The 46019-nt window shown below is 72.0% G+C and carries 37 protein-coding genes and 27 pseudogenes; 23 read left to right on the top strand and 41 right to left on the bottom strand.

From position 1 onward, the window contains the following. Positions 1 to 202 (bottom strand): annotated as a pseudogene (locus FF86_RS25305) (helix-turn-helix domain-containing protein); the annotation flags it as partial. A gap of 180 nt (positions 203 to 382) precedes the next feature. On the opposite strand from FF86_RS25305, the pseudogene FF86_RS68305 reads away from it, so the two are divergent. From FF86_RS68305 to FF86_RS57550, 3 pseudogenes are all read left to right on the top strand, one after another. Beyond that, positions 383 to 553 (top strand): annotated as a pseudogene (locus FF86_RS68305) (alcohol dehydrogenase catalytic domain-containing protein); the annotation flags it as partial. A gap of 4 nt (positions 554 to 557) precedes the next feature. After that, positions 558 to 1091: pseudogene (locus FF86_RS64375) on the top strand (zinc-binding dehydrogenase); the annotation flags it as partial. A 1-nt stretch (position 1092) separates the two neighbouring features. Continuing rightward, positions 1093 to 1205, top strand: a pseudogene (locus FF86_RS57550) (zinc-binding alcohol dehydrogenase); the annotation flags it as partial. A gap of 125 nt (positions 1206 to 1330) precedes the next feature. Here the strand turns inward: FF86_RS57550 and FF86_RS25295 are convergent. Further along, positions 1331 to 1669: a helix-turn-helix transcriptional regulator gene (locus FF86_RS25295; RefSeq protein ID WP_044887580.1), complete on the bottom strand. Its 339-nt coding sequence runs from the start codon at positions 1667 to 1669 to the stop codon at positions 1331 to 1333. Positions 1670 to 1821: 152 nt separating this feature from the next. Here FF86_RS25295 and FF86_RS25290 point away from each other — a divergent pair, with 152 nt between their 5' ends. Further along, entirely contained in the window at positions 1822 to 2253 is a 432-nt protein-coding gene (locus FF86_RS25290; protein ID WP_044887581.1) for an Hsp20/alpha crystallin family protein, read from the top strand. Between the two features lie 636 nt (positions 2254 to 2889). Here FF86_RS25290 and FF86_RS25285 read toward each other — a convergent pair. Beyond that, the gene (locus FF86_RS25285) at positions 2890 to 3534 is read right to left on the bottom strand and encodes a DsbA family oxidoreductase (RefSeq protein WP_044887610.1); all 645 of its coding nucleotides are present in this window, start codon (positions 3532 to 3534) and stop codon (positions 2890 to 2892) included. Positions 3535 to 3794: 260 nt separating this feature from the next. Between FF86_RS25285 and FF86_RS25280 the strand changes: the two genes are divergently transcribed. The 5 genes and pseudogenes from FF86_RS25280 to FF86_RS57530 form a co-directional block, all read left to right on the top strand. Beyond that, positions 3795 to 4862 (top strand): dihydrodipicolinate reductase, encoded by a 1068-nt coding sequence (locus FF86_RS25280; RefSeq protein WP_044887582.1) that lies wholly within the window; start codon positions 3795 to 3797, stop codon positions 4860 to 4862. Then, positions 4859 to 4918: pseudogene (locus tag FF86_RS63130) on the top strand (hypothetical protein); the annotation flags it as partial. The gene FF86_RS25280 and the pseudogene FF86_RS63130, both read left to right, overlap by 4 nt. 1 nt (position 4919) lies before the next feature. Further along, positions 4920 to 5234, top strand: a pseudogene (locus FF86_RS57545) (SDR family oxidoreductase); the annotation flags it as partial. Between the two features lies 1 nt (position 5235). After that, a pseudogene (locus tag FF86_RS57540) lies at positions 5236 to 5279 on the top strand (hypothetical protein); the annotation flags it as partial. Between the two features lie 46 nt (positions 5280 to 5325). Beyond that, the coding region (locus tag FF86_RS57530; protein ID WP_242419551.1) for an SDR family NAD(P)-dependent oxidoreductase at positions 5326 to 5686 on the top strand (361 nt) is incomplete at its 5' end. Positions 5687 to 5825: 139 nt separating this feature from the next. Here the strand turns inward: FF86_RS57530 and FF86_RS25270 are convergent. Continuing rightward, a complete protein-coding gene (locus FF86_RS25270; RefSeq protein ID WP_044887584.1) occupies positions 5826 to 6263 on the bottom strand; it encodes a nitroreductase/quinone reductase family protein in 438 nt (145 codons plus the stop codon). Between the two features lie 366 nt (positions 6264 to 6629). On the opposite strand from FF86_RS25270, the gene FF86_RS25265 reads away from it, so the two are divergent. Further along, positions 6630 to 7649, top strand: a complete 1020-nt coding sequence (locus FF86_RS25265; protein WP_044887585.1) for an LLM class flavin-dependent oxidoreductase — start codon at positions 6630 to 6632, stop codon at positions 7647 to 7649. Between the two features lie 24 nt (positions 7650 to 7673). Here FF86_RS25265 and FF86_RS25260 read toward each other — a convergent pair whose 3' ends face one another. Continuing rightward, positions 7674 to 8393 carry a nitroreductase family protein gene (locus FF86_RS25260; RefSeq protein WP_044887586.1) on the bottom strand — a complete coding sequence of 240 codons (720 nt, stop codon included), beginning with the start codon at positions 8391 to 8393 and terminating at the stop codon, positions 7674 to 7676. A gap of 177 nt (positions 8394 to 8570) precedes the next feature. Here FF86_RS25260 and FF86_RS63125 point away from each other — a divergent pair. Further along, positions 8571 to 8671: pseudogene (locus FF86_RS63125) on the top strand (TetR/AcrR family transcriptional regulator); the annotation flags it as partial. A gap of 44 nt (positions 8672 to 8715) precedes the next feature. After that, positions 8716 to 9152: TetR/AcrR family transcriptional regulator (locus FF86_RS63120; protein ID WP_255355915.1), on the top strand; the 437-nt coding region annotated here is incomplete at its 5' end. Positions 9153 to 9256: 104 nt separating this feature from the next. Here the strand turns inward: FF86_RS63120 and FF86_RS57520 are convergent. From FF86_RS57520 to FF86_RS25220, 16 genes and pseudogenes are all read right to left on the bottom strand, one after another. After that, positions 9257 to 9740 (bottom strand): annotated as a pseudogene (locus tag FF86_RS57520) (MFS transporter); the annotation flags it as partial. Between the two features lies 1 nt (position 9741). After that, positions 9742 to 9785 (bottom strand): annotated as a pseudogene (locus FF86_RS57515) (hypothetical protein); the annotation flags it as partial. 1 nt (position 9786) lies between these two features. Further along, on the bottom strand, positions 9787 to 10591 hold an 805-nt coding region (locus FF86_RS57510; protein WP_242419563.1), incomplete at its 3' end, for an MFS transporter. Between the two features lie 341 nt (positions 10592 to 10932). Beyond that, a complete protein-coding gene (locus FF86_RS57505) occupies positions 10933 to 11487 on the bottom strand; it encodes a GGDEF domain-containing protein (protein ID WP_242419562.1) in 555 nt (184 codons plus the stop codon). Positions 11488 to 11583: 96 nt separating this feature from the next. Then, positions 11584 to 12140, bottom strand: a pseudogene (locus tag FF86_RS57500) (histidine kinase); the annotation flags it as partial. A gap of 1 nt (position 12141) precedes the next feature. Continuing rightward, a partial coding sequence (locus tag FF86_RS57495) for a hypothetical protein (RefSeq protein WP_242419549.1) occupies positions 12142 to 12435 on the bottom strand: 294 nt, incomplete at its 3' end. Between the two features lie 587 nt (positions 12436 to 13022). Then, positions 13023 to 16290, bottom strand: a 3268-nt coding sequence (locus FF86_RS57490) for a serine/threonine-protein kinase (protein ID WP_255355914.1), incomplete at its 3' end; no start/stop codon positions are given. A 241-nt stretch (positions 16291 to 16531) separates the two neighbouring features. Next, positions 16532 to 17329: pseudogene (locus FF86_RS57485) on the bottom strand (PP2C family protein-serine/threonine phosphatase); the annotation flags it as partial. Position 17330: 1 nt separating this feature from the next. After that, a pseudogene (locus FF86_RS68300) lies at positions 17331 to 17748 on the bottom strand (serine/threonine-protein phosphatase); the annotation flags it as partial. Positions 17749 to 17947: 199 nt separating this feature from the next. Then, positions 17948 to 19555: pseudogene (locus FF86_RS68295) on the bottom strand (PASTA domain-containing protein); the annotation flags it as partial. 1 nt (position 19556) lies between these two features. Beyond that, positions 19557 to 19802: pseudogene (locus FF86_RS68290) on the bottom strand (serine/threonine protein kinase); the annotation flags it as partial. Positions 19803 to 19839: 37 nt separating this feature from the next. After that, a partial coding sequence (locus FF86_RS68285; RefSeq protein ID WP_396230078.1) for a hypothetical protein occupies positions 19840 to 19960 on the bottom strand: 121 nt, incomplete at its 3' end. Positions 19961 to 20122: 162 nt separating this feature from the next. Next, positions 20123 to 21061 (bottom strand): sigma-70 family RNA polymerase sigma factor, encoded by a 939-nt coding sequence (locus tag FF86_RS25230; protein WP_044887590.1) that lies wholly within the window; start codon positions 21059 to 21061, stop codon positions 20123 to 20125. Between the two features lie 131 nt (positions 21062 to 21192). Beyond that, positions 21193 to 21648, bottom strand: a complete 456-nt coding sequence (locus FF86_RS25225) for a carboxymuconolactone decarboxylase family protein (RefSeq protein ID WP_242419548.1) — start codon at positions 21646 to 21648, stop codon at positions 21193 to 21195. Positions 21649 to 21789: 141 nt separating this feature from the next. Continuing rightward, positions 21790 to 22132: pseudogene (locus FF86_RS57480) on the bottom strand (ATP-dependent helicase C-terminal domain-containing protein); the annotation flags it as partial. A gap of 1 nt (position 22133) precedes the next feature. Next, positions 22134 to 24546, bottom strand: a 2413-nt coding sequence (locus tag FF86_RS25220; RefSeq protein ID WP_242419547.1) for an ATP-dependent RNA helicase, incomplete at its 3' end; no start/stop codon positions are given. A gap of 232 nt (positions 24547 to 24778) precedes the next feature. Here FF86_RS25220 and FF86_RS25215 point away from each other — a divergent pair. Beyond that, complete coding sequence (locus FF86_RS25215) at positions 24779 to 25144, top strand: hypothetical protein (protein WP_044887613.1); 366 nt, start codon at positions 24779 to 24781, stop codon at positions 25142 to 25144. A 16-nt stretch (positions 25145 to 25160) separates the two neighbouring features. Here the strand turns inward: FF86_RS25215 and FF86_RS68280 are convergent, their stop codons facing one another. The 3 genes from FF86_RS68280 to FF86_RS25205 form a co-directional block, all read right to left on the bottom strand. After that, entirely contained in the window at positions 25161 to 25472 is a 312-nt protein-coding gene (locus FF86_RS68280) for a hypothetical protein (protein WP_396230077.1), read from the bottom strand. A gap of 47 nt (positions 25473 to 25519) precedes the next feature. Beyond that, positions 25520 to 26417: glycoside hydrolase family 27 protein (locus tag FF86_RS68275; RefSeq protein WP_396230076.1), on the bottom strand; the 898-nt coding region annotated here is incomplete at its 3' end. Between the two features lie 250 nt (positions 26418 to 26667). Then, the gene (locus FF86_RS25205) at positions 26668 to 27108 is read right to left on the bottom strand and encodes a nitroreductase family deazaflavin-dependent oxidoreductase (protein WP_044887593.1); all 441 of its coding nucleotides are present in this window, start codon (positions 27106 to 27108) and stop codon (positions 26668 to 26670) included. Between the two features lie 220 nt (positions 27109 to 27328). Between FF86_RS25205 and FF86_RS25200 the strand changes: the two genes are divergently transcribed. Further along, positions 27329 to 28021, top strand: a complete 693-nt coding sequence (locus tag FF86_RS25200; protein ID WP_044887594.1) for a hypothetical protein — start codon at positions 27329 to 27331, stop codon at positions 28019 to 28021. 64 nt (positions 28022 to 28085) lie between these two features. Here FF86_RS25200 and FF86_RS25195 read toward each other — a convergent pair whose 3' ends face one another. Further along, a complete protein-coding gene (locus FF86_RS25195) occupies positions 28086 to 28454 on the bottom strand; it encodes a hypothetical protein (protein ID WP_044887595.1) in 369 nt (122 codons plus the stop codon). A 362-nt stretch (positions 28455 to 28816) separates the two neighbouring features. Here FF86_RS25195 and FF86_RS25190 point away from each other — a divergent pair, with 362 nt between their 5' ends. Both FF86_RS25190 and FF86_RS25185 read left to right on the top strand, forming a co-directional pair. Then, the gene (locus FF86_RS25190; RefSeq protein ID WP_044887596.1) at positions 28817 to 29176 is read left to right on the top strand and encodes a hypothetical protein; all 360 of its coding nucleotides are present in this window, start codon (positions 28817 to 28819) and stop codon (positions 29174 to 29176) included. 305 nt (positions 29177 to 29481) lie between these two features. Continuing rightward, positions 29482 to 31536: N,N-dimethylformamidase beta subunit family domain-containing protein (locus FF86_RS25185; protein ID WP_206779027.1), on the top strand; the 2055-nt coding region annotated here is incomplete at its 5' end. Between the two features lie 37 nt (positions 31537 to 31573). On the opposite strand, the pseudogene FF86_RS57475 reads toward FF86_RS25185, so the two are convergent. The 11 genes and pseudogenes from FF86_RS57475 to FF86_RS57435 form a co-directional block, all read right to left on the bottom strand. Continuing rightward, a pseudogene (locus tag FF86_RS57475) lies at positions 31574 to 32593 on the bottom strand (cytochrome P450); the annotation flags it as partial. Position 32594: 1 nt separating this feature from the next. Further along, positions 32595 to 32785 (bottom strand): annotated as a pseudogene (locus FF86_RS68270) (cytochrome P450); the annotation flags it as partial. Beyond that, the gene (locus FF86_RS25175; RefSeq protein WP_095212344.1) at positions 32785 to 34167 is read right to left on the bottom strand and encodes an NAD(P)-binding domain-containing protein; all 1383 of its coding nucleotides are present in this window, start codon (positions 34165 to 34167) and stop codon (positions 32785 to 32787) included. The gene FF86_RS25175 and the pseudogene FF86_RS68270, both read right to left, overlap by 1 nt. Beyond that, positions 34167 to 34612: pseudogene (locus FF86_RS57465) on the bottom strand (oxidoreductase C-terminal domain-containing protein); the annotation flags it as partial. The pseudogene FF86_RS57465 and the gene FF86_RS25175, both read right to left, overlap by 1 nt. Before the next feature lies 1 nt (position 34613). Further along, positions 34614 to 34865, bottom strand: a pseudogene (locus tag FF86_RS57460) (FAD-dependent oxidoreductase); the annotation flags it as partial. A gap of 1 nt (position 34866) precedes the next feature. Next, positions 34867 to 35489: FAD-dependent oxidoreductase (locus FF86_RS57455; protein WP_242419546.1), on the bottom strand; the 623-nt coding region annotated here is incomplete at its 3' end. Further along, positions 35486 to 35680, bottom strand: coding sequence for a ferredoxin (locus FF86_RS25165; RefSeq protein ID WP_044887599.1), 195 nt, complete (start codon positions 35678 to 35680; stop codon positions 35486 to 35488). The genes FF86_RS57455 and FF86_RS25165, both read right to left, overlap by 4 nt. A 278-nt stretch (positions 35681 to 35958) precedes the next feature. Continuing rightward, a pseudogene (locus FF86_RS57450) lies at positions 35959 to 36298 on the bottom strand (TetR family transcriptional regulator); the annotation flags it as partial. 1 nt (position 36299) lies between these two features. Continuing rightward, on the bottom strand, positions 36300 to 36726 hold a 427-nt coding region (locus tag FF86_RS57445), incomplete at its 3' end, for a TetR/AcrR family transcriptional regulator (protein ID WP_396230074.1). 151 nt (positions 36727 to 36877) lie between these two features. Next, positions 36878 to 37110 (bottom strand): annotated as a pseudogene (locus tag FF86_RS57440) (NAD(P)-dependent oxidoreductase); the annotation flags it as partial. Between the two features lies 1 nt (position 37111). After that, the coding region (locus FF86_RS57435) for an NAD(P)-dependent oxidoreductase (protein WP_242419545.1) at positions 37112 to 37489 on the bottom strand (378 nt) is incomplete at its 3' end. Between the two features lie 117 nt (positions 37490 to 37606). On the opposite strand from FF86_RS57435, the gene FF86_RS25150 reads away from it, so the two are divergent. The 3 genes and pseudogenes from FF86_RS25150 to FF86_RS68260 form a co-directional block, all read left to right on the top strand. Then, positions 37607 to 38095, top strand: a complete 489-nt coding sequence (locus FF86_RS25150) for a MarR family winged helix-turn-helix transcriptional regulator (protein WP_052681402.1) — start codon at positions 37607 to 37609, stop codon at positions 38093 to 38095. A gap of 155 nt (positions 38096 to 38250) precedes the next feature. Then, positions 38251 to 38582: pseudogene (locus FF86_RS68265) on the top strand (FAD-dependent oxidoreductase); the annotation flags it as partial. An 881-nt stretch (positions 38583 to 39463) separates the two neighbouring features. Next, positions 39464 to 39690 (top strand): annotated as a pseudogene (locus FF86_RS68260) (FAD-dependent oxidoreductase); the annotation flags it as partial. Positions 39691 to 40840: 1150 nt separating this feature from the next. Here the strand turns inward: FF86_RS68260 and FF86_RS25135 are convergent. Further along, positions 40841 to 41458, bottom strand: a pseudogene (locus FF86_RS25135) (SigE family RNA polymerase sigma factor); the annotation flags it as partial. Positions 41459 to 41664: 206 nt separating this feature from the next. On the opposite strand from FF86_RS25135, the pseudogene FF86_RS57430 reads away from it, so the two are divergent. The 3 genes and pseudogenes from FF86_RS57430 to FF86_RS25125 form a co-directional block, all read left to right on the top strand. Continuing rightward, positions 41665 to 41948 (top strand): annotated as a pseudogene (locus FF86_RS57430) (hypothetical protein); the annotation flags it as partial. 1 nt (position 41949) lies between these two features. Beyond that, positions 41950 to 42483, top strand: a 534-nt coding sequence (locus tag FF86_RS25130; RefSeq protein WP_242419543.1) for a nucleoside phosphorylase, incomplete at its 5' end; no start/stop codon positions are given. 48 nt (positions 42484 to 42531) lie between these two features. Next, entirely contained in the window at positions 42532 to 43029 is a 498-nt protein-coding gene (locus FF86_RS25125) for a DinB family protein (RefSeq protein ID WP_044887604.1), read from the top strand. Between the two features lie 93 nt (positions 43030 to 43122). On the opposite strand, the gene FF86_RS25120 is transcribed toward FF86_RS25125, so the two are convergent. The 3 genes from FF86_RS25120 to FF86_RS57425 all read right to left on the bottom strand — a co-directional run bounded on the left by FF86_RS25120 (position 43123) and on the right by FF86_RS57425 (position 44406). Continuing rightward, a complete protein-coding gene (locus FF86_RS25120; RefSeq protein WP_044887605.1) occupies positions 43123 to 43512 on the bottom strand; it encodes a hypothetical protein in 390 nt (129 codons plus the stop codon). Continuing rightward, positions 43502 to 44125, bottom strand: coding sequence for a pyridoxamine 5'-phosphate oxidase family protein (locus FF86_RS25115; RefSeq protein ID WP_044887606.1), 624 nt, complete (start codon positions 44123 to 44125; stop codon positions 43502 to 43504). The genes FF86_RS25120 and FF86_RS25115 overlap by 11 nt, the downstream gene beginning before the upstream one ends. Positions 44126 to 44226: 101 nt before the next feature. Continuing rightward, positions 44227 to 44406: a hypothetical protein gene (locus tag FF86_RS57425; RefSeq protein WP_157866985.1), complete on the bottom strand. Its 180-nt coding sequence runs from the start codon at positions 44404 to 44406 to the stop codon at positions 44227 to 44229. A gap of 82 nt (positions 44407 to 44488) precedes the next feature. On the opposite strand from FF86_RS57425, the pseudogene FF86_RS25105 reads away from it, so the two are divergent. Next, positions 44489 to 45499, top strand: a pseudogene (locus FF86_RS25105) (zinc-binding dehydrogenase); the annotation flags it as partial. A gap of 157 nt (positions 45500 to 45656) precedes the next feature. Here the strand turns inward: FF86_RS25105 and FF86_RS25100 are convergent. Then, the coding region (locus tag FF86_RS25100; protein WP_131729397.1) for an HNH endonuclease signature motif containing protein at positions 45657 to 46019 on the bottom strand (363 nt) is incomplete at its 5' end.

Below are 46019 nucleotides of genomic sequence, written 5' to 3'. Positions count from 1 at the left end.
GCCGCAGCGTCTCACCCGAGACACCCAGCCGTGCCGCGATCACCTCGACAGGATCAACCTCGCCGGTCGAGGTGTCCAACGCGAGCAGCACCTGCGCCCGCCTGATCATCGAGGCCGGATGCACACCCGTGGTGGTGACCCGAACCAACGCTTCACGATCGGCCGCGGTCAAGGTGACCGGCCGCTTCTTCTGTGACGGCATGACTTGTCCTGACCGGCAGAGGGGACGAGGAAGATCTGCCAACACCAGCCTGCCACACCCCAGAACTAAACAGCGACGGTCTACTAGGCGCCCAGTTCCCACCGCAGCGGGCGGCGCGCGACAAGGAGAACCGTGATGAAGGCGTGGCACTTCGTGGCGACCGGGGAGCCCCTGCGGCNGGTGGAGCTTCCCGACCCGGTAGCGGGGCCCGGCCAGGTGGTCGTGGACGTTCACGCCGCCGGGCTGTGCCACACGGACATCTCCTTCATGAACGGCGAGGTGCCGGGCATGCCCTCGCACGTCCCGATCGTGCTCGGCCACGAGATCGCCGGCGCGGTCGCCGAACTCGGCGCCGGTGTCACGGGCTTCGCCGTCGGCGACCGGGTCGGCATCGCCCCGGTCCTGCACGACGGGCCCGGGGTGGGTCGCGACGGCGGCTACGCCGAGCGGGGCGCTGGCGCAGGTCGACGAGCTCGTGCCGGTGCCCGTCGGGGTCGACTACGCGCAGGCCGCCGCCGCCACCGACGCCGGCGCGACCGCTTACCACGCGGTGAGCGCGATCGGCGAGGTGACCAGCGGCAGTCGCGTCGGCGTGATCGGGCTCGGCGGGCTCGGTCAGATCGGCGCCCGGGTGGCCGTCCTGCTCGGCGGGGAGGTCCACGTCACCGACGTGCGGTCCGATCTGGAGGCGACGGCGGACCTGCTGGGCGCGGCGTCGTTCACCACCGACGCCGACCGGTTCGCCGGCCTCGGCCTCGACGTGGTGTTCGACTTCGCCGGCATCGACACCACGCGACTCGCCCTGAGCGCGGCCCGCCCCGGCGGTCGGGTCGTGCAGATCGGCGCGGGCCGGCCGGAGGCGACCCTCAGCATCGTCGACCTGGTGGTCNGCCGCCTCGAGCTGCGCGGCACCCTCGGCGCCACCAAGGAGGACCTGGTCGCGGTCTACGCGCTGCTGGCCTCGGGCGCGCTCGACCCGGTCATCTCCACCGTCGGTTTCGACNCCATCCCCGACGGGCTCGAGCGCCTGCGCCGGGGCGAGGCTGAGGGGCGCACCGTGGCGGTCCGTTAGACGGGCAGTCCGTACGTCACCGCGCCGGTCAGTGTCTCGGGCGCGGCCTTCCTGCCTCAGTCCGTGGTTCGAAGGCGGCCCGACCGCGGTGGCGGCTCCACGTCCGCAGCCTGAGTCAGCTCAAGTGCGGCTCGCAGCCGTGCGTTCTCAGTCTCCAGCTCGAGCACCCTGGCGATGCCGGCGAGGTTCAGCCCGGCTGCGAGTAGATGCCCGATCCGTTGAAGCCGGGCCAGGTCGTCGCTGCTGTACCGGCGGGTCCCGCCGTCGGTGCGGGCCGGCTCCAGCAGGCCGCGCCGCTCATACAGGCGCAGGCTCTGCGGGTCCATCCCGACGAGATCGGCGGCGACCGAGATGCCATACACCCCCTGGGTCGGGTCGACATCCGACGGTCTCACGGGGCGCCTCCAGGGACTCGCCCGGACAGNCGACCGGGGACTTGCCTCAGTCTGCCATCGGTGCTATATAAAAATCTAGGTCAGCCACTACAGATAAGTGGATGATCCAACGCTCTGATCTACAAAATCGTGATCGTGGAGGTGGAGTTCCGATGTTGGTGCGCACCGACCCGTTCCGGGAGCTGGATCGGCTGAGCCAGCAGGTGCTCGGCACCCTGGGCACGGTGGCCCGGCCGAGCGGGATGCCGATCGACGCCTGGCGCGAGGGCGAGGAGTTCGTGGCGGAGTTCGATCTGCCCGGGGTTGACCCCGCCACCGTGGATCTGGACGTCGAACGCAACGTGCTGACCGTGCGCGCGCAGCGCCCGGCACTGCAAGGAGACCGCGAGGTCCTGGTCGCCGAGCGGCCCCGCGGAGTGTTCAGCCGCCAGCTGATCCTGGGCGACAACCTGGACACCGAGAAGATCACCGCCAGCTACCACGCCGGCGTGCTGACCCTGCGGATCCCGGTCGCGGAAAAGGCCAAGCCCCGGAAGATCGCGATCGAGACGTCCAGCGACGACCGCCGGGCCATCCACGCCTGAGCCGGGGCGGGACCGATGGCTACCCCACAGGGGCCGGCGCCGGTCCGGTCGGTCGAGGCGCAGCTGGCCGACCTGATCTGCGCCGACCCCGACCTGCTGCAGGCCGAGTTCGACGCGATCATCTCGNCCGAGTGGGGCAGCGACGTTCCGACGGGCAGGCCAGGGCGGCCACCCGTGCCGGGACCAGCGTCGCCGGGACCACCGCCGACCGCGTGCTGTCCCCACCCTCACCCATCCGGACCGCCGGTCGCCCGACGCCCCCAACGCAGAGCCGGGCAGCGGGCGCCGCCCAGCAGCCCGAACCCCTCGACATCAAGGCAGCAGCACGGCGAAGGGAGGCCCGGCTACTACTCACGATCCCAGGAAATTCCAGCAACACGTCGTCCCGCGCGCAGTTCTGGCCCCGGCTGCCCTTACCCGGGGCCAGAACTGCCTCCCGATCGGGGCAGCGCGGGAGCACGAGCGTCACCTGGGTGACGCTCGTCGGCTACCGGCGTCTCCTGGGTCGCATCCTGTGATCGACGGCCGCGCCGGTCCATCAGTGGACCATCCCGTACCTGCTCGGACGAGCAGTGAGAGCACTCGAAGGTGCCGGGGCGGCCGGTTGGATGGGTGGCCCGGCAAGGCGGCGGCCCGTCAGGCGGCGGCCCGGTGGTGCGCCCAGGCCTGGTCGAGGGCCTGGGTGAACAGGTCCACGGGCTGCGCGCCGGAGACGCCGAAGGCGTCGTCGAGGACGAAGAACGGCACCCCGGTGATGCCGAGGTCGCGGGCGGCGCGTTCGTCGGCGCGCACCGCGTCGGTGTAGTCGTCGCCTTTCCAGACCCGGCGGACCTCGGCGGCGTCGAGGCCGGCGGCGGTGAAGACCTCGACGGCGGTCTCGGCGTCGAACACCGGCCGGCCCGCGCCGAAGTGGGCCGCGTTCAGGGCGCTGACCGCCTCGGCCTGCCGGCCGGCGTCGGTGGCCAGGTGCAGCAGCCGGTGCAGGTCGAAGGTGTTCCCGCTGAGCCGGTCCGCGGTGTACTGCAGCCCCTCGCCACGGGCGGCGTCGGCGACGCGGTTCTCCATCGCGGCGACCTCCTCGACCGGGCGCCCGAACTTGGCGGCCAGCGCCTCACGCAGGGGGCCGGACTCGCCGCGGGGCAGCGTCGGGTCCAGCTCGTAGGAGTGGAACACCACGCTCACCTCGTCGCGGTGCGCGAATCCGGCCAGGGCGTGCTCGAAACGCGCCTTGCCGATGTAGCACCACGGGCAGACGACGTCACTCCAGATGTCCACGCGCATGCGTCCGACCGTCACCCTCCTTGTCGCGGGTCCGTCGCGGGGCGCCGTCACGCCGACACCCTCGCGGCCGGCGGGCGCATCGGGCCCGGCCGGCGACCCTGCCGTCCACCGTCGCCGGAACTGAACACCGGGCCGGGCGAGGAGATTCCGGGCGCTGTACGAACGTTCAGCTTCCTGATCGGCGATTGACGGTGCCGGTCGACGCGTGTGACGCTCGGCACGTCCGGTTGGACGCACAGGGGTGAACGCGGAGGCGACGCATGGCGTTACGGGTGGTTGTCGGCTACACCGGCGGGGTCGGAAGCACAGTGGTGCGGCTCGTGCAGGGCAATCCGGCGTTCGAGCTCGTCGGTGTTCTCGTGCACAGCGAGGACAAGGATGGTAAGGACGCCGGTGAGATCGTCGGGATCGCCCCCACGGGTGTCATCGCCACCCGCGACGTCGACGCGCTGATCGGGCTGAAGGCGGACGTCCTCGCGTGGCACGGCATCGACTGGCAGCCGGAGCTGATCGCGAGGTTCATGCGCGCGGGCACCAGCGTCTACTCCAGCCACGGTGGCTGGTTTTTGCCGAGCGAGCCGTCGTACGACCTGATTCAGGCCGCGGGCGAGGAGGGCGGCTCCGCCCTGATCGCCGGCGGCAACATCCCCGGCCTGATCAGCGACGTCCTGCCGCTGTTCGCCACCGGCTACAGCGCCGACGTCACGTTCGTGCGCGCCTGGCAGAAGGACCACGTCCCGCACTACCCGTCGGCCTTCCAGCTCGGCGAGTTCCTCGGCTTCGGCCAGGAGATCCCCGATCACGTGGACCTCGACGGCGAGCTCTCCTTCGCCGACGCGTCCTGGCAGTGGTGCATCGGCCAGTCCGCGCAGATCGTCGCGCAGGCCCTCGGCATTCCGTACGACGGCACCAAGCTGACGAAGAAGGAGTTCGGCGCGGCGCCGGAGGACCTCACGCTGCAGCCCAGCGGCCTTCACATTCCCAAGGGGCACGTCGCCGGGGCCCGGTGGACGCTGACCGCCTACTCCAACGGCAAGCCGTTCTACGAGCTCGTCAACGAGCAGAGCGCGGTGCTCGGCCTCGGCGACGACTGGCGCCAGGACGACGACGAGCCCAACTGGCGCGTCATCGTCGAGGGCAGCCCGTCGATCGAGCTGCAGTTCGGCCTGCCCGGCTCGCACGACGGGCCGGACCACGTCGCCGCCCTCAACGCCGCGCGCGCGGTCGCCTGCCTGCCCGGCGTCGCCGCCACGCAGAAGACCGGCTGGGTCACGGTGCTCGACCTGCCCGCGCCGGTCGGCGTGGTCTCCGCGGAGCTGCAGGCATGAGTACGCAGCGCCTGTCCGGCAAGGTCGCCCTCATCACGGGCGGCACGCGAGGCATCNGCCGGGAGTTCGTCGAGCGGTTCGCCCGCGAGGGCGCGTCCGTGGTCTTCACCGGCCGGTCGGTGGACGCCGGCAAGGAGATCGAGGAAGAGGCGAAGGCCCGCGGGGAGAACGTCACGTTCGCCGCCGGCAGCGCGGCCTCGGAGGACGACGTCCGCGCGGCGGTCGACCTGGCGGTGTCCACCTACGGTTCGCTCACGACCGTCGTCAACAACGCGGCGGCGACGCACCTCACCGGGCCCGGCAGGCCGGACACCAAGGTCGCGGACGTCAGCACCGAGGTCTTCGACGAGATCGTCCGCATCGGCCTGTACGNGACGTTCTGGGCGGCGAAGTACGCCATTCCGCACCTCATCGCGGNGGGCGGNGGGGCGATCATCAACATCTCCGCGGCGTCCAGCGTGCNGTCGATCACCGGGCGGCCGAGCTACCAGTCCTCCAAGGGTGCGATCAACTCGCTGACCCGGCAGATCGCGGTCGACTACGGCCAGTACGGCATCCGCTCGAACGCCATCATCGTCGGCTTCACCAACACCGGCGGCGTGGAGATGACGAAGATGGTCGCGAACGAGGCGCTGATGGCGCCCGTCCGCAAGACGATCATGCTGCCTCGGCTCGGCCTTTCCAGCGACATCGCGAGCGGGGCGGTGTTCCTCGCCTCCGACGAGGGCTCGTTCATCACGGGCGTCCTGCTGCCGATCGACGGCGGGCTCACGTGTCACCTGGAAATGCCTGACACGGCGAGCGCCGCCGCCCTCGGCGACTGACCGGCGCCGCCTCGCTCCCAGCCCGGGGGGCGGAGCGAGGCGGCGGTGCCGAGGGTGCCGGCGAGCGTGCGGTGACGGATTCGGCCGCACGCTCGGCCCGGCGGGTGAGGCGGGGGAACGGGTCAGGCGGGGGAACGGGTCAGGCGTTGCCGGTCGGAGCGAGTGCGACGACCGGGATGACCCGGGTCGTCGCCGACTGGAACTCCAGCAGGATCGGGAACGTCTCGGCGTGGCGCGCGTAGATGGCGTCGCGCTCCGCGCCGTGAATCTCCGTGGCCGTCAGCCGGACGGTGTCGCTGCCGATCTCGGCGGTGACCTCCGGGTGCGCGCGCAGGTGCCGCAGCCACCGCGGATCCTCATCGAGGCCGTCGTTGATGGCCAGCACGACGCAACGGTCCTTGTCGGCGTCGGCGAAGTAGCTCAACGGCACGATGTGCGGCTTGCCGTCGGCATCGTGGCCGCTGTGCAACAGCAGCCGGGTGGGCCCCGCGAACCTGCCGGTCGGCTTGCCGCCGGTGGCCCGGTACTCGGTGATGTAGTCCTCGATGTCCTGGGCGGTGAAGGTCTTCTTGCTCATCGCGTCCGCTTTCTCCTCCGGCTTCCGACCTGACGGTCGGGCTGGTTCCTCGCCCGGTCGCGGCCTTGCGCCGCTCGACCGGGCATCCTGAATACGGGACGAGCCGGGCCCGGCTCCGCGGGACCTTCCTCCCGCCGGCGCACGCCGTCCGGCCCGCGGAGCACCCGCCGACCGGCCGCGCAGCGGCGGTGCCGGGGGACGTCAGATGCGGTGCGTCGTGCCCGGTCTGCGGGCTCGGACCGTGCTGAACGTGCCGCAACCCGCCCCACCCCGGAGTGGGCCGGCCGCGACTGCGGCGTCGTCGACCGCACGCACCTCGGTGGCGGCGGCGGGAATGCGGTCGCGGGACGGGGAATTGACCTGAGGGTGAGTGTTGCTGACGACGTCCTTCCGCTGGCCGTTCTCGACTTCGTCGGGATCGAGCACGGCGAGAGCCCGAGCGCCGCGATCGCCGGCGCGGTGAGCATCGCCCAGGCCGTCGAGGCGGCCGGTTATCGGCGGTACTGGGTCTCCGAGCACCACAACATGACCAGCCTGGCGTGCAGCGCCCCGGAGCTGCTGACGGCCCACGTCGGCGCGCACACGTCCCGGATCCGGGTCGGCGCGGCCGGCATCATGCTGCCCAACCATGCGCCGTTCAAGGTCGCCGAGACGTTCCGGACGCTGCTGGCGATGTACCCGGGCCGGATCGATCTCGCGCTCGGTCGGGCGCCGGGGACCGACCCGTTGACGGCGCACGTGCTGCGCCGGGGTGTGGCCAGTGATCCGGCCGCGGAGTTCCCCGGGCAGGTCGGCGAGCTGCTGGCGTTCCTCGGTGACGGCTTCCCCGCCGGCCATCCCTACGCGCAGCTCGTGGCAGCGCCGCTGGTCGAGGAGCGGCCCGAGCTGTTCGTGCTGGGGTCGAGCCCGTACGGTCCGCGGTTCGCCGCCGTCAACGGGCTGAGCGCGGTGTTCGCGCACCACATGAGCCCGGATCTCGCCGTCGAGGCGCTGCGGGCCTACCGGCGCGAGTTCACCCCGCGCACCGACGGCGCGACGCCGTATTCGGCGATGTCCGTGCTGGCCTTCGCCAGCGACGACGACGACGCGATCGGCGACTTCGAGGCTGCCTGGGCCCTGATGATCCAGAACATCACCCGCGGGATCCGTGAGCCGCTGCGGCCGGAGGACGTCCGCGCGTTCGCCCGCTCGCCGCAGTTCCGCGCCACCCGCCGCGACGACGGTCGGATGGTGACCGGCGAGCCGAAGTCCGTCGCCGGACGGCTGCTGGAGCTGAAGCAGGAAGCCCAGGTCGACGAGATCGTCGTTGTCACCCCGGGCCTCGACCGGGACCGCCGCCGGGACAGCTTCACCGCACTGGCCGACGCCTGGCGCCAGGTCGCCTGAGCCGGATTAGTCGCCTGAGCCGGATTACGACGCGCTGGTCGGATCCGGCTCACTGGCGGGATCCGGCTCACTGGCGGACGCGGCGCCGTCAGGCCACAGCGGGCCGGCGCCGAGGAACCCGCTCGGTGCGAGCCAACGGTTGCGGTACGTCACTGATTGCGGGGGTTCTCGGCGCGCGACCGCCCAGCGCCCGGTCGGGTAACCGAAGGAGACGCAACACGCGTTGATCCAGTTCTCCTCGAAGGGCACCCCCAGCGCGGCAAGCGTCTCCAGGCCGTGGCCGACACCCAGCATCGTGGTGAGCGCCGAGCCGACGCCCTCGGCCCGAGCGGCCAGCATCGCGCTCCAGACGGCGGGGAACACCGAACCCACGGACTTGGTCGCCGGAATGAGCGCGAACAGGAACAGCGGAACCTGTTCGAAATTATCCGCCAGCCAGTTCGCCGAGCGCACCATGCGCCTGGCGAGTACGCCCTCCTCCGTTTCGGGAGTGCTGGTGGCGATTGCCGCCGCGTCGCCGTAGTAGCCCTGCAGGCCACGCGCCACCGCGTCGCGGTAGAGCGGGCCGAGGACGGCCTTGACCTCGGGGGAATCGACGAGAACGAAGCGCCACTTCTGCAGGTTCCCGCCGTTGGGCGCCCGAACGGCGGCGTCCATGATGCGTTCCTGGACCGACAGAGGTATGGGATCGGGCTTCACCCGCCGCATGGTGCGGGTGGTGTACAACGCCTCGCGCACATCCATGATGTTCGTCTCCGGTTGTTTGCGGTCGGGTCCCGGTACTCCTGACCCTGGCAGTGCTGTTCCGCTGCCCATCTGTCATTCCTCGAAGGCCGGTGGAGGCCGTGACCGCGGAGGACTCGAAATTCGTGTGATATTATCCGGAAGATTCTTCCGTTTGGCAATGCTGGGGAGGCAGCCATGATGGTTCGGCCGCCGGCCGCGTCAGCCGACCGACCCGTCCGGACGGATGTGCTGCGCAATCGTGAGCGCCTGCTCACCGCGGCGCGCGCGGTCTTCGCNGACGTGGGAGCCGATGCCTCGCTGTACGAGGTGGCCAAGCGCNCCGGGCTGGGTACCGGAACGGTCTACCGGCATTTCCCGACCCGCGAGGCGCTCCTCGAGGCCGTCCTGCTGGATCATTTCGAGGCGCTGCGGGTCGCCGCGGTGAACCTGGCCGAGGTCGGGCCGCCCGACGACGCGCTTGCCGACTGGCTGCAGCAGTTCATCTCCCACCTCGGCGAATATCGCGGATTGGCACGGGAGGTCATGTCGGTTCTGCACGACGGCATCTCACCGCTTTCCGTGTCCTGCCAGGACATGCGGGCCGCCGGCGCCGTCCTGCTTTCCCGGGCGCAGCGCGACGGCACGATGCGGGCAGATCTGGACATGTCCACCCTCCTGAAGCTGACCAATGCGATCGCGCTGACCGCGGAGGAGACGGGCTCGGGTCGGGGGGTCGATCTGCTCGGCTACCTGATGGAAGGTATGCGTCGCCGATAGGCGCCACGGTCGGCTGGTCACGGGGAACCGGTGGGATCTTGCCCGACGCCCGTTCCGTGCTGTTCCGTGCTGTTCCGGCCCGGGCCGGACCGGACCGGGCCGGGTCAGGCGCCGGTAGTCGCGGGCTTACGGTTCTTGAAGACGAAGACGGCCACCACGAACGCGACCGCGATGAAGGCGACCAGTACGAAGAAGGAGGTCGCGATCCCGTGCGCCAGATCGTGGTGCATCTGGGCCTGCGGAGTGAGGGTGGTGTCCGGATGATCGGCGGAGTTGCGCAGCGAGGTGCCGTACACCGTGGTGAGAACGGCGATCCCCACGGCGAGCCCGATCTGCTGCAGGCATTGCAGCAGCCCGGAGGCGGACCCGGTGTCCCGTGGCGGCAGCCCGGCGAGGATGACCATGTTCAGGGGCATGAAAGCCAGCCCGATCCCGAGGCCGAGCAGGATCAGCGGTCCGACCACGCCGCCCGGGTAGCTGCTCGCGCCGTCCAGCCGGGTCAGCCAGACAGCGGAGACCAGCGCGGATGCGGTACCGACCGCGGTGATGGTCTTCGGGCCGAAGCGCGCGACCAGTTTCGGCGCCGTGNGCGCGCCACCGAACTGGACCAGGGCCATGGGCAGGAATGCCAGGNCGGTGCGCAGCGGGCTGAGGTCCAGCACCTTCTGCAGGAAGATCGACAGGAAGAAGAAGAAACTTCCCATCGCCGCCGACATGAGCAGCATGTTGGTATAGGCCCCGGCCCGCAGCCGTTCCGCGAACAGTCGCAGCGGCATGATCGGCTGCTCGGCCCTGGCCTCGACGAACAGGAACCCCAGGAGGAACACGACGCCGACGGCGAGGGTGACGACGGTCAGGCTGTCCGACCAGCCCTCCGATGCGGCCCGGATGAACCCGTACACCAGCGACGTCATCCCCGCCGTGGACACGATCGCGCCGGCAACGTCGAATCGGGCCGGATGCCGCGGGGTCTCGTTGAGGAAGGGCCGGGCCAGCGCGATGACCGCGATGCCGACCGGAACGTTGATGACGAACACCCACCGCCAGGAGGCCGTCGTCAGCAGCCCGCCGAGGATGAGACCGAGTGTCAGCCCGAGTCCGGCGATCATGGAGAAGACCCCCAGGGCGCGTCGCCGCTCGGGACCTTCGGTGAAGGTGGTGGCGAGCAGGGCGAGCGAGGCCGGCGCGGCCAGTGCGGCCCCTACCCCCTGCGCGGCGCGGGCGGCGGCCAGCGAGGCGAGGGTGAACAGCGCCAACCCGCCGATGAACAGCCGCAGCCGGCCGAAGACGTCGCCCGCCCGTCCGCCCAACAGCAGCAGCCCACCGAAGGCCAGCGAGTAGGCACTCTGCACCCAGGCCAGGCTCGAGGCGGAGAAGTGCAGGCTGGACTGGATCCGCGCCAGCGCGATGTTCACGATCGTCGCGTCGATGATCACCATGAGCTGGCACGCGACGATGACACCCAGCGCGATCTTCATACGGCGCCGGCGGTGCTCCGCCGACGGAGCCTCGGCGACCCGGTCCGGGCCCCGCGTCGTGGTTGCGTTCAGTTCCTGAGCACTCATCCTCATCCTTCGAGCAGGACGTGCCCCGCGGGGAGGACCCGGCGGGCCATCTCGACATCCAGCCGCCGGGCCCGACCGTCAGACCACCGGAATGGGAATCCGTTTCCGTTTCGGATGCCTCACGATACGGAAGATCATTCCGTTTTGCAAGGGTGCTGGGAACGGGCCCCGTCCGGCGACACCGCGTGGTGCCGCTCGACGGGTNGGTCATCCGGTCACCGGAGCTGGACGGCGACCCGGTCGCGCCCGCCGCGCTTGGCTTCGTACAGCGCGTTGTCGGCGCGGGTCAGCAGGTCGCGCAGGCTCCTGTCGCCGGGCGACCGCGGGGTGACGCCGACGCTCAGCCGGATGTCGAGCGGCCCGACCGAGGTGTCGATCGGGTCCTGCGCGAGAGCGTTCCGTAGCCTCTGCCCGAGGGCCTCGGCGGTGGTCGCCGGCCCGGACATCAGCACGGCGAACTCCTCGCCGCCGACCCGACCGATGAGATCCTCGTCGCGGAACGCCCGCCGAAGGCGCCGGGCGACCTCCGTCAGGACCTCGTCCCCGACGATATGGCCATGGACGTCGTTGACCCGTTTGAAATGGTCGATGTCGACCATCGCCGCGCTCACCGGTCGACCCGCGGCGCCGTGGGCGGCGAAGACATGTTCCGCCTGCTCGAGGAAATGTCGCCGGCTGGCCAGACCGGTGAGCTGGTCGGTGGCCGCAAGCCGCTGCACCTTCTCGAACAGCCACGCGTTCTGATAGCCGATGACCACCTGATCGATCATGGTCTGCGCGATCTGGATGCGCGTCTCGGAGTAGCAGTCGGGTGCCCGGGAGGCGAGCACGACCACCATCTCGATGCTTTCCCGCAGCGGGACGGNCGCGGCCAGCCAGCTCCGGGCCGCCTGCCCGCCGCCCGGCAGCTCGATCGTGGGGGCGGTGGCGACGACCTCGTGGCGGTCGAAGGCGCGCGCGATCGGGCCGCCGGCCGCAGGGTGCAGTTCGGTACCGACGACCCCGTCCGCCACCTCGCCGTGCGTCGAGCTGATCCGGACGGTTCCGGACACCCGGGTCAGCACCCAGGCGAAGTCGAACGGCAGGACGTGTCTGGTCGCCGTCAGCACCCGCCCGAGGATCTCCCGGGTGTTCAGGGTCGAGGTCGCCTGCAGCGTGACGTTGCGCATCGTCTCGGCCAGGTCCCGCTGTCGGCGTTCCGCCGCGACGACCGCCTGCAGGCGGGCCGCCTCGGCCATGTTCAGCGACAGTCCCACCTGTTTGGCCAACGTGATGAGGATCCGGGCGTCGTCCTCGTTGAACAGCCCCTTGGCGACCCGGCTGTCCACGTAGATGACGCCGCTGCGGCCGTCGCTGACCGGAACCGGCGCGGCGAGGATGCTGCGCAGCCCGTACTGGACGGCGCTCTGCGAACCGAGGGCGGNACCCTCGTCCGTGCCCGTGACCACCAGCGGCCGCTGCTCGACCTGAACGCGTTCGATGACGGTCGTCGCGATGCCGCGCGGCCCGTCGTCCGGCCCGTCGTCCGGCCCGAGGTCATCGGTCGGTTCGGCGTGCCGCTGCGCGTAGAGCCGCAGCCGTCCCGAGTCGCGTTCGCGGTCGGCCGGGTCGGGGAGCAGCAGCAGCGCCCGATCCGCCCCGAGGATGGAGATGATCTCGTCGAGGGCCACGGTGGCGACGGACTCCGGCGTCGTCTCCCGCCCGGCCGCCGCGCTCACCTGAAGCACCGCGTCNAGCCGGCGCCGGTCCCGGGACGCGGTGGCCGGTGACGCCGCGCCGCTCGCCTCGGCGAACGACAGGCCCCGCTCGGTCAGCTCGAACTCGCGGTACACCTTGTGTTCCCGGCAGATCCAGCCGTACCTCGCGGCCACCTTCGCCGCCAGCTCCGCCTCGGTGGTGGCGCGGTCGGGCTCGTCGAGTGCGCGCAGGCAGCGGGCCCGTTCCAGGAGAACGTCGAAGCGGACCCGGGGCAGGTCGAGGGTGCGGGCCGCCCCTTCCGCCGCGTCCAACAGGTCGAGTGCGCCGGCGTGGTCGCCGACGAGCTGGCGGTCGACGGCCCGCAGCACCCGCAGGTCGGCGGCGAACGGCGGGTAGGCCGCCGCCCGGCGGGCCTCATGTAGCGCACGCCGTGCGGCTCGGTACCGCTGGGTGCGCACCGGCCCGGCCGGTGCGGCCCGCGCCTGCTCCAGCCGGCCCCGGGCCTTGGTGATCCAGAACTTCCGGAAGAACCCGGGCACTCGCCAGGACGGCCGGACGACCGCGTCGCCCACCTCGACCGCGGCGTCGAAGGCCGGACCGAAGTCCNCGTCCTCGATCTCAAGCTCGGCGACGTCACTGCAGATCAGGTAGCGGCGGATCCGCTCGGCCTCGGGTTCGCCGTCGAGCGCACCGAGCCCGGGATGGGGAACCGGAGGGTAACGCAGGGTGCGGGCAAGCCTCGCCCGCAGGATGGCGAGGTCCGCCTGCACGCGCTCTCCATGCGGCCTGGCCTCGCAGCTCGCCCACGCCTCGCGGTCATGCCCGCGCAGCGCGAGGCTGCGCACGAGGATCGAGTAGCTGCTGGTGAAGAAGAAGGTCTCGATCCACCGGTGAGCGCGCCGGAACGTGTCCTCGGAGTCCCGCTCACCCGCGACGTTGCGGCCGAGGAACAGCAGCGCCGCGGACGTGTACAGGTAGGCCTCCGCCCGCAGCACCGGGTCCTCGCTGTCCGCCACGAGGTTCCGCAGCCGGGTGACCCCGCGCTCCACCACCCGGGCGCGCCGGAAGTCCGCCGCGACGAGCACGAAGCAGCCGTGACTGCGCACGTACTGCTCGCCCGAGCCCAGCCGCTGGCTGGGGTGGACGGACGACATCATGAAGGCCAGCATCGGACCGATCCGCCCGGAGATCCATTCGCTCAGGATGCCGATCTCGTACAGGCGGCAGCGGATCTCGTGCAGCTCCCGGCGTTCGCCGCGGGCTCGGCCGAAACCTGTCCACGGCCGTCGGCACGCCATTCCCGCCGCCCATCGGCCCATGCTGACGGCGGCCATCGCCGCGGGACTGGCCGGTATTCCGCGGCCGATCTCGGCCAGGCCGCGGTGGACGTAGTCCAGCGCCGCGGCCGTCCGGAACTCGGCGAACTCGACCCCGGCCAGTTCCAGATAGGCACGGGCCCGCCGCCGCGGGTCGGCCTGCGAACGAAGCGCGCGGGTAAAATGGGTCCGGGCGTCCGCCGGCGCGAGCGTACGCGCGGCGGCCAGCGCGAAACCCTCCTCGAACTCGGCGTCGGGTTCGATGCCCGCCTCGTCCGCGGCCGTCTGCGCGGACCGGTAGAGGGCGACGGCCTCGTAGGGCGCCGGGGTGGCAAGTGCAGCCGCCGCGGCGGCCGAGGTCAGCCGGAAACGACGGTTCGGCGCGATCTGTCCGGCGACGGCATGTCGGGCCAGTGCGTACAGGTGGTCGCCGCCCCCCGCGCCGTCGGCGTCGAGGACCTCGACGAGGCGTCGGTGCGCGGCCGTCCGCTCCTGCGGGCTCATAGTCGACAGCAGTGCCTCGTGGACGCAGTCATGGACGAAGGACCAGGTCCTGCCCCGGCCGCGGGCCGCGAGTTGATGGGCCTCCGCCTCGGCGGTCGCCATCGAGATCGCGGCCCTGGTCCGGCCGCTCGCGGCGGTCAGCAACGCGAGGTCGAAGCTGCGGCCGATCACGGCGGCGACCCCGAGGACGGCCGCGGCGGTCGGGCTGAGCGCGTGCACCCGATGGCGGATCAGGTCGAGGACCTCCTCGGGCAGCGGCAGCGAGTCCAGGCCGGTGCGGTCGAGGGTGAAGCGGCCCCAGTCGGGCCGGACGAGCCCGGCGTCGATCACGGCCCGGATGTACTCCGCGACGGCCAGCGGGTTCCCGGACGACCGCACGGCGACGTCCCGCGCGAAGGCCTGGTCGGTGATCTCGCCGAGATAGTCGCGGATCACCTCCGCGACCTCGTGCTCGTGCAACGGCCCGAGCGTGATGTCCCAGCTTGTGGCGGATCCGGCCGCCACGCGCAGGGCCGGATCCCGGGTCGAGTTGACCAGCAGCAGCGGCGCGGGGTCCGTCGAGGCCGTGAGGTCCTCGAGGATCTGCTGGTCGGCCGGGCCCAGCCAGTGGGCGTCGTCCACCCAGATGACCAGTCCGTGGCAGCGGAGGGCGAGCCGGCTGAGAAAGCCGACGGCGGCCGAACGGAAGCGCGGTTCGCCGGCCTCCGGTTCGCCGGCCGCGCGGTCCACGTTCAGCGCACGGGCGAGCAGTGGGTGCACGCGGGCGAGCAGCGCGGCATCGGGACCCGCGGCCGACACCATCCGGGCGACCAGGTCCCGCCGTCGTGGCTCGGGCACGGCCGCCAGACCGTGCAGATAGCCGCCGATCAGATCGTGCAGCAGCGCCAGGGGAGCGGAGGCGTTCGCCGCGCACCGCCCGCGCAGGATCACCGGTCCGTCCGCCGTGCCGTCGACCGGGCCGTGCGAGGCGAGCAGGTCCTGGATGAGGAGGGTCTTGCCGGCGCCGGCCTCCCCGATGACCGTCACGACGCCGCGTTCCCCGGCGGGACATCGTTCCCCGGCGGGACATCGTTCCCCAGCGAGAGATCGTTTCCCGCCGAGAGATGGTTCCCCGCCGAGGCATCGCGTCCACGCCTGTCGCAGCAGCGCGCGTTCGCTGCGGCGGCCGATGTGGCGACCCCGGACCAGCGTGTCCGGGTCGCCCACGCCGGCCGGCGCGGCCCGGCCGACCGTGGGGTGCGCGGGAGCGGCTGCGCCCGGTACGAGCGGCGTCAGCGCGGCGACGACGTCGAGTGCGGACGGGTACCGGTCGTCCGGGTCCTTGGCCAGCAGCCGGGTCACGACCGCGGCGAGTTCCGCGGGGACGTCCGCGCGCACCTGCGTCAGGGGACGGGGCGTCGCGACGGCGTGCAGGCGGAGTAGTTCGGCGGTGTCGCCGGCCTGGAACGGCGGCGAGCCGGCCAGGCAGGTGTAGAGCACCGCGCCGAGGGCGTAGAGGTCGGAGCGCGGCTCGACCGGCCGTCGCAGCATGCCGGTCTGTTCCGGGGCGCCGAACAGAACCGTGCCGACGGCCCGGTCGGTCGGTGGCCCGCCGGCCCGGGTCATCAGCCCGAAGTCGAGCAGGGTGGCCTTTCCGTCCGGTCCGATCATGATGTTGGCGGGCTTGACGTCCTGGTGGACCAGGCCGCGCCGGTGCGCCTCGGACAGCGCCGACGCCACGTCCAGCGCCACCCGCGTGGCCTCGGTGACCCCCAGCGGCCCCGCGGCGATCCGCGCCTTCAGCGAATCTCCCTCGACCAGGTCCATGATGAGAAACGGGTAGTCCGCCGTGTGCCCGGCGGCCCGGACCCGAGCTATGTTGGGGTGGTTTATGCAGGCCAGAATGGTGGCTTCGCGGGCGAACGCACGCACGACGGTCTCGTCACGCGCCACCGCCCGAAGCGGCACCTTGACCGCATAATCCCGGCCCTCCCGCTCCGCCCGATACACGACGGAGTAGGCACCGCGTCCCAGCTCCTCCCGGATCAGGACGCCGGGTATCTCAAGCTGAACCACACAGCGTCACCTCGTCCGCGCATACGCTCCACCTGTCGCGGTCCGTACCGACTCACCCCGGACCTGGTGACTGTCTCGCGATAGGCGGATGATCGCATGTCGAGCCCGCATCGCGACGATCATCACGATCGCCCTGGGGGTTCCGGGTCCAGGTCGTGCCACGGCCGGGCGCCACCCGCCTCCTCGCCTGCCTCTTCGCCCGCTTCCTCCCGGTCACAGATCGACGGTGGCGAGGTGGTCNGCGGTGCCCCCGCGCCACTCGACCAGGAAGAGGGTCGCGTCGTCGGTCGTGATCCCACGCCGTTCCCGCATCAGCGCATGGGAAACTCCGCGTACCATCTCCCGCACATCTTCGCCTCGGGCGCGCTCGATGATGCCGATCAGTCGCTCCTCGCCGAACTGTTCTCCGCCGCTTTCATGCTCCTCGACGAGATTGTCGGTGAAGAACAGGACCCGGTCCCCGCGCCGGAGTTTCTGCTCACTGATCTGCGGTATGTCGCCGCCGACGCCCACCGGTAGCGTTCCCGGACTCGCCAAGGTCTGGATGACCTGGTGATCGCGGATCAGCAGTGCTGGTGGGTGACCCGCGTTGACCCATTGCAGGTGACCTGTCTCGACATTCAGACGCATCATCTGCGCGGTGACGAAGTGGTCGGGTCCGAACTGCGCGCTGATGGCCGCGTCCATGAACATGTACAGCTCGGCAAGCCCGATGTCGGCACGTCTGGCGTGCCGGTAGGCGCCGATCGCCACCGTCGCCAGTACGGCGGCGTCCAGGCTGTGCCCCATCGCGTCGATGACGGACATGTGCAGGATCTCGTCGTTGAGGGCGTAGTCGAAGCTGTCACCCGCGATGTCGTAGGCGGGTTCGAGGATGCCGGCTACCGCGACCTGCGGGGTGAGCATGGTCAGCGGGGGCAGCAGGGACCACTGGATCTCCGCGGCCACGCTCATCGCTGCGCGGCGCCGGGCCCGGAAGAACTGGTCGGTATAGTTACTTTTGGTGACTAGCATGTCGGCGACGAGGCCGGCCAGTCGCNGCAGCAACCGGCGGTCGTCGTCATCGACGGTGGCGAGGGTGAGGGCGAGTACCCCCACCTGGGCGCTTCCGTCCAGCAGGGGCAGGTACATCCGCACACCTTCGGCCAGGGGCTGCTCGACGGTCGTCGCGCCAAGGAATGCCGTGCCGGCGGGGGAGTCGTCGATCGGCTCAGGCTCCCCGATCATGAGGTTTCGACCCGGCAGCGGCGTCAGCAGCCGCTGCTCGTAGTCCTGCAGCAGGATCGAGACGTTCCGACCGCCGATCCTGTTCACCTCCTCGGCCACCAGCGGGGCGATCAACTGCGGCGGCATTTCGTGAGCGCGGTCCAGCAGCAGACCCAGCAGCCGCTCGCCGAACCCCTCCGACCGATCCACCGGGACCCTGCGGGAGTCCTGTTCGCCTGCCACCGTGGCCATCCNCTGTCGCTCGCCGGCCCTACATAGCCGTGCGAGCCTGACCGGGCGGCGTCAACCTGGTCACGTCGACACCCCGCTTCACCGTCGATCGGTTACTGGGACCGGCGGACTGACGGCGCGGTGACGGAGCCCTCGATCGTGCCCTGTCACCAGCGTGGCTCTCGGTCGCGGCCGGGATGCACGGGCCATCTCGGCTTCCCTACCCGAAGACGCCGCCGAGGCCTCCCGGAGTCCGCGTAGCCGGAGCGCGGGTGGTGGCGCCGAAGAGGTCCAAAGGCGTAGCCGGAGTGCGGGTGGTGGCCCGGGGTGCCGTGGCTCGGGGTGCCGTGGCTCGAGGTGCCGTGGCTCGGGGTGTGGTGGCTCGGGGCGGTGCTGTCTGGGCCGGGCGGCCGGTGGAGACGATGAGACGGACGTCGGAGCCACGGTCCGCGGGCACGATCCGGGGCTGCTGGTCGATAACCGTGCCCACCGCGGAATCCGACCGACGTTCTTCCCGCGTGACCTGGAATCCGGCGTCCGTGAGCTGTTCGACGGCGGTTCGGGCAGGCTGGCCGACGAAGTCGGGCACCGGGAGCTGAAGGCTCACCACGGTGATGGTCACCGCGGTTCCGGGTTCCACCTTCTCACCGGCGTGATCCTGCGCCTCGACCCATCCCGGTGGGGCACCCGCCCTGACCGCGGTGCTGATCTGCGCGGTGACGGTGAGGTTCAACCGGCGGAGCGCGGTCTCAGCATCCGACTGCGACTGACCGACGACATTCGGGACCGCAACCGCGGAGCGACCGGCTGAGATGGTGAGAACCACGGGCGAGTCCATGCGGACGACGTCGCCGGACTGCGGACTGACCGCGAGCACGGTGCCCCGTGCCCGGTCATCCGGACTGCGGGTCTGGGCGATCTGGCGGAAGCCGGCAGACTGGAGCGAGGCCTTCGCGCGGGTGACGGGAAGGCCGATCAGCCCCTCGGGAACGACGGCGGTGGCCGGGCGGGACGGCGACGTCATCCGATGGATGAGGAGTGCGACCACCGTGATGACGGCCGCGATCGCCAGCGTGCCGGCGAGGACGGTCAGCCGCCGCCCCTGTCGGCGACCCCGCCGTGCGACTGCCGGCCCACCCGCCGCACCGCCCGTCCCCGTGCCCCGATCCGGGGACGGGGACGGGACGCGACCTGTGCGTGTCGAACCGCCGATCGCCGTGGCGGCGGTTGCAGTCATGTCCGACGTCTTCTCGAACCGGGCGGGCTCCGCGTGGTCGTCGGCAAAAGCGGGTTCGGCGCGTGCGGTGACCGACTCGTCGGTCATCGGATGGGCCACGGTAGGCGGGATCTGGGCGACGGCCGCACCGATGACGGGCGTCGCCTTGCTGACGGGCGCCGCCTCGATGCCAGTGGCCGCCAGGGGGGCGGCGCCGCCCAGAAGGTCGGCCAGGAGATCAGCGACATCCGGGCGTGCCGCCGGGTCCTTCGCCAGCGCCCGAAGAATGAGCGGGCGCAGGGGGGCGTCCAAACCGTCCGTGTCGGGTCGGGAGTGCAGCACCGCGTCCCGCAGTTCCCGTTGGTCCACCCCGGCGAAGGGGAAGCGTCCAGTGCCGGCGTAGGTGAGCACGCTGCCCCAGGCGAACACGTCGGTCGCCGGGGTCGGGCGTTGACCGGTCCACTGTTCTGGGGCCATGAGCTGAGGTGTTCCGGGCTGCTGGCCGCTGGACAAGGTGATGCCGACGGCCTCGTTCAGCGCGCGAGAGATGCCGAGATCGATGACTCGTGGTCCGGTCCGGGAAAGGATGATGTTGGCTGGCTTGATGTCACGNTGCACGATCCCGACGCGGTGAAAGGCAAGCATGGCAGACGCCAGGTTCAAGGCGAGCTGATGCAGCTCGGATCGGGACAGCGGCCCGCGTCTTCTGATTTCCTGGCTCAGCGTCGGCCCGGCGATGAACTCGGTCACCAGATACGGGTCACGTGTCGCGGTGTCCGCGTCCACCACCGACGGGGTGTACGGACTGTTGATCCGCCGAGCGTTGTCGACCTCCCGGGCGAACCGGGCAAGGAAGTCANCCTGCCGTGCAAGGTGACGGTGCAGTGTCTTGGCCNCGACCCATCCACCGGCCGGGTTCCAGGCCAGGAACACGGTCCCCATCCCGCCCTCACCGAGTCTGCCGAACAACCTGTACGGCCCCAGTGCTGAGGGATCGTCGTTCTCGAGCTCGGTCACTCCCTCCGGCAGGACGGCAGGATCGCGCACGGCCTGGCCATCGCTGTCCGCNAACACCGGACCATGCACCTCCCGCAGCACGCCGAGTACGCACACGATATTGGGGAAGGCCGCGTCCAGAATCTCGGGTGCCAGCATGGCCGTCTGGCGCCGATGGCCGAGCTAGCGTGAGCGTGGAGTCCGGGCCCGTTCGCCGCCGGCCGGCCCGAGCCAGGCCGCGAGGTCGAGCCGGGCGAGGCGGCCGGCGTCGACGAGGGCGTGGATCTCGGCGATCCGCTCGTCGGCGACGACGAATCCCATGACCGAGACCGGCCTTCCGTCGATGGTGATGACCACTCCGGCGGTGCCGTTGACCAGCACCGGATGCACCACCGCCGCGGGCTGGGCAAACAGGAGCGCCCGGCGGGCGACGTCGCGCGCCCCGCACACCACCGCCGAGGCCTGCGGCCGGCCCGTCCCGCCGTCGGCGCGCAGCACGACGTCGGGGTCGAGCACCGCGACCAGGGACGTCACGTCGCCGCCGCGGGCCGCGGCGAAGAACGCGTCGACGACCCTGCGCTGGTCGGCGTGGTCGGCGTGGACGGCATCGGGGACGGGCGTGTCCAGCGCTCGCACCCGTCGCCGGGCCCGGCTGGCGAGTTGGCGGGCCGCGGCCGGCGAGCGACCCACCATCGGCGCGATCTCGTCGAATGGCAGGTCGAACAGGTCGTGCAGCACGAAGGCCAGCCGCTCGGCGGGAGCCAGGGTGTCCAGCACGGTGATCAGGGCGAGCCCGACCGAGTCGGCCAGCAGGGCCTCCTGCTCGGGCTGCCCCGCCCCGGCGGTCGGGGCGAGACCGATGATCGGATCGGGCACGTGGACGCCGACCAGGTCCTCGGGACGGGTCCTGCGGGCCCGAAGCATGTTCAGGCAGATCCGCGCGACGACCGTGGTCAGCCATCCACCCAGGTTCTCGACGCCGCCGACGTCGGATCGGCTCAGGCGCAGCCAGGCGTCCTGCACCGCGTCGTCCGCCTCGTCGAGGGAGCCGAGCATCCGGTAGGCCACGGTGCGCAGATGCCCGCGGTGCTCCTCGAAGCTCCGGGCGAGCCGTTCGTCCATCGGTCACGATCCTCCGTCGCGTTGCCGTTGCCGTCCTAGCGGCACACAGCACAGGTGCTCGGGTCGGTGGCGGGCAGGATCGCCCGCGTCCCACCGGACGAGCCGACCGATCTCGGCCCCAGGATGGCTGCCTAGCCCCAGGAGCCGGCGACCTGCTTCGTGACGGCGTTCAGCCGGTTGAAGACGTTCGTCGTCGCGATCTTGAGGATCAGCGCGGCCATGCCTCGGTCGTCGTAGTGCCTGACTGCCTCGTCCCAGACCTCGTCGGGGACGGGGTCGGTGCGGTCGCTGAGCCGGGTGGCGCTCTCGGCGAGCGCCAGCGCGGCCCGCTCGGCATCGTCGTAGTAGCTCGTCTCCCGCCAGGCCGCGACGGCGCCGAGCCGCTGCGGGGCCTCTCCGCTCTTCAGCGCATCGCGGAAGCCGGCGTCCACGCAGGCACTGCAGCCGTTGATCTGGCTGACCCGCAGATGCACCAGCGCAAGGGTCGCCGCCGGCACGCCGCCCGTCTCGCTGGCCGCGTTCAGGGCCGCGATCGCCGGCCACGCCTCAGAAATGACCGCCGCCGGGTTCTTCATCCGTGCTGCCACCGTTCAGGTCCTCTCGTCCGCCCACGTCGCCGCGGCGCTTTCCGCCACCCGTCACCTCTCTGACCCGCGGCGCGGCGCACATGTGACAGCGGTGCGCCCCAGGGCATCGGGGGGCCGAGAAACGCGGGCGTTCGGTGCGGCCTAGCTGCTGGCGCGGGGGGCGACGCGGCGGGTGGGGGGAGCGGTGGTGGGGTCGTCGGGCCAGGGGTGGCGCGGGTAGCGTCCGCGCAGTTCGGCGCGGACCTGCGGGTAGCCGGTGCGCCAGAACGACGCGAGGTCGCTCGTCACGGCGACGGGACGACCCGCCGGGGAGAGCAGGTGCAGGACGACGGGGGCGCGGCCGTCCGCGACGGCCGGGACCCGCTCCCAGCCGAACACCTCGGCGACCTTCACCGCGAGGACGGGGCCGTCGGGGTCGCTGTAGTCGAGGCGCACCCGCGACCCGCTGGGCACCTCCAGCCGTTCCGGTGCCAGCGCGTCGAGCNGGGCGGCCTGCGGCCAGGGCAGCAGGCGGCGCAGTGCCTGGCCGGCGTCGATGCGCTCCAGGTCCGCCCGGCGGCGGACGCCGGCGAGATCCGGTCCGAGCCAGTCGGGCGCCGCCGCCAGCAGGGCGTCATCGCCGACGTCCGGCCAGGGCGCGCCGAGGGACCGGTGGCAGAACGCGAGCCGCTCCCGCAGCCCCGTCGCGTCGCGCGTCCAGCGCAGCGCCGCCAGCCCCTCGCGGCGCAGCCCGTCGAGCACCGCCGCCTCGAGCAGGGCCGGATCGGGCCTGGCCAGCGGGCGTTCGGTCAGGACGATCGCGCCGAGGCGCTCCACCCGGCGGGCGACGACGTCGCCGCCGGACCAGGCGACCTCGTCGACGGTGCGCCGGAGCCCGGCGCCCGCCTCGCCCGCGGTCGCCTCGTCGAGGGCGACGGCCAGGCGCACCCGCGCCGACACCCGCCCGGCCCCGCGGTCCGCGATCGCGATGGCCAGCCACTGCGCGCCGGTGAGCGCCGAGCCGGCGGTCAGCTCCGCGGCCGTTCCCCCGGCCATCAGGTACGTCGTGCCGCCGGGGACGCGGGCCCGGGCGAGCCGTTCGGGGAAGGCGAGCCCGACCACGAGCCCCGCCGCGAGGTCGTCGGTGACGCCGCTGCCGGGCGGTCTGCGCCGCGCCGCGCGGTCGTCGGTGACACCGCCACCGGGCGGTCTGCGCCGCGCCGCGGGGTCGTCGGCGATGCCGCCACCGGGCGGTCCGCCGACGGCGGGGACGGCGGGGACGGCGGGGGCGGCGGGGGCGGCGGCTTCGGTGGCCGAGCGCAGCCGCCGCGACTCGTCGCGCCAGCGGGCGGACGCGGCCCGGTCGGCGTTCCCCCGCAGGCGGCGCCACGCGGCGAGGAGATCGTCGGACTCCGAGCCCGGCCCGGCACCGCCCGCCGGGCCGTCCCCCGACAGGATCGCCACGATGTCGGCCGCGCGCCGGGCGCCGACGACGCCAGCGCCGGCGAGCAGGGCACCGGCGAGCCGGGGATGGACCCCGACGGCGGCGATCAATCGCCCCCGTGGCGTCACCCGGCCGGCGTCGTCGAGCGCGCCGAGCGCCCGCAGGGACGCCCCGGCGGCGTCCATCGCGCCTGTCGGCGGGTCGCTGAGCAGGTCGAGGCCGTCGCCGCCGGGATGACCCCAGACCGCGAGGTCCAGGGCGAAGCCGGTCAGGTCGGCGACGGCGATCTCCGGTTCGGCCTGGGCGGGCAGCCGGTCGTGCTCGGCGGCGGACCAGCAGCGGTAGACCCGGCCCGGCGCCTCGCGCCCGGCCCGCCCGGCGCGCTGCCCCGCCGACGACCGGGACACCCGCACGGTCGCCAGCGAGCCCAGTCCACGGGCATGATCCATGCGTGGGGAGCGCGCCAGCCCGGCGTCGACGACCACCCGGACCCCGGGCACCGTGAGGCTGCTCTCCGCCACCGCGGTCGCCAGCACGACCCGCCGGCGCGGCCCGGGGCGCAGGGCCGCGTCCTGCGCCCCGCCGGACTGCCGGCCGTGCAGGGGGAGCACGTCGACGGTGTCGCGATGGCCCGCGAGCCGCCCGGCGACCGCGGCGATCTCGCCGGCGCCCGGCAGGAAGACGAGCACGTCCCCGGCCGTCTCCCGCAGGGCGCGCCCGACCGTCGCGGCGACGTGGTCGAGCAGCCGCGGGTCGACCCGCAGGCCGTGCGCGGGCGTGATCGGTCCCGGCGGCGGAGCCCACACCACCTCGACGTCGAAGCGCGTGGCGTCGGCGCCGACGACGGGGGCGGGCGGTCCGGGCGCGCCCAGCACGTCGGCCAGCCGCGGGGTGTCGGCGGTCGCCGAGGTCGCGAGCAGCAGCAGGTCGGGCCGCAGCGCCGCGCGGACGTCGAGCATGAACGCCAGCGCCAGGTCGGCGTCGAGGTGGCGTTCGTGGCACTCGTCGAGGATCACCGCGCCGGTCCCGGGGAGCTCCGGGTCGCGTTGCAGCCGCCGGACCAGGACCCCCGTCGTGACCACCTCGACCCGGGTGGACGGCCCCACCCGGCGCTCCCCGCGGATCGTGTAGCCGACGGCGTCGCCGACCTCACCGCCGACGAGCCACGCCATCCGCCGCGCCGCCGCCCGCACCGCGATCCGCCGCGGCTGGGCCACCACGACCCGGCCCGTGACCTCGTCGGCGAGCGCGAGCGGGACCAGCGTCGTCTTGCCTGTCCCGGGCGGTGCGACCAGCACCGCGACCCCGCCCGCACCGACACTCGGATCCGCCCCGTCCGCACCGCTACCCGGATCCGCCCCGTCTGGACGGGTGCCAGGAGCAGGACGGCCGCCGCCGGTCAGCGCGGCGACGAGCGCGGGCAGGACGTCCCGTACGGGCAGGTCCGCCCCGGTGACGGCGCGGTCGGGCAGCATGCGCCCAGTCTCCTCGGGTGCGGGGAGACCGACGGTGCTGGGCGACACGGCGTGTGCGGGCAGGCGCGGCCCATCCCGGAAAGCGGCGATGGCAGCGGTCGTGGCGCCACTTTCTGGCAGTTGTCTGTCAGAAAATCATGGACTCGGTGGCGACTGGTCGCTAGTGTCCGGATCGTCGGACACCGGCGGCGTCCTGGGACGGCCGGTTCTCGCCGAGGAGGGGAAACCGGACGTGGCCCGCACGCTCTTCCTGGTCCTGAGCAATCCCGTCGACGGGCGGGACGACGAGTACAACAAGTGGTACGACGAGGTGCACATCCGCGACGTCTGCGAGGTCCCCGGCGTCGTCTCCGCCCAGCGCTACCGGGTCCGGCCGGACATCCCGCCCGCCGATGTCGTGCCCGCCGACGGCGAGTCCGGTGACGGTCACCTGCCACAACGGCACCTGGCGGTCTACGAGCTCGACGACGATCCGGCGAAGGTGTTCGGGGAGTTCATCACCCGGGTGGGTGACGGGCGCCTGCCGCTGAGCGACACCTTGGACATGTCCAGCGTCATCATGTCGGTCTGGGAACCCGGCGCCCGCTGGCCGGTGTGAGCCGCTGCCCGGGCGGTCAGTCCTGCGCCTGCGGAACTCGGCGGACGTCGCGGCCGGCGGGGGTGAGGCCGGCGGGGGTGAGGCGCAGCAGGGCGGCGGCATGCGGCGCGAGGGTCAGGGGCAGCGCGCCGTCGGCGCTGGTGGTGATCGTGCCCGTCCACAGGTCGGTGGCACGGTAGCCGCCGGCGGCGGCGGTGGCCGGCAGGGCCAGCTCGGCCCCGGTGAGGGTCGCCGCGTGGGGGGAGTCGCCGCGGTTGACGGCCAGCACTGCCGTGTCACCGTCGGCCAGCGGCCGGGTCCACAGCAGGAGGCCGTCGCCGCGGGGCACCGGGATCGGCGCGGCGCCCAGCGGGTCCTGGTCGATGGCGAGCACGNCCGGGTTCGTGAGGATCGCGGCCGTCGTCGCGGTCATCCTGGTGAGATCGTTGCCCGCGAGCAGGGGGGAGGCCAGCATCGACCAGATGCTCATCTCGGCGCGGGCCTCGGTGTCGTCGAGGGAGGCCGCCGGGGTCCCGGTGGCCAGGCCGGCCAGCTGGCGCACCACGGGGTTGGCCGTGGCCGGGGTCAGGCCGATCGCCAACATGTCCAGGTCGTTCCAGCGCCCGGGGCCGCCGTCGGGCTCCCAGGCACGGGCGGCATCGAGGTTGTCCGTCGTGCAGACGCCCGGGTAGCCGTCCATCGGCTCGGTGGTCGCCCAGCAGGGGGCGTGGTCGTTGGTGACCCGCCACAGGTGGGCGACCCGCGGCGCCCAGGTCCACGCCCGCCCGGCCGCGGGATCGCCGTCCGAGGACGGGTTGATGCTGAACACGACGGGCCGGCCGGTGGCGTCGAGCGCGGCGCGCATCCGGGCGAAGCCGGCGATCAGCCACCTGCGGGCGTCGGTGCCGGCCGGGCGCAGGTCCGGGTAGCCGCAGGCGTCGTACTTGAGGTAGTCGACCCCCCACGCGGCGAAGGTGGCGGCGTCGGTGGTCTCGTGGCCGAAGCTGCCGGGCAGCCCCTGGCAGGTGGTGCGGCCGGGGGAGGCGTAGAGGCCGAACTGCAGACCCCGGGCGTGCACGTAGGCGGCGAGGGCGGCGATGCCGGCGGGGAACCGCTCGGGGTCGGCCACCAGGCGCCCGTCGCCGCCGCGGGTCGGCGCCATCCACCCGTCATCGACGATCACATACCGGTAGCCGGCGGCGCGCATCCCCGAACGGACCAGGGCGTCGGCGGCGGCCCGGATGTCGCTGTCGCGCACGTTCCCGCCAAGGGCGTTCCAACTGTTCCAGCCCATCGGCGGGGTGCGGGCGAGGTCCGCGGAGACCTGCCGGTTCGTTGCCGAGCCGGTGACGAGCCCGACGCCGCCGCCGTCACCGCCCAGGCCCACCAGCAGGAGGCATCCGATCAGCGGGACGAGCGCCCGCGGACCCGCAACGTTCACGGCCACCATCCTGCGGCAGGCCACCGCCGGCCCGTGACGTGGGGCCGGTCGCGGCGCGTCCCGCCCGGTCCGCCGACGGGCAGAGTCAGGCCGGAGGGCAGGATCAGGCCGGAGGGTGTACGTCCGCTCGGCGGACCAGCATGATCACCGGGATCTGGCGGGTTGTCCTGGTCTGATATGTGGCCCACTGGGGGTGCTGGGCGGCGTGGCGAGCGTAAAGACGGTCGCGTTCGACTCCGGTGGCGACGACCGCCGTGGCGGGAAAGATTTCGGTGCCCACCTCGACGGTGGCGTCCGGGTTGGCGAGCAGGTTGTGGTACCAGGCGGGATTGGTCGGCTCCCCGACGACGGAGGCGAAAACGACGTGGCGGTCGCCGTCGACGAGATAGCCGAGCGGGTTGGTGCGTGACGCTCCGGACTTCGCCCCGGTGGTGGTCAACAGCAGGAGTGGCTTGTCGGCGAAATAGCCACCGACCTTCCCGGCGTTGGCCCGGAACTCCCCGATGACCAGCCGGTTCTGCTCGTTCCAGTCCCGATCGCTCATGCCGGCGTCGCCGCAGCGTGGACGAGGCCCGGTAACATCGACTGCGGTCGGGTGCTCCGCGTGGCCATCGAAAAAACCTCCTGAATATGCGTCCAAGTCGAATATGGCCGGTAGCGCTGGTCGCGTCAAACCCTCAGGTGGATATCNGGCACGGTGGGCGCGTCGCCGCGCCGCGCAGGCCGACTGAGGCGGATAGGCGGCCGATCGGCATACTTCATGGATGGACGAGCTTGAGGCTGCCTGGTACGATTTGCAGCTCACCGGGAAGGTGCATGTCAGCGTGCCGCATCTCGCGGCGGAGGCGTTGGCGGCCGGGTTCGACGGCCTCACGCTGCGGGAGTTTGCCGGTCTCGGCGTCCGCGACGATCTTGAGGCGCTCCGCCTGCTGCCGGTGGTGCTGACCGAGTTGGGCTGCGACCTCGGTACAGACAAAAAGCCATGGGGCGAGATCGTGTCCTGGGAAAGTTCGCGCGATCGGTTCGAACCCGATCTCGTCGCTCGTACCGAGCAGGCGCTGGCAGTTGTGCAGCGCGATCTGGATCGAACCGAGGCCAGGGTCGGTCGTCTCACGCTCCACTGGACGGGCCGTTTCGATGATGACGATGAACCGCAGCTCCTCCTGGGGTTCGACGGCGCGCCGTTCCGCGGCGGCGGAGATCCGCCGCCCTACGTGGGCGGTCCGGACCTGCCCCGCACTGTCCTGTCGGTCGCGGCGGGCGTGCAGGACTGCATCATGGAACTGTTCGTGTTCTTCTGGCCCGAGTGTCCGCTCCATCGCCGCGGCCTGCACCTGCCCGAATCGCATTCGGAGTGGGAGGGAGCGGGGTGGCCGGCATGGCGCTGCAGAGCGGCTGGCGGGCACGACGTCGCCGTGCTCGGGAAACTACGTAAAGGCGCGTCACCCACCGGCTAGTGGATGGTGCGCCCCCATTCGGGCGCGCACCATCCGCCTGCCCGGCTGGTCAGGTCAGGTCAGGTCAGGCTACGAGGTTCACGATGAGGGTCTGCCCGGTCAGCGGTCGCTGCAGGGGGAAGGTCGTGTTCCGGTAGGTCCTGGTGCCGGCGACATCGCATCGCACCTGGGCAATCGCGGCGCTGGGAAGCTGCGGGTTGCTGAAGAACAGCGAGAACTGTCCGCCCGAACCCACGGTCGTGCCGTGTGCCTCCCCGCCGCCGGTGATCTTCAGTGATTCGGCGGAGCCGGGAAACTTGCACTTGACGGTTCCGGCCACCGTCAGCGGATTGTTGATCGTACCGGCACTGGCTGGTGTCAACGGGATTATGGCCAGTGATGCTCCGGTCCCGGCAATCAGGAAGAGAGCCTTGATCTTCGACAGTCCGCGCATGGCACACCTCCGACGCCATCGAATACATGCCGGCGTGATGGTTGGTATACCCGGCCGTGGAACAACTCACACGCCGCCACCGCCCGGCAGGGCCCGCTGGATTCTCCGCGCGGATACCGCGGTCGATGTCGAGGTGTTCCGGGTCGGGCCGGTCAACCTGTGGGTGGCTGCGAACCTGATTTCCGCCCCGTGCACCGGGGCGGTGGGCCATGGACGCCGTCAGCCGGGAGAGCGCCCCGATGCGGTTCCGCTCCGCGCCGTCCAGCCGGCGCATCTCGGTCGATACGGGCGCTGCCGACTGCTTCCGCGGGCTGCCGGGTACAACCCCCGGGTAGGGCCGCCTGACGGTGAGGAGGGATACAGTGCCGCTGTCCAGCCAGGAGACACTCGACGGGATGGTCGCCGCGCGCTTTCACGAACGCAGGTACGTCGACCTGCGGCCGACGCTGACACCCGAACTCATCGCGGAGCATGAGCACCAGCCGTTTGGCCAGCACAGCGACGCGCTCCGCCGGGTCCTCACCTACCTTGGATCGTTCGCCATTCCGGGCAAGCTGATCGTCGAGTACGGCGGCGACGAGCGGTGGTACGTATCCCGATTTGCCACCGCCCCGGCGGGTCTGCGTACCGAACGGGTTGCCGGCCCCTATCCGACCGAGGGTGAGGCGGTGCACGCGGTTTTCCTGCGCCGGCTCCGACAGGTCTTCGGTGTCGTCGCGTGAGCGGCGAAGGGGTTGCGGATTCCTTCCCGACCTGGATTCTCGGCTACTGTGACGACATCATCGTCCGCCCCGGTCAGGAGCTGACCTTCCGGGTCAGCGGGCGGGGGGCCGAGACCTTTCGAGCGGACCTCGTCCGGCTGCGCCACGGCGACACCACTCCAGGCGGCCCGGGATTTCGTGAAACGGAGCTGGACTCCGAGGTCAACGGNGTGTACCCGCTCCTGGACCAGCCGGCACATATCGGGTCGTACGGCCGGCTTCCCGGCGCCCGCGACATCCTGCGCTCACCGGACGGTTCGCTGACNCTGTTCGCCTTCGTTCAGCCCACCACCGACGGGGCCCGGCAGCCGGTGCTGTCCGCCTGGGACGCCGCCATCTCGACAGGCGTCGCGCTGGTACTGACCGAGGGGCTGCGGCCCGCTCTCGTCTTCGGCGCGGGCCGGGATTCCCGCTGCCTCACCGCGCCCGCCGGCCTGCGGGCCGCCACCTGGTACGCCCTGGCGGCGAGCTGGGACGGCGCGACCGGTCTTGCCGCCGTGACCGCGGTGCCGGTGGTGAATCCGTACAACAGCCGGTTTGGCCGGCTGGTGGCCAACCACCTGGTGCAGGTCACCGGCACGCTGGACGGCCCGCCGGAGATCCCGGCGGTCGACCTGCTCCTCGGCGCCCTGGACACGACCGACGGGGCCGTCGTGCGGGGGGCGTACAACGGCAAGATCGCGCTCCCGGCGGTCTACCGGCGGGCCCTGACCGGCGACGAGGTGCGCCGGCTGGCCACCAGCGGCAACGCGCCGGCGGTGACCGACGGGCTCACCGCCTGGTGGGATCTGTCCGCCGGAATCGACAGCACCGCGATCCTGCCCGGCGGTGCCCCGGAGCCCGACCCCGGCGCCGGTCCCGGGGGCGGCACCGGCGGCCGCACCGGGATCGCCGGCAGGCTGGTGAACATGCCCACCCGAGCCGTGACCGCCCACAACTGGGACGGCTCCTCCTACAACTGGACGGCGCATCCCGAGTTGTACGGCGCGGTGCATCTCCACGCCGACGACGTCGACGACACCGGTTGGGCGCCGACCTGCACCCTGCCGGTGGGCGCCGACCTGCCCTCGGGGGTTTACGCCCTGCGGCTGCGAGCGGGCGGTTTCGAGGACCACGTGCCGTTCCTGGTCGGCCCGGCCCCGGGGCACGAGAAGTCGATCGCTCTGCTGTTGCCCACCGCGAGCTACCAGGCCTATGCCAACGAGCACCTGTCCAGTGGTTCACCCCTCGGGCAGGCTGTCGGCGGCCATACGCCCCTGGTACAGCCGTTGGACGTGTTCCAGCTCGAACACGGCGGGTTCGGACGATCCACCTACGACCTGCATGCCGACGGCAGCGGCGTCGCCTACACCTCGCGGCGCCGGCCGATCCTGAACATGCGCCCGCGGTACCGGTTCACACACATGGGGACGTGGCAGTTCCCCGCGGATCTCTATCTCGTCAACTGGCTCACCGAAAAGGGATACGACTTCGACGTCATCTGCGACGAGGACGTCCACCGGTGTGGCGTGGCGGCGATGCGGCCATATCGGGTGGTCATGACCGGCACTCATCCCGAGTACACCTCCGAGCCGATGCTCGACGCGTACGAGGACTACATCGGCGGCGGCGGGCGCGTGATGTACATGGGCGGTAACGGGTTCTACTGGGTCGCGTCCTTCCACCCCGAGAAGCCCTGGGTGATGGAGGTCCGCAAGGGCGAGGCCGGCTCGCGGGCCTGGCAGGCCGCGCCCGGGGAGACCCTGCACTCCACCACCGGTGAGAAGGGCGGGCTGTGGCGCAACCGCGGCCGCGCACCGCAGAAGGTGTTCGGCGCCGGGTTCACGGCGGAGGGGTTCACCGGGTCCTCGTACTACCGGCGGATGCCGGACAGTGCCGAGGCGGAGGTGTCCTGGGTCTTCTCCGGGGTGGGCGAGGAGGAGCTGATCGGCGACTTCGGGCTGGAGCGCGGCGGCGCGGCCGGCCAGGAACTGGACCGTGCCGATGTCCGCCTGGGCACCCCGCCGGGCACGTACCTGCTCGCGTCCTCGGAGTACCACGACGACTCCTACCTGTTGGTGGTGGAGGAGATCGGTTTCATGTACCCGGGGCTCGGCGGTAGTGAGCACCGGGATGTCCGGGCGGATATGACCCTGTTCGAGACCGAGTCCGGCGGTGCTGTCTTTTCGACCTCTTCGATCGCCTGGGCGGGAAGCCTCTCGCACAACGACTGTGACAACAACGTCTCGCGGATCACCGCCAACGTTCTCGATCGTTTCCTGAAGCCGGGGTCCGGCCACCCGGCCAACCGACATCGGCCAGGTGGTCGCCCGTCGGCCTGACCGGGGGTCCGGATCGGTTCCGTCGTGCTGCTCAGCNGGTGACCATGAGCTGGCGCACGCCGTAGTTGGTGCCGGTGAAGTCCATCGGGACCTCCTGCAACGGGGTGGCGAGGCGCAGGTCGGGGAAGCGTTGGAAAAGCGCGGGCAGGACGGTCCTCAGTTCCGCGCGGGCGACGTTCTGGCCGAGGCAGGCGTGGACGCCGTAGCCGAAGCCCAGGTGGCGGACCATGGTGCGGTCGAGGTCGAGGGCGTCGGGGTTGTCGAACACGCGGGGGTCGCGGTTGGCGGCGTTCATGGCGACCACGACCAGCTCGCCCTTGCCGATGTGGGCGCCGCCGAGCTCCAGGTCCTCCTCGGCGACCCGGCCGAGGCCGAACTGGACGATGGTCAGGTAGCGCATGAGCTCCTCGACCGCGGTCCCGATCCGCTCCGGGTGTTCGGTCAGGTCGCGGCGCTGCTCGGGATGGGTGAGCAGGGTGAGCGTGGACAGGCCCATCATGGCGGCCGTGGTGTCGTGCCCGGCGAACAGCAGCAGCACGCCGAGGCCGACGAGCTGGCGTTCGGTGAGGATCGACCCCTCGTCGTCCGCCTTGCCGATCAGTTCGGCGAGGATGCCCTCGGCGTCGCCGGTGCGGCGCTTGTCCGCGACCAGCGCGGTGATGTAGTCGACCAGCCAGTGGGCCCCACGGTCGCGTGCGGCGCGGCTGATGCCCATGTCCATCATCACCTCGGTGGCGTGGTGGAAGCCGTCGCGGTCGGCGTAGGGGACGCCGAGCAGTTCGCAGATCACCAGGCAGGGAATGGGCAGCGACATGGCCTGGACGAAGTCGAAGGTCTCGGGTCCGGCGGCGATGGCGTCGAGATGCTCGGCGACGATCCGGTCCAGGTAGGGCTGGAGCCTGGTCTGCACCGCCTTGGGGGTGAAGCGGGCGGTGAGCAGGCGCCGGTAGGTGCCGTGGTCGGGCTCGTCCATCATCACGAAGCCCGCGTCGAACGGCGCGTCGTCACCGGTCTCGGCCTGCTCGCCCTCGGGGGCGTCGTGGCGGCGGCGCTTCGCNCTGAAGCGGGGATCGCTGAAGACCTGGCTGCCCTCCTCGAAGCGGGTGACCAGCCAGCCGGTGGAGCCGTTGGGGAAGCGCGTCCTGACCACGGGGTGGTTCTCGCGCAGCTCGGTGTAGGGCGCGGGCGGGTCGAGGGGGTGGGCGGGGTCGCGGGCGATGGGCTGATCGATGAGGTGCTGCGTCGTCATCACTGCTCCTTCGCGGTGTGGGCCTCGACGGCGGTGTGGGCCTCGACGGCGGCGGTGACGCCGGCGTGGGTGGCGGTGGCCTTGCACCAGCCGGTATAGACGGCCAGGTGCAGGACGGCCTCGCGCAGCTGGTCGGGCGTGAGCTCGTCGTTGACCAGCCCGCCGGTGGCGATGATCTGGACGAGTTCGGGACGGCCGACGGTCGCCGCGACGCCGAGGGTGAGCAGCCGGCGGTCGCGCACGGACAGCCCGGGCCGGGCCCAGACCCGGGCGAACAGGTAGTCCACCGTCTCGTCGGTGAAGGGGTCGTGCGCGCCCTGCACGCCGGCGCTGAAGCCGGGGCCGTAGACGTGATCCATCATCTCCAGGCCGTACCGGTGCAGGCCGTCGGCAAAATGGTCGCCGGGCTCGGCGGCGGCGTTCCGGTGGTCGCGGTGGTCGCGGTGGTCGCGGTGGTCGCGGTGGTCGCGGTGGTCGCGGTGGTCGCGGTCGTCCCGGTCGTCCCGGTCGTCCCGGTCCTGCGGGTCCTGCGGGTCCTGCGGGTCGTGCAGGTCGAGGGTCTGGTCGGCGTGGGTCCGGGCCACCTCGACCAGGGGCACGTCGACGTCCAGGGTGGCCGCGAGGTCGCGGGCGGCGTCGAGGTCCTTGGTCATCAGCGGCTGGATCTTCCGTCCGGCCGCCTCGGGCAGTGCGTCGTCGTCGCCGCGCAGCCGCAGCAGGGCGAGCAGGGTGTGGCCCTCGGGATCGGCAGTGTCGATGACCTCGGCGAGCCGGGCGGGATGCACGCCCGCGGCGCGTGCGAGGTTCGTCGCCTCGAACACGGCGCGCCAGCTTCCGTAGGTGACGACATTACGGGCGATCTTCGTAGCCATCCCGGCGCCGAGCGGACCGCAGTGCACGACGCGCCTCGCCCAGTCGTCCAACACGGGCCGCGCGGCCTCCACCGTGGACTCGTCCCCGCCGACGATGGCGACCATGCCATGGTCGGCCGCCCGGTCGCCGGGGGTCACCCCGCAGTCCAGGAAGCCCACCCCACGCCCGGCGCACAACGCCGCCAGCTCGTGGACGACCGGCAACACGACGGTGGACAGCAGGACGATCGTCAGCCCCGGATGGGCGCCCGCCAGCAGCCCGTTCTCCCCGCCGACGACGTCGCGGGCCTGGTCGGCGGTGACGACGGCGACCATCACGACGTCGCTGGTCCTCGCCACCTCCGCGGGCGAGCCCAGCGGGTCGCCGACACCGGGCAGGCCAGCCGACGCGCCCGGCCGCACGTCATGGACCGCGGGAACCCGGCCGCGCCGGGCCATGCTGACGGCGACCCCGCCGCCGATCATCCCCAGGCCCACCACGCCGGCCCGCAGCGTCTTCGTCTCCGACATCATGCGTCCCTTCCACTGAGCGCCGGTCCGCCGCTGGCGGCTGAGCCTGCGCTGGGGGCCTGGCGTGCGCTGGGGGCCTGGCGTGCGCTGGGGGCCTGGCGTGCGCTGGGGGGCGGGGCGAGGTCGGCCGTGCTCGGCCATGGGGCCTGCTCGGCGACCAGCAGCCGGTACCTGCGCGTGGCCCGGGGCATGGTGACGCCGGCGGCGCCGCAGACCCGGCCGTCGCGGCCGTAGAGGGCCGTCAGCCGGCGCTCGGCGAGGCTGCCCTCGACGACCCGTACCTGGTTGTAGCCCCGGAGCTGGCCGTAGACCTGGATCTTCAGGTCGTACTGGTCGGACCAGACGTACGGGACCGGATCGAAGGGGGTCGCGTGGTCCGGCCCGGCGAGGATGTTGTGGGCGACGGCCAGGCCCTGCTCGGCGGCGTTCGTGCGGTGCTCGATGCNCACGCGCTCACCGGTGCGCGGGTGCGGCCACGAGGCGACGTCGCCCGCCGCCCACACGCCCGAACCGGCGTGGAGGGTGGCATCGCACTCCACCCCGTCCCCGACGGGGACGCCGCTCGCCGCGAGCCAGCCGGTGTTGGGGCGGGCGCCGATACCGACCAGCACGGCGTCGGCCTCGATGGTCCGGCCGTCGGCCAGCCGCACCCCGCTGGCCCGGCCACCCTCGGTCAGGACGGCGTCGACGAGGACGCCNGGAACGATCCGCACCCCGTGCTCGGCGTGGACCTGGGAGAGCATGGCGCCCAGGTCGGGGCCGAGCGCGTCGGCCAGCGGCACCGCCGCATCGGTCACCATGGTGACCTCGGCGCCGGCCTCCCGGGCGACGGCGGCCGCCTCGGCGCCGACGAAACCGGCGCCGACGATCACCAGCCGGCGTCCGGGCCGCAGTTCCCCGCGCAGGTCGAGCGCGTCCTCCAGCGTGCGCAGGACGTGCACGCCGGCGACGCCGTCGGTGCCCGGCAGCCGACGGGCGGCGACCCCGGTGGCCACGACGAGAGCGTCGTAGCCGACCCGGTCGCCGTCGGCCAGGGCGACCTCGCGCGCCTCGGTGTCCAGGGCGACGGCCGCGGCGCCCAGCCGCAGGTCGAGCCCGAGCGCGTCGAGCGCCTCGGCGCTGCGCAACCGCAGGCGGTCGGCGTCCCACGCGCCGGACAGGAGCTGCTTGGACAGCGGGGGCCGGTCGTAGGGAAGGTGGGGTTCGTCGCCGATGAGCGTCAGCCGCCCGGTGTAACCGTCGCGCCGCAGTCCCTCCGCGACGCTCAGACCGGCGGCCGAGGCGCCGACGACGGCGACCCGGGCCAGAGCCGGCGCGGTCACTCCTGCACCTCGATGGCGGCCGCCGGGCAGACCGCGGCGGCCTTGCGCACGTTGTCGTACTGGTCGGCCGGCGGGTTGGCGTCGAGCAGGATCACGATGCCGTCCTCGTCGCGCTGATCGAAGACGTCGGGGGCGGCGAGCACGCACTGGCCCGCGCCGCAGCACTTGTCGACATCGACGGAAATCTTCATGGGAAACCTCCGGGCAAGCCCTTTCCTGGGGGCTGTGCCGACCGGGGGACTGGCAGATTTCGTGGTCTCGGTCACCTGTCGACCCCGGTCACCTAACTAAGTTAAGTCAGACTGTATCCACGCCTCCAGGTGTAGGCAAACCGTGTGCAACTAAGCGCGATATTTATGCTTCGGTCGGACATCGACCGTTCTGTGTCGGTGTGTCTGCCCTCGTTCAGGTCATTGCTGGAATGGCCGTCGGAACGTCCGGCCCGTTCATTCAGGTCAAGCGTGCCGGCTCATGAATTTCCGTCGCCGGGACGGTCCACATTTCCAGCCAGAATGGCCCTGATGTGGCGGGAGGCGGCGGTTTCCGGGGGAGCGGACCGGAACGGCGGCGAGGCGCCCGGCGTGCTCGCGACGAGGGAGTCAAGCAGACCGTCGGCGAGCTGCAGCGTCAGGTTCTCCGTCGACTCGTCGTGGAAGAGGCTGTGGTGGAGCGTCACCATGCCGTGCAGCCCCGCCCACAGCGTCTGCGCCGCCTGCTCCACCGGCAGGGACAGCGCATACCCGGTCTTCTGGCAGCGCCGGAATCCGGCGCGGAGGCTGGCCGAGACGCCGTGGGCCGGGTGCTCGCTGNTCCTCTCGACCTCGACCGTCGGCTGCGGCACCTCGAACATGAGCCGGTAGTGCCCGGGGTTGTTCAGCGCGAACCGGCAGTAGGCATGCGTCTGCGCCCGCAGCGGCTCGCGGGGATCGGTGCCGTCGCTGGCCGCGTCCGCCCGCACCATGCTCGCGACCAGGTCGTCGTACTTGTCGGACAACGCCGCCCAGACCAGCCCCGCCTTGTCGGGAAAATGCAGGTAAATGCTCGGTGCCGCGACCCCGACCTCCTTGGCGACCGCGCGCATGGTCAGTTTCTCGGCGCTGCCCCACTCCACCAGCAGGCGGTTCACCGCGGTCAGGATCTCCCGGCGAAGCTGCTCACCCTGCCCCCGCAGGCTGCGCGCCCTACCCGAGCCGCCCGAGCCGCCCGGCCCGCCACTCGGGGACCGCGCGGTCGCCACCGGTCACCACCTCCGCCCCGAGCCTACGTCGCACGCCGTTGGACACTTCGAGAATGCGCGACGTCAGCATTCGGGGCATCGGCGTACCTGTGGCCAGGTCCTCACCGGGGGCGGCGAATTCCCCGTGATTGTCGACCCTCCTGCCGGCCGGCTACGAGGTGATGGCGACGGCGCGGCAGGCGTGGTCGTCCCGGGTGAGACTGGCGAGCATGAAGTCGGCGACGTCGGCGTAGGAGACCCTGGAGGTGATCGTCAGGCGCAGGTCGCTGCCCGTGCGGTAGTCACCGGTGTGCGGACCACCGGTGAGCAGGGCCGGTCGCACAATGGTCCAGGTGGTAGCGCTCGCCCTGATGAGCTCCTCCATTCCCTCCTTGTCGCGCATCANGGATCTGATCGCGACCCGGGCGATGGCGACGTAGAGATTGCGGTGACGGCTGTCGGCCACGCCGTAGCCGCTGACGGCGATCAGGCGCCGCACGCCATGGTCCTGCATCGCCGGCAGGATGGTGCGCATCCCGTCCGTGCAGACCGTGCTGCCCCACCGGCGCTGGCCCAGCGCGCTGAGCACGGCGTCGCTGCCGGCGATGACCTGCTTCACGACATCCGCGTCGCGGACGTCACCGGCCACCGGCCGCAGGCGTTCGTGGGCGGCGAGAGCGCGGGGGTCACGGGCGAGCGCGGTGACCGTGTGGCCCTGCGCCAGCGCTTGGTCGAGCACGTGTCGCCCGGTGTGTCCGGTGCCACCGAAGACCGTCAGATGCATGCTGATCCTCCCGTAATCAACGGTGTTGACGAAACCGCCGAGAATAGTTTGAGACTCCAAGTATCTGAGAGGTGCTTGGAGTCGTCAAGTTTTGGACGGTCCCTGTAGTGTCGGCGGGTGGGCGACGCCGGCGGGCATTCCGACGACTCGTTGATCCACGCCGTCGTCAAGCAGGTCGTCACCCTCGCGGCCGCGACCGGCGAGCTTGCCGCGGACCTGGTGAAGGAACTCGATCTCACCGAGGCGCTCGCCGGCGCGCTGTGGCGGCTGGATCCCGACGGGCCGCCGCCCTCGATGCGCGCGCTGGCGGCAACGCTGAACTGTGACCCGTCCACCGTGACGTTCCTGACGGACCGACTGGAACAGCGCGGCCTGATCCGACGGCGACCGGCACCGACGGATCGCCGACAGAAGATCATCAGTCTGACTCGCAGAGGCGTCGAAGTGCGCGCGCAGCTCGTGCAGGCCTTCACGGCGGGCTCCCCGCTCGCCCGCCTCTCCCCGGACGATCAGCAACACCTCTACGCGCTGCTCGCCAAGGCGGGGGCAGACCCGAGCCAGTTCACGTGCCGGGCGGCCGCCTCAGCCGTCCCCCGCGAGCCCTGAGCAAGCTGCGTCGCCTGCCGGCGACGACCACCGCACCCCGCGCTCCGCACCCCGCGCACAACCTTGCCATATTCGTTTTCTTCCGCTGGATTCGTGGGACTCTGGTAAGCACTTCCTGGGGCGCGATTCGTCCGCCCCACGGTTGGAGGGCCACAGTGACGCGGGTTGCGATTATCGGTGGGGGGATCGGTGGCCTGGCCACCGCCTTGTTCCTGGGACGTCGGGGCCATGTGGTGACGCTTTTCGAGCGGGACCGGTATCGGCCGGGCACCGATCTCGAGGAGGATTTTTTCGGCTGGCGGCGTCCGGCGGTGCCGCAGGCGATCCAGCCGCATGGTCTGCTGGCCCCGGTCCGTGATGTGCTGCGCGCTGAGGCGCCGGATGTGTACGCGGCGATGCTGCGGATGGGGGCGCGTGAGCGTAACGAGCTCGACTGGTTCCCCGAACGGCCACCGGCCCGGCCGGGAGACGAGGACCTGGTGACGGTNCAGACGCGGCGCATCGTGCTGGAGACCGCCCTGCACCACGCGGTGGAACGTCAGCCGGGGATCGAGCTGCGCCGCGGCGAAGCCGTCGACAACCTGGTCTTCGCCGACGGGCCGGAGGTTCCCCAGGTGATCGGGGTGCGCTCGGCGTCGGGGGTGGGCATGGCCGATCTCGTGGTGGATGCGGCAGGGCGGCGTTCCCCGGTGACCNGGTGGCTGGCGGAGGCTGGTTGCCGGGCTGCGGTGGTGGACAACCACCGCACCGGGATCGCCTACTTCTGCCGCTGGTATCGGCTGCGTGCCGAGGGGCCGCAGCATCCTGGGCGGGTCCCGGCCGGCTCCGCGTCGGCCTTCGCTGCCGCGGGGGTGTTCCCTTCGGACAACGGGACCTTCGCGGTGGCGCTGACGCTGTCTGGTACCGACCCGACCCGTGGGGCCTTGGGGGACCCCGAGGTGTTCGACGCGGTCGCGCGCAGGTTCCCCGCGGTCGCCGCATGGATGGCGCTGCACCCCCAGGCGACCTCGGATGTTTATGCGATGGCCGGCCTGGACAATCGGTGGACGGCTCTGGTTGACCAGGACGGCCCCGTGGTCACCGGGCTGGTCGGTATCGGGGACGCGGTCACCCACACCAATCCCACCCTCGGCCAGGGGGTGGCGCTGGCTCTGCGGGCCGGGCAGTGGGTGGCACAGCACGCCGACGCTGTTTCCACGGACCCGTCGGTTTCCACGGACCCGTCGGTGTTCACCACGGCTCACCACCGCTGGGCGTTGCGGGTTCTGCGTCCCTGGTTCGACATCCAGGTGGAAGCTGACCGGGCCGGAGAAGCCCGGTTCACCGCCCTGGCCGCCGCGCCGGTGGCTTCTACCGCNCCGCTCCGGNAGAAGGCCGCCCTGGCCGCCTGCGCTCTCGATGACCCTGTGGTCATGCGCGCCCGTGCCCAGGTCCGCCATCTTCTTCTGCCCGAGGACCAGGCGTTGGGCACCGCGGAGGTGCGTAGCCGAGTGGCCCGCTGGCTGGAGCAGCACCCCGACTTCACACCCGGTTTCGACGGCCCAAGCCGAGAGGACTGGGAGTCGTCGACCAGGCCCGCGGAATCGGCGGTGTGATCATGCGATGCCTCTCCGGCCGCCGGTCTCGATGCCGTCACCGGGCAAGACGCCGTCCAGTCCGATAGTTCTGGTGCTCTCGGAACGTCAACGAGGTACGCCAACCAGGAACTCGCTCCCCCTCGCACGGATGCTGGCCGCATCGTCTGCACAGCAGCATCGTCTGCACGGCCGCAGCGACCGTCACCAGACCGCTGCGCTCAGCCGCCGNAGGCCTCGCCGAGCAGCTTCCCGTCGCGGTCGAAGGCGCGCAGGACGATGCGCCGGCCCTGCCACCAGTGGTCGTAGTCCCGGGTGCGTTGGTCGCGGCCGTCCGGCTGGGCCCAGTCGTCAAAGGACCTGGACAGGTCACCGCCGATGCGACCGAATTCCGGCGAGCGGCGGGGTGGGGCGCCGGTGTCGTCCCGCACCGTGCGGTACACGAAGTACCCGTCGTGCACCGGCACCTCGAGGACCTGCCCGCCGACGGTGGTCGCCGTCAGGCGGGTGACGGCGGGGCCGACCCGCCCGGCCGTTTCGACGAGGCTCCGCCGGTCCGTCGCGGCCGGCCGGCCGGCGACGGGGGCGACGTTGATGGCGTTCACGTCGATCACGCCGCGGGGCGGATCGGGCATGAGTCCGGTGGAGCCGCCGTTGACCGCGGCCAGGTCCAGGCCCCCGGAGCCGGTCCGCGGGACGGTGCAGATCCCCAGGTAGGTGCCGAGCCCCAGGCCGGGGACGGGAGCGGTGATCCTCGCGGCGAGCAGCACGCTTACCCCGGTCCCGTCCTCGACGGCGGCCACCAGCCGCAGCCTGGATTCCAGCGGATCGGACCGCCGACGCTCCGGCGTCAGGTATTCGCAGTGCATGATCACATCCTCGGCCTGGGTCGGGGTGAGGGTCACCGCATGCGGAACCGACGCGGGAGAGGGAAGCTGGGCGGGAGTCACCGACATCCCACCGCCGTTCCCCAGCGCACTCACCCCGGTAGTGACGCCCGCCGCCGCGATGACCAGCACGGCGGCGGGGACGATCCGCCTGGCCCGGCGCCGGCGCCGTTCCCGCGGCACCCGCGTCTCCACCCCGCTCCACAGATCGTCCGTGGGGCGTACGACGACGCTGCGGGCTGCCTCGCGCAGACCGTGCGCCATCGGGTCCTCGTCCTGATGTCTCATGCCAAACCCTCCCGTCCGCGGGTGCCCTGGCCGCTCGGAGATTCCTGGCGGCTTCGCGCCGGCCGGGACTCGGGCGCGGCGGTCGGAAGTGGAGACGGGATTGGAGACGACGCCGCCGCCGGAGTCGAGGCCGCCGGAGTCGAGGACGACAGGGACGCCGCCGCCACGAACTCCTGCAACGCGGGGTCGGCCCGCAACCGGGCCAGCCCCCGCGACGCGTGGGTCTTCGCCGTTCCCACCGAGCAGCCGAGGATCTCCGCGACCTGCGCCTCAAGCAGGTCCTCGCAGTAGCGCAGCACCACCACGGCGCGCTGCCGCGTCGGCAGCACGGCCAACGCCGCGGCCAGCCCGACCCGGTCCTCGACCCCGGCCAGCCCGCCGGGATGAGGGACGCCGTCGGGCACATCGGACATCAACGTCTCGCCGACCCGCCGGCGGCGGAACCGGCGACTGTGAGCGTTGATGAGGATGCGCCGGACGTAGGCGTCCGGGGCGTCGCTGGTCCGCACACGGTCCCAGGCGACGAAGGCCCGGGCGAGCGCGGTCTGGGCCAGGTCCTCGGCGTCGGCTGCATTCCCGGTGAGCAGGTACGCCAGGCGCAGCAGCGCCGGAAGNCGGCTGGNGAAGTACGCCCGGAACTCGACGTCTCGCTCCTCATCCATCGGACCTCCTTCCCTCTCCTTCCTTCAGAGGCCCGCCGGACCGTATCGGGTTGACGGATCGGGTTGACGGATCGAGTGTCGAGGCGCGAATCAGGCGCGATCCCGCCAGGAATGATCACGGATATGGGCGGCGACGCGCCATACACGGGCCTGCCAGAATGATCCGGGTGGAGATCTCGGATAACGCGTCGCTTCCGTTGGTCGAGTTCGATCCCTCTCCCGCGGGCATGGTCCGGCCGTTCGCGGGCCGGGGCCGGGAGAAGGCGGGTGTCCGGCTGCCGCAACTCGCGGTGCTGTGTTTCTTCGGGGAGGTCGTCGATGCCCTGGTGGAGACCCATCAGGCTCGGGTGCTGACCGAACTCGTCGGCGAGCACGGCCGGCATCCCGTCTACGAGGTGATCCTGGAGGGGACGCCGATCGCCGTGTTCCAGCCGGGCATCGGNGCACCGCTGTGCGCGGGATTCATGGAGGAGGCCATCGTCCTGGGTGCCCGGACGCTGGTGGCCTGCGGCGGGGCGGGGTCGCTGGTCGACTCCCATGTGCTCGGGCAGGTCATCGTCCCCGACCGGGCCGTCCGTGACGAGGGAACCTCGTTCCACTACCAGCCGCCCAGCCGCGAGGTGAGCGCCGATCCCGCCGGAGTGGCGGCGGCCGAGGCGGTGCTGACCCGGCACGGGGTGCCGTTCGTCCGCGGCAAGACCTGGACGACCGACGCGATCTACCGGGAGACGCCGGCCAAGGTCGAGGCCCGGCGCGCGGAGGGCTGCCTTACGGTGGAGATGGAAGCCGCCGCCTTTTTTGCGGTCGCCCGGTTCCGCGGGGTGCGGTTCGCGCAGCTCCTCTACGCCGGAGACTCGTTGGCGGGTCCGGTCTGGGCGTCGCGGGACTGGCAGCAGGCGCTGTCCACCCGCGCGCGCCTGTTCCGGCTCGCCGCCGAGACCTGCGTGGAACTCGGCCGTGCCGAGGCGGTTTCCTGAAGCGAGCGCACGTGGACCGAGCGCACGTGGACCGAGGAGGGGTTGACGGTGGAGCAGGTGTGCAGCGAGTGCGACTTCGACGCGTCCGCCGTCGGGGTCGGGCAGGTCGCCGCCGATCTCGGCCCGGTCGCCGCGAGGATCGCCGAGCATCTGCTGGCCCTGCCCCCGGACGTGGTGCGGCACCGCCCGGGACCGAGGGTCTGGTCGCCGATCGAGTACCTCGGGCACCTGCGCGAAGCGATGGCCTTCCATCGTTGGCTGATCGAACGGGCCACCGCCGAGCAGACCCCGGTGATTCCGGCCGTCGACCCCGACGCGTCGGTGGCGGCCGCGGACTACCGTCACGGCGACCTGGACGATCTCCTCGGCCAGTTCGCACGCCGGGTCGCCCGCCTGCGCGAGACGATGGAGCGGCTCGACGCGGACCTGGCGCGCCGGACGATCGACCTCGACGGGCGGGTCGTCGAGATCGCCCTGGTGGCCCGCAGCGCGCTGCACGAGTGCCACCATCACGACGGCGACATCGTCCGGGCCGGCCTGGGCTGACGCGCCGTTCCCCGAGCTGACGCGCCAGCCCCTGGGTGGACGCATGGGCCCCCGAGCTGACGCGTCGCCCCCTGGATTGACGCATCGGGAGGATCAGCCGGCGTCGCCCGGCCCGGGGTCGGCCAGGGCCGCGAAGTCGAAGCTGCTGGTGTGCCGCTCCCGGACGGTCCAACGGTGCCGGCCGGCCACGGTCGCGGCCACGGTCACCTCGCCGCGCACGATCGCGCCCCGGATCTCGTCGTACCTGACCCCCTCCTCGGCGACGCAGCACACCGCCTCGCCGACGCCGATCCCGGTGGCGGTCCCGGTCGGATCGGTGAACTCGACCGTGATCTCCTCCCCGTGCCGCTCGGCGCCGGCCAGGGTGCCGACCGGCCAACCGTCCGCGTTCACATACGCGACGACCATCTCCGCGGAACCGTCGAGGAACGCCGAGAGCTGCTCGTCGCCCATCGCGATCCGCCGGCGACGCTCAGCCGGCATCGTCCGGTCCTTCCGTCGCGTGCATGAACAGGGCCGTGAGCGGGGTCACCCGGATGATGATCCGTCTGCCGTCGAGCAGTCTTTCCCGGACCCTGGCGACGACGTGGGGTGGTGTCACGACGTGCGGGGTCGCGGGCTGCGGGGTCACGACAGGCGGAGTCGCGGCGTGAGAAGGCGTGGCCTGGGGCATCAGGGGGCGGGCGGGAGCGGACAGGCCCGGCGCCGAATCCTCGCCGTCGCCGTGCATCCAGTGCTCGATGCTTCCCTCACCGGGCTGCACGCGTCCCCAGACGCTGAGCACCCGCCGATCGGCGGCCCGGTCACGGGGCACCACGACCACGCACACCCTGCCGTCGCGCCGCAGATGGATGACCTTCGCGCTCCTGCGGTAGGTGTTGAACTCCAGCGTGCCCTCGCACCACCGGACGGTCATCGGGTAGCCGATCGGCCCGCCGTCCGCACCGGTCACGATCAGGAAGCCACGCGCATGCGCGGCGAGGAACCGGCGGTGTTCGTCGGTCAGGGGGCCGCCGGGCGGTTGACCCTCGCCACCGCGTCGGCCGGATAAGTCCCCGTTGGGACCCGCGGCGGAATCCTCGGTCGGAATCGTCATGTCCGATCTCCCTCCGGTGGGAACTGGGCGAGGCGGCCGAAGCCCCGCCCCGATGAAACCCGGCGTGCGCGGTCGATGCACGCGACCGGGACTCCCGCCCTCTACGGGGGGCGGCGGAGACAGACGGGGCAGTTTCTCCGCGTGGCGGGCTTGACCTTGACGCCTACGGCAACTCCTACCGTCGCCGGCATGAGTGCCTCCTCGTCCACCACTGCCTCCTCGTCCACCACTGCCTCCTCGTCCACCACTGCCTCCTCGTCCACCACTGCCTCCTCGTCCACCACTGCCTCCTCGTCGACCGTCGCTTCGCCGTCGACCGCCGTTTCGCCGTCGACCGCCGTTTCGCCGCGGGTCTCCCCGCCCGTGCCGTCGACGCCGGCCGTCGGCCGGCAGGTGTGTCTCGCCGCGCATCCGACCGGGCTTCCGACGCCGGAGGACTTCCGCGTGGAGCTGGCCGAGGTGCCGACCGCGCGGCCTGGTCAGGTCGTCGTCCGCACCACCCTGTTCGCCCTCGACGCCGCCGCCCGACTGTTCCTCGGTGACGTTGGCCTGCCGCTGCCCCGGCTCGCGCCCGGCGACGTCGTGCCGGGGGCGGCCCTCGGTGAGGTCGTCGCCAGCACCGACCCCGATTTCGCCGTCGGCGACGAGGTCTGTCACCAGCTCGGCTGGCGGGAGTTCGCCGTCGCCGACGCGGCGGCGCTGCGACGGGTCGACACCGCCGTCCTCCCGAGCCCGACCGCGTATCTGGCGCCGCTGCTGACCGCCTGGGCTGGGCTGGTCGTCGCGGGCGAGCTGCGTCCCGGCGACACCGTCTTCGTGTCCGGTGCGGCCGGGGCGGTCGGCGGCCTCGCCGGTCAGATCGCCCGGCTGCGCGGTGCCGGCCGGGTCATCGGCAGCGCGGGGTCACCGGCCAAGGTCGCCCACGTGACCGGGACGCTCGGCTTCGACGCGGCCTTCGACCACCGGGACGGCCCCGTCCTCGAGCGGCTGGGCGCACTCGCCCCGGACGGCATCGACGTCTACTTCGACAACACCGGCGGCGCGCAGCTCGCCGCCGCGGTCCGCCTGCTGCGCCCGCACGGCCGGGCGGTGCTGTGCGGGCTGCTCGATCGCCAGAACGGCCCGCGGCCCGGCCGCGCCGACGGCGAGGAGGCGACCCTGGACCTGGGCTATGCCATCGCCAACCGGCTTACCCTGCGGGGCCTACGCACCGCCGACTTCGCGGACCGCCGCGCCGAGGCCGAACAGGAGATCGGCCCTTGGCTGGCAGCGGGCCGGCTGCGACTCGACGAGACCATCGTGGATGGGATCGAGAACGCGCCGCATGCCTTCGTCGACCTGCTGCGCGGCGCGTTCACCGGCCGCGTCCTCGTCNGGGTTGTCGGGCAGCCGGACGACAAGGCCGACCTGTCACCTCGGGACGAGTGAGACCTCCGGTGCTCGGGAGGCAGTCGTGATCGGCTGATGGCTGCGGAGATCTTGCGATNGCGCCAGGTCTTCGCGGCCGTCTGTCGGCGCGGGCGACCGCCGGTCAGGTGACGCTGGTGAGGAGGTCGGGTGGGTGGGTGTAGGGGTTTTGGCGTGGGCGTTGCGCCGGGTCGATGCGCCAGGGTGGGATGTAGGCGGGGTGTCCGGTGTCGGTGAAGAGGATGGTCCAGCCGTCGTGGTGGACCTGGCGGTGGTGGTGGCCGCAGAGCAGGACGAGGTTGTGTAGGGCGGTGATCCCGCTGTGTGTCCAGTGGATGACGTGGTGTGCTTCGCACCAGGAGGGTGGGCGGTCGCAGCCGGGGAAGGTGCAGCCTCGGTCGCGGGCGGCGAGGGCGCGGCGTAGGTGTGGGGGGACGACGCGGGTTGATCGTCCGATGTCGAGGGGGACGCTGGCGGGGTCGAGGAT

Source organism: Frankia sp. CpI1-P, from assembly GCF_001421075.1.
Classification (GTDB): domain Bacteria; phylum Actinomycetota; class Actinomycetes; order Frankiales; family Frankiaceae; genus Frankia; species Frankia torreyi.
Note: the sequence above shows the minus strand (reverse complement) of the source record. Positions and strands in the feature narration are given on the sequence as shown.

What these genes read in the sequence shown, in the direction of transcription:
- FF86_RS25290 (WP_044887581.1), top strand. Translation starts at nt 1,822, where the DNA reads ATGTTGGTGCGCACCGACCCGTTCCGGGAGCTGGATCGGCTGAGCCAG.
- FF86_RS25285 (WP_044887610.1), bottom strand. Translation starts at nt 3,534, where the DNA reads ATGCGCGTGGACATCTGGAGTGACGTCGTCTGCCCGTGGTGCTACATC.
- FF86_RS25280 (WP_044887582.1), top strand. Translation starts at nt 3,795, where the DNA reads ATGGCGTTACGGGTGGTTGTCGGCTACACCGGCGGGGTCGGAAGCACA.
- FF86_RS25270 (WP_044887584.1), bottom strand. Translation starts at nt 6,263, where the DNA reads ATGAGCAAGAAGACCTTCACCGCCCAGGACATCGAGGACTACATCACC.
- FF86_RS25260 (WP_044887586.1), bottom strand. Translation starts at nt 8,393, where the DNA reads ATGGATGTGCGCGAGGCGTTGTACACCACCCGCACCATGCGGCGGGTG.
- FF86_RS57505 (WP_242419562.1), bottom strand. Translation starts at nt 11,487, where the DNA reads ATGATCGATCAGGTGGTCATCGGCTATCAGAACGCGTGGCTGTTCGAG.
- FF86_RS25230 (WP_044887590.1), bottom strand. Translation starts at nt 21,061, where the DNA reads ATGGACGAACGGCTCGCCCGGAGCTTCGAGGAGCACCGCGGGCATCTG.
- FF86_RS25205 (WP_044887593.1), bottom strand. Translation starts at nt 27,108, where the DNA reads ATGAGCGATCGGGACTGGAACGAGCAGAACCGGCTGGTCATCGGGGAG.
- FF86_RS25200 (WP_044887594.1), top strand. Translation starts at nt 27,329, where the DNA reads ATGGACGAGCTTGAGGCTGCCTGGTACGATTTGCAGCTCACCGGGAAG.
- FF86_RS25195 (WP_044887595.1), bottom strand. Translation starts at nt 28,454, where the DNA reads ATGCGCGGACTGTCGAAGATCAAGGCTCTCTTCCTGATTGCCGGGACC.
- FF86_RS25175 (WP_095212344.1), bottom strand. Translation starts at nt 34,167, where the DNA reads ATGTCGGAGACGAAGACGCTGCGGGCCGGCGTGGTGGGCCTGGGGATG.
- FF86_RS25165 (WP_044887599.1), bottom strand. Translation starts at nt 35,680, where the DNA reads ATGAAGATTTCCGTCGATGTCGACAAGTGCTGCGGCGCGGGCCAGTGC.
- FF86_RS25120 (WP_044887605.1), bottom strand. Translation starts at nt 43,512, where the DNA reads ATGCCGGCTGAGCGTCGCCGGCGGATCGCGATGGGCGACGAGCAGCTC.
- FF86_RS25115 (WP_044887606.1), bottom strand. Translation starts at nt 44,125, where the DNA reads ATGACGATTCCGACCGAGGATTCCGCCGCGGGTCCCAACGGGGACTTA.